The sequence below is a fragment of the Psychrobacter sp. 4Bb genome (assembly GCF_002836735.1).
Taxonomy (GTDB): Bacteria; Pseudomonadota; Gammaproteobacteria; order Pseudomonadales; family Moraxellaceae; genus Psychrobacter.
In genome coordinates this window covers 1-57,671 of the sequence record NZ_PJAS01000056.1, presented here as the reverse complement: position 1 = coordinate 57,671, position 57,671 = coordinate 1, and the positions used below count along the sequence as shown (strand labels likewise).

The following is a 57,671-nucleotide window of genomic DNA, read 5'->3' as shown; positions in this document are numbered from 1 at the left end:
CGAATTGGCTCGCTTATCAGCTTAAACAAGATTGGAGCGAACAGTATGATGAGCTGACACAAGGCTTGCGCCAACCAGCCCCGATGTTTTTACGAGTGAACTCTTCGGTTACTTCGGTAGAGGGTTATCAGCATGCATTGGATGGCGCAGAAATTGATGCAGATATCGTTGAGCTAACGACTGGTTTTAAGGTAGCAAACTCATCAGGGTCTGCCACTTCTACCACGCTATCAACCAAAGGTCTTAGACTGCATCAAAGCACAGCCGTTAACGCTTTGCCTGATTTCACTTTAGGAACGGCTAGCGTTCAAGATATGCATGCGCAACTAGCTGCGCCGATTATTAATCAAGCATTAATGGCTAAGCTTAGCGCTGAAAGTGCGAATACTGACAGCGACAGTGATGAAAGTAACAATAATGAGATACACATTTTAGATGCTTGTGCGGCTCCTGGTGGTAAGCTTGCTCACTGGCTAGAGCTTATAAGCGCTAACGACGAATCATCGTTGTTTCACGTGAAACAAGACAATAATGAGATATCATCTGAAACGTCACCTGCGATTACTGATATCAAAGTAACAGCTATTGATAATGAAGCACCACGTATTGAGCGTATTCGTGAGAATTTACAGCGCTTAAATCTGAGTCAGCATGACTTGAAGCAAGCAGAGAAAAGTATCGCGCTTAATATCGTCTGTGCAGATGCGACCAGATGGCAGCATGGAAAAAACAAAAAAGCGGCTACCAATGAACCTGTGTTTGATGCAATATTATTGGACTCTCCTTGTACTGCGACTGGCGTGATTCGCCGTCATCCAGATATCAGTATCTTGCGTACCGAAGAAGACATCGAGCAAACGGCACTGTTGCAAGCAGATATCTTGCATAACTTATGGCCACAACTCAAAGCTGGTGGTTATCTGCTGTACGTAACATGCTCTATCTTAAAGCAAGAAAACGTCGAGCAAATGCAGGACTTTATCACTCATCATAATGATGCAGTAGTGATCGAGTTTACTGAAGATTGCAACTGGGGTATCGAACAAGCAATCGGTCGTCAGTGCTTGCCAATCGATAGCGCGAGTGGCGATGGTTTTTATTATGCATTGCTACAAAAAACTGCTGAATAAACCGTTTTTAACTATTGAATAACATTATTGTAGACAGGACAATCTAATGAAATATATCAGTACCCGTGGTCAGACAGCACCAATGGATTTTAGTGATGTGCTTTTGATGGGTCTTGCCCCAGATGGTGGTTTGATGTTGCCTGAGCATTATCCAAACATTGATAGTGCAACGCTTGATGAATGGCGTACGCTTAGCTATCCACAGCTTGCGATGGCTATTATGCAGCGTTTTGCCACTGATATTCCTGTGGCTGATTTGCAAGATATCATTGAGCGTACTTACACTGCTGATGTGTTTGGCTCTGACGAGATTGTTCCTGTCCGCAAGCTTGAAGATAACTTATATATTCTAGGATTATCAAACGGTCCGACATTGGCATTTAAAGATGTTGCCATGCAGTTTTTGGGCAATGCTTTTGAGTATGTGCTTAAGAAAAAAGATGCACGTATTACGATCATTGGTGCAACCAGTGGTGACACGGGTAGTGCAGCAGAGTATGCATTGCGTGGCAAAGAAAATATCGAAGTCTTTATGCTATCTCCACATGGCAAAATGAGTGAATTCCAACGTGCGCAGATGTATAGTTTGACGGATGCTAATATTCACAATATCGCTATCAATGGTATGTTTGATGATTGCCAAGACATCGTTAAAGCGCTACAGCAAGATGCTGAGTTCAAGGCAGCTTATAACTTAGGCACGGTAAACTCTATCAACTGGGGTCGTATCCTAGCGCAGATTGTTTACTACTTTAAAGCTTACTTTGCGGTCACGACGAACAACGATGAGAAAGTCAGCTTTAGCGTACCATCAGGTAACTTCGGTAATATTTGTGCCGGTCACATCGCTCGCGAAATGGGACTGCCAATTGACCGTCTGATTGTTGCAACCAATGAAAACGACGTATTAAATGATTTCTTTAACCAAGGTGCTTATCAACCACGTCCGACTGAAAAAACCTACGTAACCTCTAGTCCGTCGATGGATATTTCAAAAGCGTCTAACTTTGAGCGCTTTGTTTATTTACTACTGGAAAAAGACAGCGCACGCGTTCATGAGTTATTTGACGGCGTAAAATCAGGTCGAGGCTTCGACTTATCTGAGTTGATGGAATCAGTTAATACGCGTTATGGCTTTGCTGCTGGTAAATCTACTCATAGCGACCGCTTGCAGACTATCAAAGCGCTTTATGATCAGCATGGTGAATTGGTTGATCCACATACTGCAGACGGCATTAAAGTTGCCAAAGAGCTACAGTTAGATGGCGAACTTATTGTTTGTGCAGAGACAGCATTACCCGTTAAATTCGCTGACACTATCGTTGAAGCAGTAGGTCAAATAGACATTGAGCGTCCAGCGCATACCGAAGGGTTAGAAGATTTACCGCAGCACGTAGTGGTACTGGATAATAAGGCTGAACTGGTTGCTGAACAAATCCGCCAACATGTTACGCCGAATCCTGCTTGAGTAATTACGGTCTTAAGGCTTATCATCAACAAGGAAAAGTATCCGCGTAAAAGTTACACCATTGTAATAAAGTGTTTATGATTGTGTTATGGTAGATATAATTGTAATATTAGAAACAGCGTCAGCAAGTCATCATCGTGCTAGGCGCTTTTTTAGGAATTATTCTAGCCAATTACACTGAACAGTTACCCTATAATCGCCATGAGAATTTTATTGATAAATTGCTGATATTATTGATTTTTTATTAATTTAAGAAATTTTTACAGTAATAAATCTAGTACAGTTCTTTATGTCGAACACAGTGGTACATATTGTGGATATAACGATGAAGATGAGCTTAAAAAAGATAGCAAAAGCACTGGCAAAAGGATTATTAGTTACGACGTTTAGTAGTGCCATGTTGATGAGCACGGCTCAAGCTAACAATCCGCCGCCAACTATCAAAGCTGATGCGCCCAATCGTTATATCGTCAAAAAAGGCGATACCTTATGGGATATCTCAGGTCGCTATCTAGACAGTCCTTGGCGCTGGAAAGAAATTTGGGCAACCAATAAGCAAATCAAAAATCCCAACCTCATTTATCCCAATGACATTCTTATTCTTTGCGTTATTCAAGGCAAGACACTCATAGGTGTCGATACGGGCGAGGGCTGTGCTGGTATTGAAAAGCAGCTAACAGGTAATGTGGTTGCTAGTACAGTATCAGTGACTTCAACTGCCAATAGCATTCCACCTATTCCATGGTCTGCTATTCAGCACTGGCTTGATAAAACACTCATTGTTAATCCTCAAGACTTCAACACCACTCCTTATATATTGGCCTCTAAAAAAGGTAACTTAATCACGGCAAGTGGTGATAAAGTCTATGCTAAAGGCGTACCGCTTATCGTAGGCCAGCGTTACGGCGTTTACCGTGAGGGTGAGCTATATGTAGACCCCAAAACGCAAGAAGTGATCGGCTTAGAAGTTACGCAGGTAGCGACAGGACTAGCAACTTCTACAGAAAGCAATGGTGTGACTAGCTTGCAGCTTATCGATAGCTATGGCAAAGAAGTGCGTGAAGGGGATCGCGTATTCGTAGAGTTAGATAACGCTATTCCTCCTGTCTTTTATCCAACGCCTGCAAGTGTCAGTCGCGGTGGTATGATCGTACGTGTGATGGACTCTATCAGCTCGGCTGCGAAGGGTAGTGTGGTTGCCATCAATCTGGGTAGCTTACAAGGTGCTAAACCAGGTGATGTGCTGACGGTTTATCAAAAAGGACCTTTGGTACGTGATACTAAAGACAACGACACGCCTGTACGTCTACCAAACGAGCCAAGTGGTATGGTGATGGTTTTCAATACCTTTGACCACATCAGCTATGCTTACGTACTTGACTCTGAGCTGCCACTTAATATTGGCGATCAGTTATTACCACCCCCTTATTTATAAATAGCTATAAGGTTTTATTAAGCAATATATTAAACTAAATACTAATCTAAGCTTGCCTATACGAGACAGATCACAATGACGGCAGTCACCTCTTCTTTATCCGACGATCAGCGCGCTATCCTAGCGCTGTGGTACGAGGTGAATGCGTCGTTATCTGCTTATCACACACTAATCACTTCTTTCGGTTATCCGCAGCTTGCTTGGCAAGCCAAAGTAGAGGCATGGAAGCAGCTCGGTATTCATCATACCCATCTCAAACGTCATGAACAGCCAGAGCAAACACTCGCCAATATCGATAAGATTCAGCAAGCATTGATAGATGGGCGTTATGGTTTGCTATTCGCTGATGACGCCGATTATCCTGCTCAACTCTCACAAATATACGACCCGCCGCCATTATTGTTTTATCGTGGGAATAGCGCGCGCCTACATCAAGCACAAATCGCTATAGTAGGTAGCCGCAAACCCACCGCGCATGCGCAAAAAATCACGTTTGATATGGCACAGTACTTAGCGCAAGCAGGTTATATCGTGACTAGCGGTCTGGCTATGGGTGTAGATAAACGCGCACATTTAGGCGCGCTAGCACAAGCAGACCCTGACTATCAGGGACGGACGGTTGGTGTCATGGGTACAGGGATCGATGTGAACTATCCCAATCATCGGGATCAGTTATTTACTCAAATTATTGAGCAAGGTGGCTGCATTATTAGTGAGCTATTACCACACACTCAGCCGCATAAACATACTTTTCCGCGTCGCAATCGTTTGGTAGCTGGGCTGAGTCTCGCGACCATCGTAACGGAAGCGACAATCAAAAGCGGCTCGCTTATCACAGCACGTCTCACGTCTGAACAAGGTAAACAGGTCTTTGCTATTCCTAGTCATATTGATAACAGTAATGCAGAGGGTTGCCATCATTTAATACGTGAAGGTGCGACCTTGGTTTATCATCCTCAGCAAGTACTAGAGGACGTCAATGGTCAGCTTGATTACGATAAAGGCGCTTATAGAACAGCGAACGCTACCAACTCTAATAGTAATCACTCGAATATCACTCAGACTTCTGATGAGATAGAGAAAAACTCAATCAAATCTACTAGCCAGCAACTATTCTCTGAGATAAAACCTGCGCGCAGTACAGTCGTAGTGCCTGATCATTTAGCTGCAATCTATGAGCAGCTTGACTGGCATGGGCAAGATTTAGATGCGCTTATTAATGCAACCAAGCTTGCACCGCCGCAGTTGATTGGTCAGCTAATGGAGCTTGAGCTAATGGGTCTTATCAGCGAACAAGGTGGACGATATTTACGCATTTAAAGTATCGTAAATATCCCTTATTAGACACTGTCATAGATAGCCCTTAGTTATAGACTCTCCTAGACAATATCTCTCTTATGGTATTATTAGAATTTACTTCTATGAACCATTTAAGTCATGAGCCAACCTACACCTCTTATTACTGATTCTGCTATCCAAGCTGCTAAGTGGCTAAAAGAAGGGCAACTGCTCGCGTATCCTACAGAAAGCGTTTGGGGTATTGGTTGCGACCCTTATGACCAAGCAGCTGTTCAGCGTATCTTGGATATCAAACAACGTCCGCAAGCTAAAGGTATGATAGTCGTTACTGATAGTGTATCCCGCTTAGCACCTTTGCTAGCCTCTTTAGATGATGTTCAGCGACAGCAGATTATTGATAGTTGGCAGACAGACGATAGCAGAGATAAACAGGACAACCGCCAAGCACATACTTGGTTATTACCGATTCCTCAGCCGCTTGCGAGCACTGTACCCACTTGGATCACAGGTCAGCATCAGACTATTGCAGTCCGAGTTATCTCGCATCCTACAGTTCGCCAGCTTTGCCAGCAGATGGTCAGTGAAGAGAACCCATTTGGTCTATTAGTTTCTACAAGCTGCAACCCATCAGGGCAAAGGCCTGCTAGCACTTTTGAAGCCGCCTATGCTTATTTTGATGAGCAAATTGGTTATTTGCAGGACGATACTTTAGGTTATACCTTACCTAGCCAGATTCGTGACGCAACGACAGGCTTGGTTATTCGTTAGTGGACAAGAAAGATGTAGACGTTTTTTTTGCTCCCTGTTTGCCTTACTTAACATGTTTTCTATTGTATGAGCTACATTTTTACAGTAATGCTGGCACAAATACTGTTTATCACACACTGACGGTAGCCCTGAATAGGATTTAGGCAGTCATATGAAAAATAAATTAAATCAGCCAAGTCATAGTTTGAACGAAAGTTTGGCTGAATATCCAAAAATGAAGGTTACTAAGTTATTTTTATTCGTAGGAGCGCTGTATGAGCTCATTATCTTTCCATGGATAGCGACACTTCTTAGCCCAGATGACAGCATAGGTCTATTGTTCATACTGTTTTTTCCAGTTTATCTTATTGCAGGTGGCTTGTTTGCGATGCCAACTACATTAATGATGGGGAAGTGGCATTCGTATAAAGAAATATACATACAAGATGGGTGGTGGATAAGAACTTTTTTTATGGGAGTTCTTATTAATGCTTTATTTTTTGTTTGGTTTATATTTTCTAAATTTGGTTTGGTGATATGGTTCTCTATCAGTTTAACTGGAGGAGTAAGTGCCGTATTAGCAGGTATGTCAGCTTTGCCAGTATTAAAAGAAAATGTTGAAGACGTAGGCTGAGCCATTAAATAAAGAGCTGATCAAACTATTTCTGAAATATTATGATGCGTTTGGATGGTCAAGAAAGTTCGAAACGGGTTATAACAGCTATATTATTTCCATTCACAAATTGACCAACTTATGAGTTAAAACTAATGTTAGATAACAACAGCCACTATCCAAAAAAATGGTGATATTTTTATTTTTAACTTTAGGTACGCTATATCAGTTGATCTTATTCCCTATTTTAGTATCACTGATAATGTGGAATAAGGATGTAGGTCTGGCATACGCTGTAGCCATACCTTTTTACCTTATTGCAGGTGTATTTCTTATTGGAATGCCTACATTATTGTGCGGTATATGGCTTGCTTCCAAACAAACATATAAGTCTAAAAGATGGTGGGTAAGAGTTTTTTTTGTTGGTTTTTCTATCAATGCCACATTTTTTATTGGTCAAGATGCTCGTACATGGTTGGCTATTAGCTTAGTAGGAGGTATAAGTGCTTTGATTGTGGGTATGTCCGCATTACCTAAACCTAAACAAAGTCTGCAATATTAGCCAAAAAATTAAGATACTTTTTTAATAAAAAAACTTCTATTTTTGACAGTAATTATCAAAGTGCAATGTTTGACCTCGTAAACCTTTCATTACTCACCTTCCTTTACCAAAAGTATGTAAAAGTCGTTTTGATAAAAACCACAAAAAAGCAGACGATGGTTGTAACGGTCTGGTTTTTATTGAACGATAAGTACTTCAACAATAAATAATTTAACGATCAGTCATATTGGCGATATTTAAGGCATATAGGGAGTAGGGTATGAAGGTTTTGATTAGTGGCGGTTCAGGGTTTTTGGGAAGTGCGTTTAGTCGAGAGCTAATGGCACGATATCGCGCGCAGAATAAAGACGTGACGATTACTTGGTTAACTCGTGATAGCAGTCAACCACATCCCGATGATATCAATATGATGACTTATGACGAGCTTGCGACGTCTGATATGAGTTTTGATGTCATATTAAATTTAGCAGGTGCTGGGATTGCTGACTCTCGTTGGAGCGATGAGCGCAAAGAGCAGTTGATGGCGAGCCGTATCAAACCTACTCAGTCGATATTGGATTTTATCGCACGTGCTAGTACCAAACCCAAGTTACTGGTGAGCGGATCAGCGATTGGCTGGTATGGCACGCAGGGCGACAAGCCACTGACTGAAAATAGCGATTATGAGACGGATTTTGCTCATACATTATGTGATGAATGGGAGCAATTAGCGCTTAAAGCGACCGATCATGATGTTCCAGTAGCTATTGTCAGAACAGGTGTGGTTATTCATCCTGAGGGCGGTATGGTGGCAAAATTGTTGCTACCGTTTAAATTTGGTGTCGGAGGGCAATTAGGTGATGGACAACAAATCATGAGCTGGATCAGTCGTGAAGATTGGGTCAATGCGGTCATCTTTATTATCAAGCAGCAGCTTAAACTTACTCAAGAATCAGACGTTAATCACATCGAAAGCTTAGCCCAAGACAGTACACCTATTAGTGACAGCACTATCAAGACTACAAACAGTACCGCAAATGATACACATACAGTCGTATATAACCTTACTGCTCCAAATCCTGTGACCAATCATACTTTTACCAAAGCACTTGGCTCATGGCTACATCGCCCCACGTTTTTTACTTTACCAGAGTTTTTGCTCAAGCTGATGTTTGGCGAAATGTCGACACTACTTATCGATGGTCAAAAAGTGCTGCCACAAGCGCTATTGAATGCAGGTTATTCGTTCAAACACTCAACACTCCCGCAAGCATTAGAAAATCAGAAATAGTTACATAGCAATTGTTTCACGTGAAACATTAGAGTTTATTTTCTGATAATCACTTATCAAACCGTATTTATGTCTAAGGGCAGTCCATGCGTTACGCATTTTTCTTCACTATCTTTTTGCTATTACAGCTGTTCAGTCTGGGTACAGTATTAAGTATACAGTGGTGGCTCCAGCCTTGGATGACGCCAACATTGCAAACGACGATATGGGTCAGTGTATTTATTATTACTAATGCTCTACTAGTATTGAGCGTAAAAAGAGCATTTGCCAACAGTTATCGCTGGATTAGTGGATGGATGCTAATCATGCATTTTATGATACTGACGGCGTTGGCAGTGAGTCTATTCTACGGAGGGTATTTGCTAGTAGTTGCTTTATCAGGTAGTACGTTACACCAATCGAATGAAATGGCTATAGGGCTAAGAGTACTAGCGCTATTCCTATTTTTAGGACTATTTATTTATTCGTTATATAGTGCCTATGCTCCTGTTATACGCGAGCTGTCTATTAATATAGATAAACCTTTAACCAAGCCATTACGCATTACAGTCGCTAGTGACTTGCATATAGGACGATTATTTGGTGTAAAAGCCATAGATAGATTGCAACAACTTATGATTCGCTCTGGTGCAGATATGCTACTAATGCCAGGGGATATTATGGATGATAATACAGAGGCCTTTAATGAATATCATATGGAGCAAAACTTAGCAGAATTGTGCAGTAGTCTGCCACGTGGTGTCTATGCGACATTGGGTAATCATGATTTGTATGGTCATGAGCGACCCATTAGCGAAGCGCTGCAAAATGCAGGTATACAATTGTTGAACGATGAGGTGCTCTATATCGAGCACGAGGGTCAACCAGTATGGTTAGTTGGACGTTTTGATAATCATAAACGTCAACGTGTAGCAACTACCGATCTGCTGACGCAAGTAGATACGTCGCAGCCAGTGATATTGTTAGACCATAGACCGAGTGATATAGATAATCACAGTCAATTACCTATAGATTTACAAGTCTCGGGACATACCCACAACGGTCAAATATTCCCCGCTAATTTCATCGTCAATGCTATTAATAGATTAGGCTATGGCTATGAGCAGATTGGTAAAGGGCACTTCGTCGTGTCCTCTGGTTATGGTTTTTGGGGCATTCCCTTTCGATTGGGATCGCGCTCAGAGATTTGGTTAATTACACTATCTGGCAATACCAATTAATCAGTTATACAAATCATTAATTAGCTGGCTAACTAAATAACTAACGGTTTATGCAGCTAACCGCGATTGTGTACTGATGATCTCACGTACAAAACTGCTAAACCCAAGAATGATATTGTTTGTCTCTTGTCCAAGGCCTTGGTGAACACTCATAAAGTGAATAAAGCCATGCGGTGCACCAAGCACAGTATAGGTCTCTACAGCAACGCCGTAACCTTTCAGCTGCTTTGCATAAGCAAATGCCTCATCACGTAATACATCGAGCTCAGAAGCTACAATGTAAGTTGGGCAGACTTTACTATTATCACCCAACATAGGTGAGTTCAGTATGTGTAAGCGAGGCAGCGGACTGTTCTCCAAACAAGCAGCATCAAATACTGCTACATCAGCATGATCTAATAGTAGGCCTTCGCCGTATAGCTCCCAACTTGGATAGTCTGTCTCAATATCAGTGACTGGATATAAAGGCATCTGCGCTAGAGGTTCGGGTAGTTTTTCTAATAGATTAAACATTTTCTGTCCATCTAACCCTAGGTCTGCCCATGCGCTTTTGCTCGGTGCGGTCAGCTGCTGCGCAATTAAAGTTGATAAACCACCACCTGCGCTATCACCTGCTAAAACGATACGAGAGGGTAATGCGCCCAATGTGTGACAGTGTTCAACTAACCAATCATACGCAGTGATACAGTCTTTTAATGCTGCTGGAGCAGGACATTCAGGCGCTAAGCGATAATCGACACTAACCACAGACCAGCCAGTCTGCTCACAGACCGCATGACAGAACTCATGATGTGTATCGACATCACCAATACAGAACCCGCCACCATGAAAGAACAACATGACTGTTTCGTCGGGATTATGGACACGTTTTCTTCTAAAACCAGATTTTTTGCCACCTGCTTTATAACAACGGACAGTCATGTCGCCATCATCTGCATTGGCAATCGTTTCATCTTTCCAGCTAACAGGTGAATCACTTTTTTTAGTGAAGGGCTTTATATTGCTTAGCATAGTAGTACAGGCTTGCTGCCATACTCTAGGTGATTGCATGGCTACCGCATCAGCAGTAAATCTCTCACGCAATTCCGGCATTGGAGTTAGTTCTAACGGCGTTTTGAGGTAACTATTTACTGCAAGGATAAGACGCAGATGAGCGTTTGCATGCAAATATTGTTTTGAATTAGGACCTTTTAGGTAACCAATCACCCCTTCTAAAATAGGGTCTGGTAAGTAACCGAGACTTTTCATTGCATAGTGCAATGTATGCGGCTGGTAGTTTGCTACAGGGTTGTAAGCGAGTATTTTTTCTTTAACGCTCAGACGTTTTTCTAATGAGTCATACGTTTGTGCATCTTGGTTCGATGACTCTCTTGACGCTGGATTTTCTTTTGACGCTAAGTGCAATGTCATCAATGCTTTATTAAGCAAAGTATTGATAGATAAATTTTTTGAGTTAGACATAACAGCTCTCATAAATGATTTTTAGCGTGCATTTGAGTGTGGGCGATAATATTTATAGCAATGATAAAATAGCTAGCAGAGTAATAGCGTGTCGTTTGGTAGTAGCTTGATTAATAAGCGTAAAGCAATTGGAATAAATAGCGGTTTTTTGTTCTTTTTGTGAGCAAATATTGAAATTTATTGACAAGGAACAAAAACGTTAGATGCATCTCTTTAATCAGACTTCACTAATATTTGTCATAAATAGTAAAAATTCCTTTGCTTTAGGCTTGAAATTTGTCCTTATCACCTTTATCAAGCAGCTATTAAAGCGTATTAAAAAAACAATGAGTTAGAAACATCGAGCATTTAATAATGGCATAGTAGGACCAGTAATTATTCGGTCTACTATGCCGTCTCTTAATCTTCATTATTGAAATTCCAAGGAGCTATCATGAGCGAGCAAAACCCGAACCACGAAAATCTTGACCAAAATGTGGCACATGAGAATATTGATCACAATGACAGTATCTTAGAAGAAACCATGAAAGAGTTTGATCCACAGAATAATTCAGGTGAAGAAACGACTATCGAAAACGAAATCAACCTTGATACTTTCAAAGCGCGTATTGCTGAGCTAGAAGGCGAAGTAAAACAAGCCAAAGAAGGTACTGCACGCGCTAATGCTGAAGCTTATAATGCGCAAAAACGCATGGAGCAAGAAGCGGATAAGAGCAAAAAGTTTGCACTACAGAAATTTGCTAAAGAATTGTTAGACATCGTTGACAACTTAGAGCGCGCTATCGAAAATGCCGATGCCAATGATCCAGTCGCTGAGGGTGTGCAATTAACGCACAAAGCATTGGTTGCAGTATTGACCAAAAACGGCGTAGAAGTGGTCGATCCACAAGGTGAAAAATTCAATGCTGACTTCCATGAAGCAGTGGGTATTGACCCAGAAGCAGCGGCAGATACAGTGGGTACGGTCTTACAAAAAGGCTATAGCCTAAACGGTCGTCTATTACGTCCAGCTATGGTTCGTGTTGGTCAGTAATATTTTTAGGGCTAAACCCTACTAATATGAAGGTTTTTCACAAAAAATGACATGAAACATAGTTTTTGCGTGATTATTGCCTTGAAAAATACGACGGGTAAACCGATATATAGCAACAAGTGACCGACTACGGTCTGGATAAATAAGTATTTATAGTTAAAAACAAATTAGGAGCAATTGATTATGGGTAAAGTAATTGGTATTGATTTAGGTACTACTAACTCGTGTGTAGCAGTAATGGAAGGTGACAAAGTTAAAGTCATCGAAAATGCTGAAGGTACGCGTACAACACCATCGATCGTCGCCTATAAAGATGACGAAACGCTTGTTGGTCAGTCAGCTAAGCGTCAAGCAGTAACTAATCCAAGCAACACTTTGTTTGCGATTAAGCGTTTGATCGGTCGTCGTTTTGATGACAAAGTCGTGCAAAAAGATATCGGCATGGTTCCTTACAAAATCGCTAAAGCAGATAACGGCGATGCATGGGTAGAAATCAACGGTAAAAAGCTTGCGCCACCACAGGTTTCTGCTGAAATCTTGAAAAAAATGAAAAAAACAGCAGAAGATTATCTTGGTGAGAGCGTGACTGAAGCAGTTGTAACTGTACCTGCTTACTTCAATGACTCACAGCGTCAAGCAACTAAAGATGCGGGTAAAATCGCTGGTCTAGACGTAAAACGTATCATCAATGAGCCAACTGCTGCTGCACTTGCTTATGGTATGGACAAGAAGCAAGGCGATAGCACTGTTGCTGTATATGACTTGGGCGGTGGTACTTTCGATATCTCAATCATCGAAATCGCAGACGTAGACGGCGAGCAACAATTCGAAGTACTAGCGACCAACGGTGATACTTTCCTAGGTGGTGAAGACTTTGACTCAGCATTGATTGATTTCTTAGTTGCTGAATTCAAAAAAGAGCAAGACGTTAACCTAAAAGGTGACTCTCTTGCGATGCAGCGTCTAAAAGAAGCGGCAGAAAAAGCGAAGATTGAGCTATCAAGTGCACAAAGCACTGAAGTAAACTTGCCATACATCACTGCTGATAGCAGTGGTCCTAAGCATTTAGTCGTTACTATCAGCCGCTCGAAACTAGAGAGCCTAACTGAAGAATTAGTACAACGTACAATGGGTCCTTGTAAGACTGCACTTGAAGATGCTGGCCTAAAAATTGGCGACATCAACGATGTAATCTTGGTTGGTGGTCAGACTCGTATGCCACTAGTACAGCAAAAAGTACAAGACTTCTTCGGTCAAGAGCCACGTAAAGATGTGAACCCTGATGAAGCAGTTGCAGCTGGTGCAGCGATTCAAGGTGCCGTATTGTCTGGTGACAAAACTGACGTATTGCTACTTGATGTAACGCCATTGACCCTAGGTATCGAAACGATGGGCGGTGTCATGACACCAGTTATTGAGAAAAACACCATGATTCCTACTAAGAAATCACAGGTATTCTCAACGGCTGAAGACAATCAGCCAGCTGTAACGATTCAGGTATATCAAGGTGAGCGTAAAATTGCTAACCAAAACAAAATGCTTGGTCGTTTTGACTTGACGGATATTCCACCAGCACCACGTGGCTTACCACAAATCGAAGTGTCTTTTGACATTAATGCTGATGGTATCATGAATATCTCAGCAACCGATAAAGGTACTGGTAAAGCACAAAGCATCCAGATCAAAGCGGATTCTGGCTTGTCGGACGAAGAAGTCGAACAAATGGTTCGTGATGCAGAAGCTAATGCTGCTGAAGATGAGAAGTTCGCTAACCTAGCGCAAGTTCGTAACGAAGCAGATGGTCGTATCCATGCGGTACAAAAAGCGCTGAAAGAAGCAGAAGATAAAGTGACTGATGAAGAAAAATCAACAGTAGAATCTGCCATCACTGAGCTTGAAGCGGCGGCGAAAGAAGACGATCATGACGAAATCAAAGCTAAGCTTGAAGCATTAGACAATGCATTCTTGCCAATCAGCCAAAAAATCTACGCTGATAGCGGCGCTGGCGCAGAAGGTATGGATCCAAGCCAGTTCCAACAAGGTGCTGACGATGCTGGTAGCAACAAAGCTGATGACGACGTTGTTGATGCTGAGTTCACTGAAGTAGACGAAGATAAAAAATAATACGGCTATTAACTAGTTAAATTAAAAAACGCATCCTTCGGGGTGCGTTTTTTTATGGCTATTTTTCCTATCGGTTACTATTTCTGCTAGCTATTGTTTTTATTGATGAGACGCGTGCTTATGGTTTAAACGCGCTCACTATGAGCACTTCATAGGTTAAATTAACCACGAGCTGTCCTGTTTCATTCTTTTCTGAGAATTGCTGCCAATAGTCTGACTCAAATTGCTGTAGACGGGATTTTGTCCATATAAAGGTTTGAGTATCGTCTGATTGTATTTGCGTTTGATTGGTCGATACGCCAGTGAGTTTCATATGCTTCAAGATAGCGTAGGGGGTTGGAAATGGTAAATCAAAGCGCTTAATAGAAAGTTCGATATTCTCAAAGCCAGCACTATCTAATGCCAATTGCCATTCATTAATATCTGGGTAGTGAAGTCCTTGACCAGTGAGCGTCTTAATTTGCAAAAAGTTATTGGGCGTAAAAGTACTAAAGACCAGTTGTCCTCCAGGTTGTAGACGCTGCGCGGATTGCGTGACGAAACTCAACGGATTATCAAACCATTGCACGGCATTGGCACTAACTATCAAGCTATTATTTTCTGCTAAATCTATCGTTTCAGCATCACCAATCATTACGTTAGCAGTTGGCAGTATTGATTGCAATGTAGCAGTCTGCTCACTACATAACTCATTAATGATCCAGTGCTCGCTCTGTATATGCTCAGCGAGTAGGCGCGTCATTTGACCTGTACCTGCACCCACTTCTAACACACTGCTTTGCTTGGTATGAGCAATACTGTCTAATAAATACTGACAAACGGTCTGCTGGATACTGGCATGCTGGTCATAGTCACTTGCATTGGCAAAGTGGCGAGCGATGGTTTGTTTTCTAACACTGAGGTCATCAACTGTGTCGAATGTTGTCATAGGCTTTATTATATCCAAGTGCGCCAGTTATCTATCAATAGTGGAAATAAAGTTTGTGTCAAACGATAAAATTACAACTGCTGTATCAGTCGCGCACAGTCTTCGTTAGTCAGTTTGGCATTCATAACTAAACGAATGCGAGCAGTGTTTGCAGGCACAGTAGGCGGCCTGATAGGTAGCGCGTAAAATCCAGCGGCTTGCAACTTTTGCGCTTTGACAAGGGTACTCGCATTATCGCCTAATATATAAGGAACGATAGGGGATTCATAGTGTATATCTTCCAAGGTTGGCGATACACGGTGCCGTGGGTTAATGGCTTGGCTAAGCGTGGTAGATAACTGTGCTAGATGCGCACGTTGATCAGTTAAGGTCGGCATCTTTGCTAAAATAAATCGTGTCCATGCGTGATTGATAGGAGGAAGTGCAGTGCTAAAAATCAATGGACGCATGGCATTGATCAGCCATTGTTTGACGACCTCATCACACATTATATAAGCACCCATTGAAGCAAATGCCTTACCAAAGGTACCCACCAAATAGTCAATATCAGCCAAGGTATGCGTTTCTTCCGCCAATCCTAGACCTGTATCGCCAAGCACTCCAATAGCATGTGCTTCATCGACATACAGCTCAATACGAGCATCTTTGGATTTTAATTGTACTAGTTCAGGCAAGTCAGCACGGTCACCATCCATACTAAATATACTCTCGGTGACAATAATGATGCGTTCAACCGTCTCGTCTGCTTGTTCAATAAACTTGGCCAAATGTTCGTAATCGTTGTGACGGTAACGTCGATAGGTAACAAGTTTACTTTGGCTCAAGCGCATCCCATCGATAATGCTGGCATGTACTAGCTTGTCAGCCAGAATGAGTGTTTTGACTGGCAAAGTTGTTAATGCTGGCAAGATACCTAGGTTGGCGTGATAGCCACTATTTAAGACCAGCACCGACTTTGAATCGGCTAAACTCTGTTTTTCTATGGCGCTTTGATACCAATTTTGCAGTTCTTCTTCTAGGGCTTCTAACTGTATATCGTTGCCTGTCAGTAGGCGTGAGGAGGTGGCACTCATTTTAGGAGTGTGTGTAGTAGATAGCTGTCCCACTTGAGTAAGAAACTCAGCTTGCATCTCGGTATCGCCGCCTAAGCCAAGATAATCATTACTCGCAATATTAAGCAGAGCTTTACTATTGCTAATAACGTATCTTCCATCGTGCTGCAAGTTTGGTAATTGGCGGTACTGCTGCTTTGCTTTTAAGTCTGCAAGTGCAGTTTGTAAGCGCTCAGTGATAGAATTTTGCATTTTCTCTCTCTAATTATTGTTATATCAGCCATATTTAGCTAGCAAGAAAACTGTGAAATGAGTACGGATTATTGCATAAACTGGGTGGATGTAACAAAAGGTTTCATATCTAGGCCTTTGTAACCCGAGCACTGACAAATGCTTTCAAATCTTAACTCTCATACCATTAAACACTGACAGAGTGTCTGAAATAGTTTGTTACTATGTACCCATCGTTAGCAAACAAGGCGATACGGCCAAATGGTCAATACAACTAAATAACTTGTTTGTCCAAATTTACTTGAAGGAGCTAATAATGAAAACTCTACAAAAAACTATACTTGCACTAGCAACTGGTTCTTTACTTACTGTAGGTGCACAAGCTGCCGTTAATTATGGTAACGGCTATACAGGTCAACCGTATGTTGGTGCTAAGATTGGTCAGTTCGATAATGATGTAAGCGGCGACGATCCAACTGCGTATGGTGTGTATGCTGGTTATAACTTCGATCCTAATTTTGGTATGGAAGTTGAATATGTTGGTTCAGATGATGCTGATCTAGACAATAATGCTGGCGATTATGATACGAAAACTTATGGTGCGTACGGTACTTATCGTTACACGTTCCCAAATACTGCACTGTATGCCAAAGGTAAGCTTGGTATCGCTAAAACAGAGCTAGAAGCTGATTTTAACGACGGTAGCAGTGATTCAGTGAGTGATACTGGTATTGCTGGTGGCATCGGTCTTGGCTATGCGGTGAATCCTAACTTCAATGTTGAAACAGAATATGCCATGATGGATAGTGATGCAGATACTAAGCTGCTTACTGTTGGTGCTAACTTAAAGTTCTAATTATTTAGAAAACAAGCTTTTAGCAAACAGCTATAATAAAGAAACGATCACTTTAAGTGGTCGTTTTTTTATGCCTGTAAAAGATTTTTGCAACACATGTTTACTTTGGTAAATAAGTTGGTATGATACCTCCACTACTAATAACAAGTAGAAAATAGTTGAGTATCATTTGATATTAAACAAACTATTTGTTTATTGAATCCAAAGTTGAGAAAAGTATATGAAAAATCTACAAAAAGCTTTAATCGCAGTAATCGCTGGCTCAGTAATGACCATGAGCGCACAAGCAGCCATCTCTTATGGTGCTGGCCAATCATACGTTGGTATTAAAGCTGGTCAATTCATGGTAGATGCTGATGATTTAGATGATCCAACCGCATATGGCGTTTATGCTGGTTATAACTTCGATCCTAACTTTGGTGCTGAGATTGAGTATATAGGTTCTAATGACGCTGATGTTGATACAGGTAACAGTGGCATTGACGCTGAATTTGATCTAAAAACTTATGGTGCTTATGGTACTTACCGTTATGCATTCCCAAATACTGGCTTATATGCAAAAGGTAAACTAGGCTTTGCTAAAGCTGAGATTGAAGTTTCTGCTGAGGACTTTCTTGGAAACTCTGGAAGTGACAGCGATAGCGACAGTGGTGTAGCTGGCGGTATTGGCTTGGGTTATAACTTCAATCCTAATATGAGTGTTGAAGCTGAATATGACTATGTTGCTGAAGACCTTACGCTATTAACTCTTGGTGCACATTACAAATTCTAAGCTTTAATTTGTGTGGATGACTAAAAAACGATCACTTTAAGTGGTCGTTTTTTTTTGCTTAAAATATTATGCAGAAGCTTTTAGGACGGTAATTTATAAGTAGCTAATAAGTAATATATCATTATCGTTAAAGCGTTGTTATCCTTAAAAATGTGCTACATTAAAAACTGGAATGATAAAGATAGGAATGGTGGCAAGGATGGAGATACTTTGGATGATTGAACCTTGGCATTGGTTAGTATTAGGCTTCTTATTACTAATAGTCGAGATGTTTGTACCGACGTTTGCCAGTCTGTGGTTTGGTGCCGCTGCCATCATCGTAGCAGCGCTATCATGGCTGTTGCCTATTTCTGTTTCTGTTCAGATTATCGTCTGGTTAGTGCTCTCTGCTGTGTTTTTGCTAGCTTGGTTTAAGTTTATCAAACCGTTGTCAGTAGATCGTACCAAAGCTGGGCTAGGCGGTAGTATCATAGTCGGTGAGGTCGGAATGATTATCGTGTCACCGCAACTAGATAAAGCTGGCACAGTTAGATTTAGTGTTCCTATCGTTGGTGCGGCTGAATGGATGTGCCGTACGAGAGGGGAGCAGGTGGCAATCGGCGATAGAGTGGTAGTGACGGATATCGTGGGTAACGAGCTGATTGTGAGCAGTACAAAAGCGCAGGCAGCGATGCATAAAAGTATGCAGGTATAATAATAAGGGATGAGTTATGGAAAGCTTTAGTATTGTCATGGTGGTATTGATTGCACTGGTGGTATTCACCGTGTTTAAAGGCGTACGTATTGTACCGCAAGGTTATAAATGGGTGGTGCAGAGACTGGGTAAGTATAGCCAAACGCTAGAGCCTGGACTCAACCTCATCATCCCTTATGTAGATGATGTGGCTTATAAAGTAACGACTAAGGACATCGTACTCGATATTCCGTCACAAGAAGTCATTACTCGTGACAACGTTGTTATCATTGCAAACGCTGTCGCTTATATTAATATCGTGCGTCCTGATAAGGCAGTCTATGGTATCGAAGACTATGAGTACGGTATCCGTAATCTAGTACAAACGTCATTGCGCTCAATCATTGGTGAGATGGATCTTGATAGTGCATTGTCCAGTCGCGACGAGATCAAAACCAAGCTAAAACATGCGATTTCAGAAGACATCGCGGATTGGGGTATTACCCTTAAGACGGTAGAGATTCAAGATATTAATCCTTCGCAGACCATGCAAGCATCCATGGAAGAGCAGGCAGCGGCAGAGCGTTTACGCCGTGCAACTGTGACCCGTGCTGATGGTCAAAAACAAGCTGCTATCTTAGAAGCGGATGGTCGCTTGGAAGCCTCACGCCGTGATGCTGAAGCGCAAGTGGTACTAGCCAGAGGTTCTGAAGAGTCGATTCGCTTGATTACCAGTGCGATGGGCGAGGAAGAGATGCCGATCGTATACTTGCTGGGTGAGCAATATATCAAAGCGATACGAGAGTTGGCTGAATCTGATAACTCCAAAATGGTGGTATTACCAGCAGATATCTTAAGCACTGTAAAAGGTATGGTCGGTGATAAATTAAAAGTGTAAAAAGTCATAGCAATATTAAAAAAAGACCTCGCTTGAGGTCTTTTTTATGTGTATTAATTGGACTAAAGTTTCGCTAGCTTAGATAACTTTTGAAAAGCGGTTTTGATGTTTCTTGTCCAAGTATTCATCAAATACCATAGCGACGTTACGGCCAAGCAAGCGACCTCTGGGTAAGACGCGAATACCTGCTGCATCCATATCTATCAATCTGTCGTCTTGCATAGCGCCCAACTGCTGAATCTCACTAATAAAATAGGTGATGGCATCGATACCAAATTTTTGATTCACATCTTTAAAATCGAGATAGTCATGACATAGTAAGTTCATGATGACATATTCACGCAAGCGGTCTTTGATAGAGGTTTTTATATACTTGACCGCAGGCATGACAGTCGGATTGATTTTCGTCATATCAATCTTGGCTTGATAGTTCTGTAGATCAGTATCGTTCTGCAAAATATAGCGCGTATTGGCATTAGAAACCTGACTGATTGATGAGACACCAAAGCCTAATAAGTCACAATCACCCATGATGGTGTAACCCTGAAAGTTACGATGTAATTTACCTTCGCGCTGGGCGATAGCCAACTCGTCATCAGGTTTGGCAAAATGATCGATACCGATATATTGATAGCCGGCTTCGGTCAATGTATTGACAGTACTGCCGAGCATCGTCAGTTTGGTAGCTGGGCTTGGCAAGTCTTCATCTTTTATCTGACGCTGAGCTTTAAATCGCTCAGGCAAATGCGCATAGTTAAAGACCGACAGGCGATCTGGCGACATCTCGATGATACGATTTACGGTTTTGTCCAACGTATCAGGTGTTTGATGCGGCAAACCATAAATCAAATCAATATTGATAGAGCGAAAACCAAGCTCACGTGCTTCTATTAGCACGCTTTCAATAAGCTCTGCTGAATGCACACGATTAACGGCAATTTGCACGGTTTCATCCAAGTCCTGCACACCTAAGCTAATACGGTTGAAACCGAGATTACGCAATATTTTTAGGGTGTTTTTACTCAGCTCGCGAGGGTCAATCTCGATAGAGTAGTCACCTTCATCTTCTGGCAAAAACTCAAACTGAGTCTGTAAAAACTCCCATAACTGCACCATCTCTTCGTCACGCAAAAACGTTGGCGTACCACCGCCCAAATGTAGCTGTTTGACTAAGGGTTTATCGCTGCCTTCTGGCGTAGATAACAAGCGGCGCTTATGAGTAATTTCAGCAATCAAATACTGTAAGTAATCGCCAGAATCACTATTTTTTTTGGTGATAATCTTATTACAAGCACAGTAGTAGCAAAGGTGGCGACAGAACGGAATATGAAAATATAGCGACAAAGGAGCGCGCGCTTCACGATTCTGCAGGATTTTTGTCTCAAGACCGATAGCCTCAAAGCTATCCGGTATTGGCGCGAACTCTAGAGCAGTTGGATAAGAGGTATAACGCGGTCCCGAGCGATTGTACTTATTGATGATTGCCTCATCAAATGCTGGTAGCTGCTTGCTAGTAATACTGCCGCGTGTACTGGCATAAGGGTTGTCAGGCTGCATAACAGGGCGCACAGTCGTGGGCGGCTCGTCCGCACGGTTGTAGGGCTGCTGAGGGTTCTGTTCTGAATAGTCTGTCATGCGATATTCCTCGTTTTTACTCTAGATACTGCTGGTTTTTATATTATCAATGATTTCGGATTTGGCGTTTATTTTTTGCTTTTAAGATTGATTGATAACACGGCTTGAATATATCATCGGCAGCAGTATGTATCGCTAAATGTATAGTAGATAGTATAACAAATCCTTGTTAGCAGTGGGGTGGTCGGTGAGTATTCTTAAATATTAGAATAGAGCTATCATTTACACATAAAAAACCTCAGAACGACGCTGAGGTTTTGATGATTCTCTCTACACCAGCAATAAAACACGACGTTTGCGCGTTGATAAATAATACTTTATTATCAATGATACTCTGTATTAGGAAGATGCTGATGTCGTTTGCCCAAGTCTATACCCGTTCGGTGGTTGGTCTGCATGCTCCCAAGGTCATCATTGAAGTGCATCTATCGCAAGGACTGCCTGCATTGACCATCGTTGGGCTACCTGAGGCCGCCGTGCGTGAGAGTAAAGATAGGGTACGCTCCGCCATTCTCAATTCAGGTTTCCAGTTTCCTAATCGCCGCCTCACGATTAATTTAGCCCCTGCTGATCTACCTAAAGATGGCGCGCGTTTAGACTTACCAATTGCTATCGGTATACTGGCAGCAAGCGGACAGCTTGAGCCAGAGGTGCTATCAGGATTTGAGTTTATTGGCGAGTTGGCGCTAAATGGTCAGCTACGACAAGTAACTGGTAGTTTGGCAGTCGCACGAGCAATCAAAGCTGAGAAGTTGGCATTAGCATTGTCGCAGTTAGCAGCGAGTGACCAAGAGCAAAATAACTCGGATACCTCGCCGCCGATAACACCGCAACTGATCGTACCGATTGATAATGGTCGTGAGGCCAGCCGCGTTGATGGCGTAACGATACTAGCTGCTCAGAGTCTAAAAGCGGTTTGTGACCATCTACAGTCGCTCGTTGACCCAAGTGCAAGCTATGAGAGTTTAGCCGTGGTACAGCCAAGTCCTGCACAGCAGCATGTTGGCTATCAAGTGGATTTAGCTGATGTCAAAGGACAGCACCATGCTCGGCGCGCGTTAGAGATTGCCGCTGCGGGTGGTCATTCATTGTTATTTACAGGCCCACCAGGTTCTGGAAAGACGCTCATGGCATCACGATTGCCAACGATATTGCCAGACTTGAGTGATGAGGATGCACTAGAGGTTGCCAGTACGTATTCGGTGGCAGACAGCGACTACAACTATGGGACGCGGCCGTTCAGACAAGTGCATCACACAATATCAGCAGTAGCACTAGTCGGTGGTGGTTCACGGCCAAAACCGGGCGAGATTACGCTAGCTAATAAAGGCGTATTGTTTTTAGATGAATTGCCGGAGTTTGATCGAAGCGTGCTGGAAGTATTGCGTCAGCCGCTAGAAGCCAAACAAATCACGATTAGTCGCGCTAACTCTCAAATGACTTTTCCGGCGAATTTTCAACTGGTCGCTGCGATGAACCCTTGCCCATGTGGCTATGATGGCGATACATCAGGACGTTGTCGCTGTCGACCTGAGCAGATAAAACGCTATCAAGACAAATTATCTGGGCCTCTCTTAGATCGTATTGATTTGCATATCACCGTACCTGCGTTACCGATTGCCGATCTACAAAACAGTCAGGTAGGCGAAACCTCCAAGCAAGTACGGGCTCGCGTAGTGGTCGCGCATCAGCATCAAATGCAGCGCCAGAAAAAGGTTAATAATGAGCTTAGCCCTAGCGAAATCGATGAATATATCCAGCTAGGCGACAATGAAAAGCAGTTATTGCAACTTGCTCAGCAGCGCTTGAATCTGTCCGCGCGTGGCTACCACCGAGTATTACGGGTGGCTCGTACAATCGCGGATTTGGCTAACAGTACCGACATCAACAGCGCCCACGTATCTGAGGCGCTGAGTTATCGCAGCAAAGCGTAACCTCTGTTTGAGCAAGTTACACTATGATGATTTGATAGGTTCTTTATAGACTAAAATCTATCTTTCATAATCCAAGCAACCAAGTCAGCAAAGTGATCAAATGCCTCAGTCGGATTTAATTCGCGAATATCTTGCCCATAGTTATAACCATAAGACAGGCCGAGCGTGTCCATATTGGCGTTCTGTCCAGCCAACATATCGTTCCTAGAGTCCCCAATCATCACTGACTGCTCGACACTAAAGTTGAGAGTCTCACAGACGTGTAGTAGGGGCGTTGGGTCTGGTTTTTTGACAGCTAAACTATCACCGCCCATCACTTCACTAAACAAATCTTGCCAGCCAAACGACTGCAATATCTTCGGTACAAATCGAATGGGTTTATTAGTGACTAAAGCAAGCGTATAGCCAGCTGCATGCAACCTTTTGAGTCCGTCATCGACATCTGGATAGGCAACGGTTTTACTACCACTAAGATTCTTATAAGCCTCAAAAAATATTTGCTCTGCATGATCGGCTTCCTCAACCGTTAGCTCACCTTCTGCTACTTCCACTTTACCAACCAACGCGCGCTCTACGAGCAGGCGTGAGCCATTTCCTATCCAGTTACGTATCGTCTCGATAGGGTAGGTGTCTTTGCCTAATGTGGTTAGCATGGTGTTGGTGGCGTCGGCCAAATCAGGTACGCTATCAATGAGCGTTCCATCAAAATCAAAAATTAAAAGCTGCTTGTTCATTGTTCCTCACTATTGAAAATCGTTATATTTATTATGTTGGCCATACCTTAGCACAGTAGCGTTTTGAGACCAGTCAATTTAGTTATCTGTTGTGCTTAATATCTTGAGTATTAGCATCTATTCGACATCTTTATAGCGTTCACGATGCTCTTTTTTCATTCTTAAATAATCCTCGTTCTCACGGCATTCGTCCCATTTAGCTTTAAAAATCCGTGCGGATGCTGCTTTGACAGGGTCTTCCTCTTGTCGTGGCAATTCTTCGCGGCCATGGGCGCCGCTTTGACCTTTTTTATCATCAGGTACCGCGCCTTTATATTTTTTGCCACCTTTGTGATTGGCGTAGCGACGAGCGCGGGTATAGCCCATTTGTATAAACTTACGCGCCATATCTGCACCGACGAAATCATCGTCAGCCAAGTAATCTAAAAACATCTGATAGATAACTTCACTACTCTCGCGGGCGATGTCAGGAGTCGCAAAGCGCCAATGGGGTAAAATCTCAGACTTATAAGGTTCTACCAGTAATACGCCTTGCTCACCGCGACCGACACGGTACAACTCAGGCTGAGCGCGCAAATCCAAACTCTTATAGTCCAAGTCGTAATCAAACTCTCTCATATCTATGACCTATTATTTTTATCTACTCGTATATGGTTATTGAGTATACTTAGCCAAGCTGTTTAGAAAAAAGCACAAAAATGTTATGCAACCGTGACAGTAGGTATTTAGCATCAAAAGCGGTGAGTTAAAATGGTTATGGTAAAGTCAACTGTGAGACGTATGAAGGCTATGAGTATGACGAATACAATGCTACGAAAAATGTTATGTTGAGAAATAAGATAAGTGTAAATGAGCTGAGCCGCTTGCGATTGCCCAAAAATATACTGGTGGCATGGGTATTGTTAACGACAAGCATACTAGCCAATACAACTGCCCATAGCGCTTGGTTTGAACGTTTGATTCCGCAAGGGGAGACTTATACAGTACGCGAGATAGATCGCGATTTGGCATTTGTGATAGATGGCTTTATCTATGATGCACGCACGTATTGTTTTTTAGCAGTAGGCGACCGAGTGATATTTTTTGAGGGGCGTCACGGTATTGATTACCGCGCAACTGTATACGACTTGGATTCGCGTGAGCGCTGTAATTTACTACTGCGTGGTCGGTTGTACGAATAGTGTTCGGCTCTACAAATAAGAGCAACACATGAATAAAAGCGACGCATAAATAGAATGAACGCTAAAGAATACGGTAAAATTTAAACATAAAAAAAGCCCCGAACATCGCTGTTCAGGGCTTTTTAGAATTCTATTAACGAATGGTGGCTCGAGGCAGGATCGAACTGCCGACACACGGATTTTCAATCCGTTGCTCTACCTACTGAGCTATCGAGCCGTCTTCGTTGAGGCGCTATTAAACTAAATATAGGCTCAGCTGTCAAGCAATTTTTGCATTTTATCGAATAAAAGGCGATAAATAATTAGATATTGGCAAAATTAACCGTTTTAGCACTCGATTTAGTCCTTCACACGCAATAGTTCGTACTCGCTCATGATACGGTGAATATCGGCGTCCGCGGGGACAAATTCACGTACGCCTTTTCTAACTTCGCAATCATAGACCAGTTTAATAAACTTGGCATCGATAGCACGTTTACGATTCTCTGGATGCACAGTGAGATATTGCAGGCGCTTGGCATTGGTTTGCCCATCATCAAAACAGGCGACCGCAGCGATAGGCTTATCATTGAACATCCCGACATAGAGGTACTGTCCACGCTTAAACCCTTGCTCAACGATATTTAATACCTCGAGACCGTCAGGCTGTGCATCATCACTATCGTACAACGCTTGCAAGCGCTCTGCTAGCTCGTTGTCGCGAGCAGGTTTTTTGATAAGTGGCGCATCCAAACTATTAATGGCGATCGCTTCTAAAGGCATAGCAGTTCCTATAAATAGAGGGTTTCTATAGTATAAATTAGCAATATGAGACAGCACGATGTCATAGCGTGTAGTGCCGTAAGTAAGGGTCTTCAAAGTTGGTGCGAGTCATGATTGATAATACTGAACACACTATTTTAGCAGAATGAGGTGATTTTGTGCGTGGTTTACCGCTTGGTCGTGGCAGTAAATGTTAGGGTTTGCTATGATGAGGCTATATAATATTTAGTATGTATAAACCCTAATATGTTGATATCTTTTGTATATATCATTTTCTAATACATTTTTTGCTAAGGTCTGACCCAGACACTAGTAAAATATTTTGGGCAGGTTTTTGCCTTATTTATTGACCGCTTTTCACTGATAAAAAACTGATAGAGAGTAGCCATGACAGCCAATGCAACGACGACTGCTGCCACACCTGAGCAAACTGAGTCAAAAAACGTAAATCTATATGGTCGCCCTGAACGTATCGCGACCGTTGAGCGTATCACTGCCGAAACGCAAATCACCTGTACCGTTAATTTAGATGGTACAGGTAAAGGCACGGTAGACACTGGTGTGCCATTTTTGGATCATATGATTGATCAAATTAAGCGTCACGGTTTGTTTGACTTAGATATCAAATGTACCGGTGATACGTTTATTGATGACCATCATAGCGTTGAAGACACTGGTATTACCCTTGGCCAAGCGTTCAATAAAGCATTGAGTGACAAGAAAGGCATTCGTCGTTATGGGCATTTCTATGCGCCGCTAGATGAGTCATTGACCCGTGCTGTCGTCGATCTGTCAGGGCGTCCTGGTTTGCATATGGACATTCCTTTTACACGTTCGCACGTCGGCCGTTTCGATGTGGATTTATTCAGTGAGTTCTTTTACGGATTCGTCAATCACTCATGGATGACGGTGCACTTGGACAACCTAAAAGGCAAAAACAGCCATCATCAGATCGAATCAACCTTTAAAGCCTTTGCTCGTGCGTTACGTATGGCCTGTGAGTACGATGAGCGTGCGTTGAACACCTTGCCATCGACCAAAGAGGCTTTCTAAGGCGCATTTAAGGCTCTTCTACAAGGTTACTCAAAAGGGCCAGTCAAGCGTGGCATACTGGTTGTACAGCCTGCGCTTGACTTCCTTGTAGCAAAACCTTATCTACACCTTAGTAATAGCCAACAATATAAATGGTCAACAATATAAATAGTACAGTAGTCAAAATATTTAAAAATGAGAACCAATCGATGACTAAAGTAGCACTATTAGATTACGGTATGGGCAACCTGCATTCTGCTAGCAAAGCCCTATCGGTAGTCGGGGCAGATGTCTCTATCACCAATGATCCAAAAGTCGTTGCGGCGGCTGATAAAATTGTCTTCCCTGGTGTGGGTGCGATGCGTGATTGTATCGCTGGCATGCATGAAGCAGGCATTGATGAGGTCATACGCCATGCAGTGTTTAACAAGCCCGTTATGGCCATCTGTGTGGGCATGCAGGCGTTGTTTGAGCAGTCAGCTGAAAATGGTGGCACGGACTGCCTAGGCATCTTAAACGGCACTGTAGAAGCGTTTGACCCTACGTGGAAAGACAAGCAGGGCGCAACGATAAAAGTACCGCATATGGGCTGGAATACCATTAGCGGTATGGATTTTGACCATCCGCTATGGCACGGTATCGAAGACAATGCGCACTTTTACTTTGTGCATAGTTATTACTGTGATCCTGCTGATAGCTCACAAGTAGCGGCGGTATGTGACTATGGTCAACCGTTCTGCGCCAGTGTGATCCAAGACAATCTATTTGCCACCCAATTCCATCCAGAAAAGAGCCATACTGCTGGCTTGCAACTGCTCAAAAACTTTGTAGAGTGGAATGTGTAAGTAGGCGATAAACGTGAAGTGAATATTTAATTTAGTAGAAGGTAGATTATCAATTGTATAATCTGCCTTTTTTATGCTCAGCCATCACTTTATAGCTGCTATTCTTCAGCTATTATAGTTTAGCCATCATGGTTTAGTGATACGCTCAGTTATTTTCTACTTGCTTATATTTGGAATATCTCAGTGGATTTTACTGCCTTTAAAATGAATGTTGTGGAAACAACTGGCCTTGCCAAAGATGCCTTACATATCTATGTCGGCGTCGGTGTTTATCTGCTGTGTCTGGTTGCGCTGCGTCCTATTATCAAAAGCCAAGGTATTCGGTCATTTATCGCTCTGATCGTCGTGACTTGCATTGCGCTGTTGGGTGAGTATTTGGACAATCGAGATACGATTGAATCACTTGGCTTGGTAAGCTTAAGCCGTGAACAGATTACCGCGAGCATCCGTGATTTGATTAATACCTGTATGTTGTCTTATGTGCTCTTTGCACTGAATAAGTGGACGACTATATTTCGACCAACCAATAAATCGACTTCATTGACCAAGCGCCATAAAAAAACGGACTATTAATTAGTCCGTTTTTTCGTTTTGCTATTTAAATTTATAATTCTAGCAGCTCATCTTATTTTTTGGCTTCATCATACAGCTCACGTACGACTTCACCAATGGCTTGAATACCATCAGTCAGTGTCTGCTCGTCAGCCGCGATACTCATACGGATACATTCGTGCGCATGCTGATAATCGCTGACATCGACACCGGGGAAGAAGTACTCACTTGGCACAATAAGCGTGCCTTTCTCTTTTAGGCGCTCGTATAGATCCAGCGTGCTAATCGGCAAGTCTTTAAACCATAACCATAAAAATATCGCGCCTTCAGGCTTATGAATGACCAAAGGATAATCGCCCAAGGCTTCTTTTAATAGCTTCACCGCGAGTGTCGCCTGCTTTTGATAAAACGGCTTGATGTCGTTATCAGATAATTGCTTAATACGATCGTTTTCTACCAATGGCGTGGCAATCGCTGCACCAAAGCGTGTCGGTGCTAGATTGACCACGGCATTCATCGCACTGACCGCTTCGATTACTTTGGCATCGGCCACGATAATACCAGTACGCATACCAGGCAAACCAATCTTTGACAGGCTAAAGCAAAGAATCGTATTGTTATCCCAATTCAGGTGCGCGTCAGAGTAGATGATATTGGGGAAGGGCATGCCGTAGGCGTTATCGATAATCAGCGGTATGTCATAGCGTTTGGCAATCTCAGCCAAATGCGCCATTTCGTCATCAGTCAGCACGTTACCAGTTGGATTGGTCGGGCGTGAGCAGCAAATCGCGCCGATACGACCTTCTTTTAGTGCGGACAAGTTCTCTAACGCGTCAAAATCCACACGATATTTAAAGAAACCTTCCTCGCCATCATGCGTCACTTCATCGATATGCGGTAATACCGCGGTGAAATGCTGACCTTCCACATGCACATCGCTATAGCCAATATACTCAGGGGTCAATGGCAGTAGAATGGACTTGTCGATAGACTCGCTATTCTCATCTTGACTATTTTCATCAACGAACGCACCGCCAAACAGATTAAACAGATAGAAAAACGCATTCTGTGAGCCATTGGTCAGGGCAATGTTTTCTGAAGTAAGATTCCAATCATAATGACGGTTAAAGAAGCCAACCAACGCATCAATAAAGGCGGCATCACCTTGCGGATTAGAGTAGTTCGCCATGCTAATAATCGCGCTACTGTTGGGTACGCCTGCGTCGTTATCAACGCCCAGCGCCTTATAGGTCTCCAAAAACAACTCATTGACAGCATCAATTTTGGCAGGATTACCACCGCCCAGCATGTTGACTGGCTGATCGCTTTTTAGCGCGTCGCCCAAATCGTCCATCAATTGTGAAATGCCAGTGGGCTGGGTAAATTTTTGACCGAACTTTGAGAATTTCATAAGGCTACCATGCTGTTTGGGAGGGTGTTATAAGTGGGTATTTAACCGATAAAGTGGGGCTAGTATAGCAAATGGTGGGGGTAAGGTAAGCACGCAGTAGTGTTGATATTGTCTTATCTGTTTGTACGTCAAGTAAATAAAAAACGCCCGCTAAATGAATAGGGGCGCAAAATTTCCAAATCTTAATTGTGAATGTAACGAAATATAAATTTAAACAAAAGTTTGCTAGGTAGATCTGGTTAAAAGTAACAAATGTTTGGACCAATAAAACAGTCTATAATAGTTATGAGTACTACGTTTGAAGAAACTTACTTTTGTACAGTCGTTTGAGAGTATAAAAAATTTACTAAGAAATCTGGTTTTTTTAGTTCAAAACTTCCCGATGCATAACCAGCTAATAGTGTAACAATCATACCTATAACAAAAGCTACTAATATATCCCATAATCTATCTTTAAAAGTCTTGGTTTTTCTAACCTTTTTAATAGAACTCACTTTGCTTGCTACAAATAAATCCAAAAATTTATTTAAAGCCTCAATAGATTGATACCACAGAATAATTGTGTCTTCAGGGTTTACACCTGTGTTCGTTACTTCTGCTCTTCGAGCTTTTTTAGCAAATTCTTCAGATTCTTTGAGTAATTTATAACAACCATCCATTGTAGAATTATGTCCAAGTTGCATCAAGTCTGCATCACTAGAAAAGTCTTTAGCTCTTTTACGTAGTTCAATCCATATCAATTTTGCGCAGTCTAAAGACGCCCTAACTAGATGACCGTGTGCCTTGTCATAGTTCTTTGTAGCTGTCTCAAGACAAGTAGTGGTTTTAGCAACAACTAAATGGCTTAAGCATGCTTGCAGTTCGAATGATACTTGCTCGCTTTTCTCTCCAATGGTTGCAACTAAATCAGCGTATAAGTACTTAAATGTTTCATTATAAAATTTGTAGACTTCATCTTCATTAGTCACTGTCATTAATCTAACACTCTATAAAAACGTACTCGTCAAGCGCATCATTAATATCACTAGTAGTCATTTTTTTATAATCAAAAACATTCCCTCTTGCAGGAACAAGACTATTCTCGGATTTAGTAAATGGTATCACTTCTAAATTCTTAGTACTTCTTACTTTCTCTTCGATTTCTAGAATAGAAAGATTTTCAGCACTTGAATTTACTAGTTTTCTAAAAATATCTCCTATCATAGAAACCTCTAATTTTTAATGGTCGGATATTATACTCATATTATGATAATGAGCACAGCTTTATTTCTAAGGTATCGTAACTGTAATATTAAGGATTAACAAGGAGTTAATGTATATAGATAGTAATAACTAACCTCTATATTAGAAAAAATCATTATCAGAATATAAATTTTAGTGATGTATAAGATATTGATTTATAAAAGATAAATAAGATGAAAGGCATGAAAAACTATGTCATCACCTGAATAGGATAGAATAAATGCTTGCATTTATTCTATCCTATTCAGGTGATGACAAGATATAGAAATATGTAAAATATTGTAATATTTAATCTACATTTAAATACAATAATACACGAGATATTGGTTACATGCACTAAACATATTTTCGTTACAACAAAATCTTCAACATCAACTCACTAAATCATCGCCCTTACTCTTGCCATAATTCCGCGCCCAATCACCAATCTCACATAAATAATAGCAATGGCAAACAGCAACACGATTAATGCTGCACCGCCAATCGCCAAGCTCGTCCACGGCACACTAAATTGTAGATTAAACCATTGCGTGATTGCTGCCCATGCGCCAACGCTGGCGATCACAACGGCAAAGGTCGCCGCACTAATACCAAGCACACCCAGCTCTAAGATATTGAGCATATACAAGTCCCGCTTTTGCATACCGAGCAGTCTAAATGACGCGCTGTCTTTCATGCGATCTTGTGAGGTAGACAGTAGCGAGCTGATCAGCACCATGACGCCAGTGAGTAGGGCAAGTAAGGTAAACACATAGACCAAGCGGCTCATTTGTACCACCAACTCTTGGATTTGCTTGGCGATAGCAGTGCCATCAATCGTAGTGACAGCAGGGAACTCGCGTACCAGCTTGCCTTGCAGTTCTGGAATGGCATCTTCTGATACGTGGGCAGTAGCAAACTGAATCTGCGGGGCGGCGGACAGCACCGACGGCTCAAACAAGAAGTAAAAATACGGACTTGGGCCACGCTCATAGCGCGTGCGAATACTGGTAATCTGCCCGATGATTTCGATACCTTGAATGTTAAAACGTACCTGATCACCCATACCGACATTGAGCATACCTGCGGCAGTGTCCAAGATAGATAAAGGTTTGATTTGCTCATTTGTCGCATCGATAGGGGTATATAGCGCATCATCTGTGAGCGATTCAGTGATGTATTCTGTCTCCATGACCGTATCTGCATAGCTCAAGTTAAAGACACGCGTGGGATCATCAAACCCATCAGCAGGCTCGATATCTTTTGCCGCCACATCATTTGCCGTTTCCACACGGGCACGAATGACGGGATAATAAGTGACAGGCGCTCCAATGATTGCATCAATATCGTCATGCTGATCGCTCTGCACATCGAGCAAAAACAGATTAGGCGCGTCTTCAGGATAAGCATTGATAAACTGCGCATTGATACTGTGATTGAGTGTGGTGATAAGCGTCAGCACCGCCACCGATAGTGATAAGGTGACAAAGAATAACGCTGATTGGTTGCCTTTACGCGCCAGATTATGAATGGAGATACGCTGCATCCAACTGACCTTGGTATTACTTGCCAACTTGTTGAGCAGCCAGAGCCACCCACGTGCCAATAGCCAAAATATCGCCACAAAGCCAATCAAGCCGCCCAATAACTGTGCGCCTAATGACAGCGAACCCACTTCATAAGCAAAGAAAGCATACAGCCCTGCCAGCACCAAGCCATACCATAGTAACGGTACGCGTCGATACCAAGGCAAGCTTTGTGTTTGCGTGCTCGCCCCTTGATTGAGTAGGGTAGCGGGTTTGGTCGTGTTAAGTGCGCTTAGACCACGCTGCGCAATCAGTAGCGTCAGGGCTAAAGCAATCACAATGGTTTTAATCGCACTGATTGGATTGATGGCTAGACCAACGTCGGCAGGCAATATAGCGACCAGATACGGCTGACCAATTTTGAGTAAGCCCAGACTAAGGGTAACCGCTGCGATACAAGCAATGACAGTCGTGACGATAAGTAGCTGATAGTAGCTACGCTTGAGTGAGCCAAGTGGCTCGCCGAGCGCCAAGCGAATCGCGTTATTGGACTGCTGCTTGCTGACAAACGCACTAATGACGCCGTACATGGCGACCGCAGATAGTAGTAACACCGCGATGACTAGCAGTTTTAAAAACATCAGCACATTATCAGAGATACGCGAAACCGAGGTATCTGCGGACTCAGCATCAGATAGCTCGATATCAGGATAATTGGTCAGGATCTCTGTAAGCTGCTCACGCTGCGTGGTTATCAGCTCTGGATCGCCTGCCATCTCGATACGATAGTTTATGCGGCTACGTTGACCGAGTAGATTGGTCGCCTCTAAGGCATCTTGTTTCATCAACACACGCCCACCGAAACCAAAGGTGGTCAGCGGACGGTCAGGCTCTTTGGTTAGTACATCACTAATCGTGAACTGCGCATCGCCAATGGTGATACGGTCGCCGACATCGGCCTGTAGACTACTGAGCACTTCTGGTGCGACGATCACACTGTCAGATGTTAGCTGATCCCACAGTGGCTGTCCTGAGGCAAGCTCCGCTGTGCCGTATAGGGGATACGACGGCGAGACGGCTTTGACGCTGGCAAGCAGTGTTTGCTCATCATTGACCAGCATGGCGCTAAATTGATAGTCATACACGATCTGTGTATTAGGGATAGTTTCTACCTGTGACAATACTTCGCTTGGCCAGTCTTGCTTACTGTTTAGGATTAGATCCCCACCAACGAGTGCGCGCTGATTGTCATTGATGTAGCTATCGACAGACTGCTGCACCGAGTCGAGAGTCAGGTAAGTTGCAAGTGATAAGGTCAAGGTCATTAGAAACAACACGGGATACACCCAGCGCTGCCACCAGCTACGGCTGAGTGCTTGCGAGCCTAGAGTTTGAAAACCTAGAGTACGGGTAAATAGTTGACTAAGAATGCCGCTAGGATAACTGGACTCTTGATGCATACTGGTAGCAGTCTTTTTTGTATCAGGCAATTTGTTGTCTGTGGGCTTACTATTCATTAAGATACAATCCAGTTATTCATGTAGGTACAATGCGGCCGTCATGCATAGTGATGACGCGATCTGCCATCTCGGCAAGTGCAGGATCGTGAGTCACGACCACCAGTGCTGAGCCAACCTGTTGGCGTAAGTCCAATAGCAGCTGCATAACTTGATCGGCATTTTGCTCATCTAAATTGCCCGTTGGCTCATCAGCAAACACAATCTTTGGGTGCGATACTAGCGCACGTGCTACTGCTGTACGCTGCTGCTCACCACCTGATAATTGATTGGGTAAGCTGTTACGTCTATGACCTAAGTCGACCGCATCTATCAGCTCGTCTATCCGTGCTGGATTTGGACGTCTGGCAATATCAAGTGGAAAGGCAATATTTTCAGCGACGGTCAGTGTGGGCAATAGGTGAAACGACTGAAAGACAAAGCCCATATCCTGCTGACGTATGACGGCTAGCGCATCTTCGTCAAGACTGCTAAGCATTTGACCTGCCAGCGATACCGTACCGCTATCGGGATAGTCTAATGCTGCGAGTAAGCCTAACAAAGTAGATTTACCCGAACCTGATTTACCCATGATGACAACAAACTCGCCCGCATTGACATAAATATCTACGTCTTTGATGATGGACAGCTTTTGCTCACCGACTTGTACGGTTTTATTTAACTGTGAGGCGGTCAGTAGTGCTTGTGTCTTAGCGTCTGCTTGTGGCGTTGCTGTGGCAGTCGAAGATGATGATGTCATTACAGTGTCTCGTTAAGTAGTCTCGTTTGTCTTATTTTTTGTCGTATTGTCTTGAGCAGTTGCAGCTGTGTTATCGGTATCGGCTGTTTTTAACTCTTGTAGTTCTTCTAGCTTCGGCTCTAGAATAGGCAAGATATTGTTATTAACGATAATCTCGTAGCCTTCTTTGGTCGGATGAATCGCATCCGCTTGGTTGAGCTCTCGGTCACCGCCAACGCCTTCTAAGAAAAACGGAATAAGTGTCAGGTTCATGTCTTTAGCAACACGAGGATAAATGTCTGAGAATGCCGCGACGTATTCACTGCCTAGATTGTCATAGATCGACATACCGCCTAAGATGACGACACTACCATTGTCTTGCAGGTGCTTAACCGCAGTACGAATATTGGCTTCAATGGTCGCTACATCGATACCGCGTATCGCATCGTTAGCACCGATAGTCAAGATAGTGATGTCGGGTTTGGTTTGCGATACCCAGTCCAATCGATTGACCAATCCAGTACTGGTTTCACCGCTTAGACCTGAGTTGATAACCTTGGCATTAGCGTAGCCCATCTCTTGTAGACGATCTTCTAACTGAGCAGGATAGTTGTCGTCTTTGTCTACTCCCAGACCTTCTGTCAGGGAGTCACCAAGCGCTAAAATAGTAAGTGATGAGGATTTGACCTGTTGATCAGTTGTTGCTGCGGTTTCAGCTGCTACTGGAGCAGTGCTGGCTTGACTGTTAGTCGCTTCAGTACTGGTACTCTGCGTATCATCAGCAGATGTCGTTTCAGCTTCTTTTTGACAGCCACTGATAGCCATTACAACCGCGAGCATAGCGATAGCAGGAAAGCGCTGAGCAAAACGTGAGGGAAATTTCATCATGGGTGTTATGTCCTATATGCAATCAAACCAGTGTATAGTCAAATCCTATCTAAACCAGATACAGTATCAGTCGGATAAATCGTCAGGCTCGTTCAGTCTACGATTGGTAGTGCTTTTACTCGTCTTCCTTTTATCCAGATTACATTGAGTATCCAGCTTATATTAAGTATCTAAATTATATTGAACTGACTATAGCAAAATAAGACAGTGACCTATATTGCCCTAAGGTTAATTTAAGGCCGCTTTATTGCGCGTTAGCAATCATAGCCTTGTAGACCACAAAAACTGATAGAAATGAAAGCTGATAGCAATCAAATATATTTGCCATCGACCATCACTGGACGACTAACAAGCCAAGCAATCACGACGTTGACAATCATCAGTATCAACATAATAAAAAGTGGCACACTCCAGCTACCAGTCATTTCATGCAGCCAGCCTGTGCCCAATGGGCCAAAAAACGCAATGACATAACCCACTGCTTGAGCCATACCAGACAGCTCACTGGCTTGATTGGTCGTATAAGTACGCATCGAGAACAGCATCATGCTTAAGGTGAAAATCGCCGAACAGCCCATGCCCATCATGCCTGACCATAGCCATGCCAAATCAGTCGATAGATAGCTGACGCCCAATATACCAACGACATTTAATACAGCAGCAAATACTGCCAATGCTTGAATAGGGCGGCCACGATTGACTAGCCAAGTTAAACTTAATATAGAAACCGGTGCCATAAACTGAAATACAGAACCCATTTGTCCAGCACTGACGGCAGATAGTCCCTTACTGACCCAAATCGATGGTAAAAAACTGGCAACGGTGTAAAACAATAATGACTGTAATCCCATAAAAATAGCAATCTGCCAAGCAAAGGTGGTGCGCCACATAGAGATATCAGAAGAACCTAACGCCGCAGGGATAACCGCTTGATGGTTGGATGAACCCAAACGTACACGTAAGAACAGCCAGATAACAAAGGCAAAAACACCTAGTATTGTCCAACCGCCTAATGCCCACTGCCAACCTACTTGCTCAGATAACGGTAATACGACGCCTGCAACGATACCTGCTGCTGTGGTCATCGTTAAACTAAACAACCCTGTAATCAGCGGAATATGTTGCGGGGTACGCTGCTTAATAACAGGTGCTGCCAAAGTATTAGCAAAGCCGATAGCGAGGGTAAGCAATAAAGTACCAATTAAAAACCCACTCCATGTCGGGATGGCAGTACGGATAATCATCCCTACCGTCAATAGCCCAATCATGGCAATCAGTGTATTCTCTAGCCCGAATCGCTTACCAATGGTTGGGGAAATCAGTGCACCAACGGCAAAGCTCAACATAGGCACTGCTCCTAGCCAGCCTATCTGAAACTCAGAGATATCAAGCGCGTCCTTTACCACTGGGGCGATAGAACCTAGCGCGACGATAGGTGCACGCATATTGGTTGCTAGCAGAATCATGGCACACAGAACCAACCAAAAGGTAAAGCGTGAGGAGGGCAGGCTGGATGAAGTAGATAGATTAGACGAGGTAGACATAGCAGCACAACGATGACAGCGAAAAAGAACACGTTATTAAACAGCGCCAAAAAACTGCGGCTTATAAAATAACACCAGAGAGCATTTACCCAGACACGTACCTAAACGGTAATCGATATCGTAAGTTAGACCGAAAAATATATGTAGCGCGTAAGACATACATTCGCTTAACTGACTTTGCTAAATTGGCAGGCAGCTTAGTCAAAATGTATGTGTGGTTACTTCGAGTTACGGCTATAGAACAGTGATAATAAGAGATGGCGATAATTAGTAATCTTAAATAAATAGTCTTATCGCACAATAAAAATAGCGCCAAGTCACTTTTGAATGACTTGACGCTATTATAAGAACATATGTCAGGTAAATGCTACCAGCGTATGGTAACCAATAGGCTATTAAACCGATTTACCCAATTGAGCAGCTCTCAATGCATTCTCTTGCTGTTCAGCGATTAGTGAATCGCACTTATTGGGATCATTACCACAAAACGAGCAATTTTCATCGCCCATCAATTTGGCAACACCGCCACAAGATCCTCTAAGCGGCTTTTTTTTGACCATATAACCGATGCCCATAAAAATGAAGAATAGGACAAATACGGTGAAAGTAATGGCAAGCATAGGAAGCAGTTGGCTAAGCATAGAGGAAACCTCATTTTAAAAAATAGGGCAGTTATTAGTGGTGTTACCTAAGTTTATGGCAGCTAAGCACCGTTAATAACAACTGTATAATAGTATAGCAAATTTTAGTGCGGCTCGTTGAGCGTTAACGTATTCTCTTGTTTCACATCTATCACTTACCAGTGGCTTTTAGAGTGTGCCATCTAGAGCTTGGAGAACGTTTAAAGCTTTTTATCAGCACGTAACGCTTTCATCGCTGGTGTCTGTACCACCTGCCAGTCGTCAATGTCATCGTCAGCAGCTTCGTTAGACATATCGTCAGAACCTTTTGCTTTTACATCATCAGCTAGCACCACAAACATGGCCGCCAGATTTTGCGTTTTAGCGAGGTCTAGTGCTTTGTGATAAGGCATCGCGGTAAGGGCAGTTGCCCACGCATCCGCTAATGCAACCGAATCAGCTGCGACAGTGACTGAAGGTGCGCCGCCTGCAATAGGGTTGCCCGTTGTCGGGTCGATAGTATGGCTATAGCGTTTGCCATCGAATATGACGGAGTTGCGATAGTTGCCAGAGGTCGCCAGATGCATTTGGCTAGCCGTATTCTTTGGCTGGCGAATAGCAGATATGGTCTGACGTTCGCTGACAGTACTGCCTTCAATAGGAGCGTCAATGGCAATTTGCCATGGCTGCTGTTGGTTATTCACACCAGAGGTGGCAATCTCACCGCCGATCTCAACCATATAATTACGAATTTGATAATCATCTCTCAGTACGTCAGCGATGACATCGACGCCATAGCCTTTGGCAACGGCAGAAAAATCTAAACCAACGCCGTCTTTGGTTTTATAGATGGTGTCGTCTTTCTTTATGATGCTCTCAAAATCGACCAACGCTTTGGCTTGCGCAATCTCAACGGCAGTCGGCGGACTTTGTAGTCGCTCGACCGTCATGGTACTCCCAAAGCCCCAGGTGTTTACGAGTGGCATAACAGTAGGGTCAAAGGCACCGCCAGATTGCTGATAGACAATTTGTGATACGTCTAGCACACGACTAAAATCAGCATCGATAGTGATAGGTTTGTCTTTGCCCAAACGGTTGAATGTAGATATTGTTGAATCGTTTTGATAGGTAGACATGCTATCGTTAATTTGTTTTAGGCGCTCGTCTACCGCAGCTTGTATGGCAGCTTCGTCCGCATCATCAGGCAACTGATAGCTAATATGATAGCTCGTTCCCATCGTCTCACCGATCAGATAGTTATAGTCTGGGGTTTGCTGGCAAGCACTGAGACCTAAAGTACTAGCAAGGCCAAGGACTCCAACTAGGGTAAGGTGCAGAGGTTTTTTGGAAGATAAGCTGTATATAGTGTTTTTCATAATATTTTCGGTATGGCGTAGAAATGAGTAGGGTGTAAAACAAGCCACGCTTATTTTACACCCCTTGAACCCAAAAATACTAATGAAGGCACCATTCAGCGACAATTCGTTCGGTTGATCGAATTATTTTACTTGTGACTCACGTATGAGCTTATAGAGTTTTGGCGGAGAGACGCGGTTGACCCGTGTTGCCAGTTTTTCTTTGCGACCAGCGACGATAATATATTCTTCTTCCTTGGCGAGCGCCTTCACAACTTGTTTAGCAAACTCAGTCGCAGTTAGACCATTATTGGTTGCCTCATCCATCGTACCTTGTGCGCTACCATCGCCAGTCAATGCATTGATAGAGATGTTGGTCTGAATAAACCCGGGGAATATCGTGGCTACTTCGATACCTTGGTCATGTAGCTCAGCGCGCAAGCTATTTGCCCACATATGCAGTGCCGCCTTGGCTGCTCCATAAGCGCCGCGATATTGCGTACCTAATAGGCCTGCCACACTCGAGACCATCACGACTTTGCCGCCACCTTGTGCAATCATGTCAGGCAGTACCAGTCTAGTAAGGCGCGTCTGAGCAAAATAATCTATTTCCATGATTTGACGCTCGACCTCTTCATCGGTATCCATGATAAGTGCGCGTTGACTGATACCGGCATTATTAATCAGCCAATCGATCTTTCCTGCTTGAGCTATTGCCATCTCATAAGCGGATTTTGCTTGACTGGAATCACTGATATCAAAGGGAATGACAATATGTGTGTCAGCACGCTTGCAGCGTTGTTTGACTGTGTCTAATCTGTCCTGATCACGTCCACTTAAAATAATCCGAGCACCTTTTTTGGCAAAGGCTATGGCAAGGGCTTCTCCAATACCGCTAGAGGCACCTGTAATCCAAATGGTTAGATCTTTGTATTTCGTTTTCATAAGAGTCCTTTCTCAATGTTTAGATAGTCCATAATATAGGATAATAAAGCGACTCTACTAGCTAGATTTGTAGCCTACAACGGCATTACTATGTGTAAAAATCGCACAAAAAAAGAGCCTCAATTGAGACTCTTTTTTTATTCTTAGATTTGTGCTGTTAGATTAAGACTCTAACTTAACCACCGAAATCATCAAGCATGATGTTTTCGTCTTCCACGCCCATGCTGTGTAGCATGTCGATTACGGCAGCGTTCATCATCGGTGGCCCACACATGTAGTATTCACAGTCTTCTGGGTTTGGATGATCTTTCAGATAGTTTTCGAGCAATACATTATGGATAAAGCCTGTTGGACCTTCCCAGTTATCTTCTGGTAATGGGTCAGACAGTGCAACATGCCACTCAAAATTATCGAACTCTTCTTCTAGCTGATCATAGTCTTCAACGTAGAACATCTCACGAATAGAACGAGCACCATACCAGAAGCTAATCTTACGGTCAGTATTCAAACGTTTGAGCTGATCAAAGATATGTGAGCGCATTGGAGCCATACCAGCACCACCACCAACAAAGATCATTTCAGCTTCGGTCTTCTTGGCAAAGAATTCACCATAAGGACCTGAAACTGTCACTTTGTCACCAGGTACTAAGCTAAATACCCATGAAGACATTTTGCCTGGTGGAATACCGTCAGGACCACGTGGCGGTGGACTTGCGATACGGATGTTAAATTTGATGAGGCCTTTCTCTTCAGGATAGTTGGCCATTGAGTAAGCACGGATAACAGGCTCATCAACTTTTGAAACATAGTTGAAGATACCGAATTTTTCCCAGTCTTCTCTATATTCTTCATCAACCACAAAGTCTTTGTAGTGCACTTCATGCGGTGGCGCTTCCAACTGTACATAACCACCAGCGCGGAAGTTTACTTCTTCGCCTTCTGGAATTTTTAGTACCAGCTCTTTAATGAAAGTGGCAACGTTATCGTTAGAAATAACTTCACATTCCCATTTCTGTACATCAAAGAACTCAGGGTCAATTTCAATTTTCATGTCTTGCTTAACAGCTACCTGACAAGCTAAGCGCATGTGATTGCGGATTTCACCTTGAGTAAAATAGCCTTCTTCGGTGGGCAAAATAGAACCACCACCTTCAATAACGCGGCAACGACACTGCGCACAAGTACCACCACCACCACAAGCTGAAGATAAAAATATACCTTCGCCCGCTAGCGTTTGTAGTAGTTTGCCGCCAGCTGGTGTCACCACATCATTATCGGGATTATCATTAATATGGATAGTGACATCGCCTGAACTGACCAGTCTTGAGCGCGCCGCCAAAATAATAGCGACAAGGCCCATGATGATCAAGGTAAACATAGCAACGCCACCAATCGCCGTAGCGTAATCCATGGTAGGTATCCTTAATCTATGGGGTAGGGGTGTGAGGGCATAATCTATGCTGTACCCAAACCTCTACCGAATAAATGAATTAAATAAGTCAAATAGCTAATGAAAGCTTTGAGCTTAGCGGTTTAGATGGACATACCACCGAACGACATAAAGCCGAGCGACATAAGACCAACCGTGATAAAAGTAATACCAAGACCACGCAGCGGTGCTGGAATATCTGAGTATTTGAGCTTTTCACGGATACCCGCCAATGCTGTAATAGCAAGTGCCCAACCGAAGCCTGCACCCACACCATAGACAACAGATTCACCAAAGTTATAGTCACGCTCAACCATAAATAGTACACCACCCAAGATGGCACAGTTTACGGTGATTAGTGGTAAGAATACCCCAAGCGCGTTATATAGACTCGGTACAAACTTGTCCAAAAACATCTCTAGGATCTGTACGGTGGCTGCAATCAAACCGATATAACTTAGCAATCCTAAGAAGCTCAAGTCGATATCAGGGAAACCTGCCCATGCCAGCGCACCATCTTTTAGGATGAACTGAAATAGTAAATTGTTTAGTGGAACGGTAATTGCCATCACGACAACAACCGCAACACCTAGACCAATCGCTGTAGAGACTTTTTTGGATACGGCCAAAAAAGTACACATACCTAAGAAGTAGGCAAGCGCCATGTTCTCAATAAAGACTGAGGTTATAAATAAACTAACATAATGTCCCATTAGTGACCGCCTCCATGTGCCATGCCTTTAGACTGCGGCTTCATTACAAACTCAGCTTCTTCAACTTGTTCTGGTTTCCAGATACGGACAACAGCGATGAACAAACCAATGATAAAGAACGCTGATGGTGGTAACAATAATAGACCGTTTGGTATGTACCAACCGCCATCAGTGACTGGCTGTAGAATCGTAATACCAAACCACGTACCAGCACCCAATAGCTCACGGATAGTTGCGACGAATAGTAATACTGCTGAGTAACCAAGACCGTTACCAATACCATCTAAAAAGCTTGGGATTGGTGGGTTGCTCATCGCAAATGCTTCAGCACGGCCCATCACGATACAGTTAGTGATAATCAGACCAACGAAAACTGACAAACCTTTACTGACGTCATAAGCAACTGCTTTTAGTACCTGATCAACCAAGATAACCAACGAAGCAATAATCGTCATCTGTACGATGATACGAATGCTTGATGGAATCTGCTTACGGATAATCGAGATAAAAAAGCTTGAAAATGCCGTTACCAAGGTCAATGCCACACACATGACCATAGCGTTAGCCATGCTGGTGGTGACAGCCAATGCCGAACAGATACCAAGGATCTGTAGAGCAATTGGGTTATTATCAAAGATAGGCGTGGTTAAAATGCTTTTAGTATCAGCCATGTTATGCCTCCTTGCCGTTTGCTACTGGTAGCTTGGCTGCCAATTCGGTTTTAGGTTGAGCTGCCGGCTTTGATTGACTTGCTTGCGTATCTGCACCTTCAACCGTTTGGCGGCTCTTTTCGCGTAACGTATCTAGATAAGGCTTATAACCTTGCTCGCCTAACCAAAACTGAATCATGTTGCTAACGCCGCGGCTAGTCAATGTCGCACCGCTGATGCCATCAACCCAATTTTCTTTTGGGTTACCAGCTTTGGTTACACCAGTGGCAACGTTACCATTCTCGTCATAAGACTCGATACCGCTCCACTTTGCACGCCATTCTGGCTCTTCGATACGAGCGCCAAGGCCTGGGGTTTCTTTATGCTCGTAGAAACTGATACCTTTGATGGTATTCATGTCACTTTCGAGCGTTAAGAAACCATAGATAGTGCCCCATAGACCGTAGCCCTGAATTGGCAGTACAACTGTTTCTGGCTGACCTGCGTCATCATTTTTGACATAGACTTTGGCATATTTTGGCTTACGGCCAATACCAGCAGGATCGTTGTCACCCAAGTCTTCACTTAGAGCCTGGTTTTTTGTTGCTTGACTGGCGTCATAAGCATTACGATCAGGGATGCCAGCAGTTTTTAGCGCGTCGTCATCGAGATAAGTCCCTTCGTTTAAATCAATGATTTTGACTTCAAAATCTTTAAAACGTTCGGCGACATCATCTGCTGTATCAGACTCAGCGTCATACATATCAGCCGCAACTAAGATGTTTTTGTTGCGGTCTAAACGTGCGTTTTCGACTTGCGCAGGCTTTAGACCAACAGCCACTGCTGAGACCAACACTGAACACACCAAGCATAGCGTCAAAGCCACACTGATGGTTTTCGCGTTATTACTTTTGGGCTTGGACATAGCGAACCCTCCGAGCGGTTTGGCGTTTGATATTTGCTTGAGTCACAAAGTAATCAAACAATGGAGCAAATAAGTTGGCGAATAGAATGGCCAGCATGATACCTTCTGGGAAAGCAGGGTTGATGACGCGAATCAATACGGTCATAAAACCAATCAAGATACCGTAAGCCCAGCGGCCTTTGTTTGTATGCGCAGCTGATACTGGATCAGTTGCCATAAATACAGCACCGAAAGCAAAGCCACCGATAACTAAGTGCCAGTAGAACGGCAAGCTCATCATCATGTTGTCTTCAGAGCCAATCATGTTGAACACAAGAGACGTAGCAATCAGACCGACCACACAACCTGCCATAATGCGCCAAGAAGCAATACGCGTCCATAGCAACACTGCAGCGCCCATTAGGATAGCTAGCGTCGATACTTCACCGATACTGCCTTGCATATTACCTAAGAATGCATCACTCCACGTGATGGCATTACCATAAACATCGACGAAGTCCTGAGGAACCACACCAAGGGCTGCAAGGCCAAGAGGCGTCGCACCTGAGAAACCATCTACTGCTGTCCATACTGAGTCACCAGACATATAGGCTGGATAAGCAAAGTATAAGAATGCACGACCCGATAGGGCAGGGTTAAGGAAGTTTTTACCAGTACCACCGAACACTTCTTTTGCGACAACCACACCGAAGATAATACCTAGGGCAACTTGCCATAAAGGAATATCAGGTGGTAGACATAATGCAAATAGAACTGAAGTCACAAAGAAACCTTCGTTAACTTCGTGTCCACGGACGACAGCAAAGATAATCTCACAGAGAATACCCACTGCAAACGTCACGATATAAATAGGCAAAAACTGCATCGCACCATAGACGAAACTTGCCCAGATACTGTCTGGGTTATAGCCTGCCATGCTAGTGATCACAGTACGCCAGCCTTCAGGCTGTAAGCCAAGCTGAGCGATAGCGGTTAGTGCTTGATGACCAATGTTGTACATACCCCAAAACATCGCTGGGAACGTACATAGCCATACGGTAATCATAATACGTTTTAGGTCAATCCCGTCACGTACATGTGATGACGCATAAGTGGTTGAGCTTGGTTGACGTAAGAACGTATCAAACATCTCAAAAATAGCGTAGTACTTTTCGTGTTTGCCGCCTTTGGTGAAAGATGGCTCCATACGATCGAACATATTGTGTAAAAATTTCATCGTGGTTAGCCCTCCAGCTCAATGCGCGTTAAGTTATCACGCAAAATATCACCGAATTCATATTTGCCAGGAGATACAAAGGTGCATAGTGCCAAATCTTCTTCGTCCAGTTCAAGCACACCCAAATCTACTGCGCTAATGATGTCTTCGACAATCAATGCACGTAGTAATTGAGTTGGTAGGTAATCTTGTGGCATGACTTCTTCATAGACACCGATTGGTACCATCGCTCGCGGTGAGCCGTTACTTGTCGTAGTAAAATCGTACTTTTTACCACCAAAGAACTGCGAAATATAGATAGGCAGTTTTGAGAAGCGGTTTTTACCTGGAGTAAAGAAATGGAACGCAGGACGCTCACGACCTTCAGTCAATACGCTGATCTGATTGTGAAAACGACCCAGATAGGCGATGTTTTCAAACACCTTGCGACCAGACAATACTGAACCTGAAATGATACGGTTCTCGCCAGCAGCCAGCTTACCTTTGGTCAATGCAGTAATATCAGCACCACGTTCAGTCATAACCAACTGCGGGTTAGTGACCGCAGGTCCTGCTAAACTCACCATGCGGCGCGTATATAGACGGCCTGTCGTAAACAATTTACCGATGGCAATCACGTCTTGATAACCAATCGTCCATACGGTCACACCGCGGCTGATAGGATGTAAGAAATGAATATGCGTACCAGCAAGACCAGCTGGATGCTTACCAGCAAAACCATGATATTCAGTGACGTTATTCGCTGCAGTTTTTGCAACTGGCGTCAGTTGGGTATCGCCGTGATGGCAGACAAAGGTCTTTGGACTAAGCGTAGATAATACAGCAAGTCCATCATTGAACGCTTGTAGCTGCTCATTGATCACAAGCATCGGGTCAAAGGCAAGTGGATTGGTATCCATTGCTGTGACAAAGATAGCATGTGGACGAGCGCCGATTTCGGGTGCGCGGCTATAAGGACGCGTACGGAACGTCGTCCATTCGCCAGAGGCAATCAGTTGGGTTTCAACGACTTCAGAGTCTAGGTCAGCAAGCTGCTGTGAGTCATAGCGCTCAAAGTCTACTTCTTCACCATTGGGGTCGACCGCAATCACAAGACTCTCAAACACTCGACGTTCGCCACGTTTAACAGCGACGACCTTACCGGCAGCAGGGGCAGTGTAGATCACGCCAACACGTTTTTTGTCTTCATAAACGGGCTGACCTTTGGCTACAATGTCACCTTCTTTGACATTCATAGTGGGCTTCATACCCACATAATCATAGCCAACAAGTGCTACATGTGTCGGTTGGTGCTCAGATATCTCGCGGGAGGGTTCACCAGTGATGGGCAAATCCAAACCTTTTTTGATGGTAATCATAAGCGAAAACTTAGTCCATAGTCTAAAACGATACCAGACGTCCTGTTTGGTATATCGGTAGCATGAACATTTGTATCACTCAATAAAGCCTTCAATCGTCTATTTCCTTTATAGTGAAATAGGGATGAAAGCTCTGTGAAGACAATACATGATCATAACTACTAGTAAGAGTATTAACGCTGACCTTAGACTCCTTAACAACACGTTAATGTCTTATTCGAATTACCAAAGTGGCGACTGGCTACCAAGGTGTATGCTAAAACCGCTTCATCAAAATCAATCGCTACAGCACATGGCTAAAAGAGACTGGTTTAAATATAAATGGCTTTATCACACGTTTCATTGAAATTTAAAACTTGTAACACCAGTATGTTTGACCATCTCTCGTTCACTAATATCGTCTAAAGATATTCGATAGAATAAGAGTGTGGCCAAATAACGATCTATTAAGGTAGATGATATACTGGTTAAAAGACAAACTAGCTAAGCAACTGATAAGCAAACCTCACTTATTATAAGCTGCTATAGTTTTAATCGTAACGGTTTTAATATAGTTAGCTAGTGATAGGGACTTGCAAGACATCTAATTAAGGTTAAATACCGCAGAATCGATGGTTTAGAGACTATTGGTTGAGATTTTTTCAGATAGTCCTTTTTAGCAATTTCTTGGCCAATATTTTATTGGCGTATTGAGCGATTGCTCGATCCATCCTGATCACCATGCTGTATTAGTGAGTTGTAACAACTCAACAAAAAGCGTAACACATGGTTACTATCACATAGAAACAAATAAAAATTTACCTAGGATTATACGCTAAATTGACCTAAAATTGCCAGTCAGTAATAGAATTTAACGATTGTTGGTAGTGATTCTACGTACTAAAACTTATGGTTATGATTGTCTAGTTTCTGTCTTTCTTATTTGTATTCAAACAGATTGCTAACTTAGCGATGTCTTGGTTTTCGATCTGTCCATAATTTATGCTACTTTTAAGCAGCGTTTTCTCTCGTTATTTGACGCTTCGATAACGTTTCATTCTCAAAATTTTAATTTACTAAATTTATTGCCAATCTTGTGCTTTATAAGGAATGCTATATGTGTGCTGTGCCTGTCATTATCCCGGCTATTGATTTAAAAGATGGTAAGTGTGTACGTTTAAAACAAGGCCGTATGGAAGATGATACGGTGTTCTCTGATGACCCAGTTGCCATGGCAGCGCGTTGGGTAGATGAAGGCGCGCGTCGCTTGCATTTGGTCGATTTGAATGGTGCTTTTGATGGCGTGCCAGTACATAGACAAGTGGTCAATGATATCACCAAAGCCTATCCGAACCTGCCTATTCAATTGGGCGGCGGTGTACGTAACATGAACACTATCGAGCAGTATATTACCGCAGGTTTGACGTATATCATCATCGGTACAAAAGCCGTTGAAGATCCTGATTTTGTCGCGGAAGCTTGCCGCGAATTTGCAGGGCATATCATCGTCGGTATCGACGCCAAAGACGGTATGGTAGCCACTCATGGCTGGGCAAACGTGACAGATACCAAAGCGACCGAGCTTGCTAAGCGCTTTGCAGACGTCGGCGTGTCATCGATTGTTTATACTGATATCGCGCGCGATGGCATGATGCAGGGCGTCAACGTTGAACAAACCGTTAATTTGGCGCGCGAAGGCGGACTACCTGTGATTGCATCAGGTGGCGTTACCGATATGAAAGATATCGAGCTGCTAAAGCCTTACGGTGACTGTATCGAAGGTATCATCACTGGCCGCGCTATCTATGAAGGCACGTTGAATTTGAGCGAAGCGCAGCTTTATTTAGATAGCTAAATCCAGATAGCCAGTTACCAATAACAAGCTAAGCGAGAAAAATCCGTAAAAAATAAAGGATGCTTATGGCCACTTATATTGACCGTCCGATAGTACGCAGTTTTATAAAAGCGTGGAGTCAAATGGTGTTGCTACTAAGCATCCTTTTTGCGTGTTCAGCGCATGCTGCCAGTGAAGAAATTTCTGGTATCGCAACGGCGTTAGGTATAGAGACAACTGAAGGGGTAGAGACGACAGAGGCAAGCGTATCTAACGATAATTCTGCCACATCAGAAAATGAAGCATCAACAGTTGATACTACAGAACTGGACAGCTCATTGCCAGCACCAGCTACGCCACCAATAATCAGTGGCGAAAGCACTAATAATGCTCAAATCGAGACCACACCAACACCGCAAAAAGACAACGATATTCGTCAACGTATCAGCGGTATTTTCTCTGAAATCGAAGGTTTACAAGCCGTCAATGTTAGTGTCATCCAAGGCGTTGTTACCCTAACTGGGGAAACAGCTAACGAAAAAAAAGCACAGCAAGCGATTAATTTAACCAACCGACTAACAGATGTTGTTACTGTAGAAGATAGAATTAACCGCACGTTAGATGTTCAAGAGAATGTCTCAACGGTCTATCAAGGTCTAAAAGCGCAGGTGACCAATCTTGTGAAGGCGCTACCGCTACTATTGGTCGGCATCGTTATATTTGCCTTGGTAGCATGGTTTGGTAGCTGGTTATCTAGACGCAAAAAAATGTGGCAACGCCTGACACCCAATCCCTTCGTCGCTGAATTACTTTCGCAAACGGTAAAAGTTATCTTTATCATTTTTGGTCTGATTTTAGCGTTGAGCTTAATCGGGGCGGAGACCATCTTAGGCACATTGCTGGGCGGTGCAGGTGTCATTGGTATTGCGGTTGGTTTTGCAGTCAAAGATACGATCGAAAACTACATCGCTTCATTAATGCTCAGTATTCGGCAGCCTTTTCGTGCCCGTGATCATATCGTGATTAATGGACAAGAGGGCATCGTGGTTCGTTTGACCTCGCGCGCGACGATACTGATGACATTAGATGGTAATCAGTTACGTATTCCTAATGCTGAAGTCTTTAAAGGTACGATCTTAAATTACACCAAAAACCCTGAGCGCCGATTTACTTTTGAATTGGGCGTTGATGCCAATGATGATCCTTTAGCAGCAATCAAAGTCGGATTGGATGCGATACATACGCTGACGTTTGTGTTGGATGAGCCCAAAGCGATTGCGGTCATTACCAATGTGGGCGATTCTAATATTGTTTTGGAATTTCAGGTTTGGGTAGACCAATCAGAGACTGACTTTGCCAAAGCACGCAGTATCGCCATTCGTGAGACCAAGCATGCACTAGAAGATAAAGGCTTTAGCTTACCTGAGCCTATCTATCGTCTGCGCTTCAACAATAAGTTAGAAAAAGCCTTTGAGCACATGCAAAGCAGTGTCAGCAATGCTAATAATATTCAATCTGATATGACGATTACGCCGACTATCCCTAAGCCTGCTGAAACAAATCAGGTCAGCGAGAGTCATACGGATGACCAAGATAAAAAACAAGCCAAGGCTCGAGCCAAAACCATTTTGCAAGGTCGCAGTGCTAATGAGGTTCTCGACGCCCGTCCTGACGACAAGCTGATGGAAAAGGTTGAGCAAGAGATTGCTCAAAGCTCAGATGAGACTGACTTATTGAATAATAATAGCCCGCAAGAATAGGTATTAGACGTTAAATAAAATTTAGGCATAAAAAGTGCAACAGAATCTATATTTGGTGGTTATTCAAATACGGGGCTTTTTATGGAAATGAAACACGTCATTATCTTTGCAGTAATTGGTATTGTGGCATTGCTTGGCTTTAACATTATCAATGGTAATAGTCGCGAACAAAACAGAGAGATCGCAGCCAGTAGCGTAGCGGCTGAACAGCCTGATTCTACAGTAGTTACCTCTGATACAGATATTATTAGCCAGCCACTTAGTCAACAGCCGAAAGCTATCGTAGATAGTGCTACTAGCAAAATTGACCAAGCACAGCAAGCCGAACAAGACCGTGTAGATCAATTGGACGATGCGCAATAGGCACAATAAATAGCTATATCATATATAACTCAAAAGTACACAGCATAAAAAAGGCTAACGATTACGTTAGCCTTTTTTATAGTATTACAAAATTAATATTTCGGTATCAGTCTAAGCTTAGCTTTTTTTGGCAGCGCCTCTGCGGTTGCTGCTTCTTTTCGCTGGGGTTTTCTTAGGCTGTTCTTTCTTCGGTTGACCTTTTTTGCTTTGGTTCATTGCACTAGATTGCAATTTAGCCTTCAAATCAAAATCAATTTGTAGCAGGTCCATGTTGACACCCGCAACCTTCACTTTAACCGAATCGCCCAGTCCAAATAGCGTGCCTTTATCCTTACCGATAAGCTGCTGTTGCTGCTCATCGTAGACAAAGAAGTCATCGCCAACGTTTGAAATATGAACCAAACCATCAATATATAAGTCAGTCAATGTGACGAATAGACCAAAGCTAGTAACCGTAGTCACAACGCCTTCAAACTCTTCACCGACATGATCGGTCATATAGTGACACTTGAGCCAAGACTCTACATAACGTGATGCTTTTTCTGCACGGCGTTCTGTATCTGATGTTTGTGTACCAGCACCTTCAAGAGAAAAGTCCATAACAGGCTGTGGGCTATTAGTGACTTTTGCCTTAATCGCACGATGCAGCATCAAATCTGGATAACGGCGAATTGGCGAGGTAAAGTGGCTATATTCATCATATGCTAAGCCAAAGTGACCAATATTGTCAGGTGCATAGTTTGCTTGCATCATTGAACGCAGCAGCATGCTATGAATACTGATGGCATCTGGTCTATCTTTAGTCGCTTCGATAATGCGCTGATAATCCGCTTGCGTTGGATTTTCTTCTGGGAATGGTAAGCCAAAGTTTTTCGCATATTCATGAATACGCATCGACTTCTCATTATCAGGCTTATCATGGTTACGATACAAAACTGGTAACTCATGCTTAAGCGCGAAGTTTGCAGCACAAGTATTGGCAAGGAGCATACACTCTTCGATTAGCTTCTGAGAGTCGCCACGAGTACGTGGTAAAATCGCTTCGATTCCGCCTTTCTCATTGAACTTGATATACGTTTCAACCGTTTCAAATTCCATTGCATGACGTTCTTCACGCTTTTTAAGTAGTAGCTCATACAATTGATGTAAGGTGTCAACAGATTTTTTAACGTCTTTATTACCCGTTAATGATTTAGGTAGTCTCTTATCATTCGGGTTCACAAGATAATCATTTACTTGATTATAGGTGAGACGTGCTTGTGAGTGCATCACTGACGGATAGAATTCATATCCAGTCACTTTACCAGCGCGCGATATCTTGATATCAGCAACCATACATAAGCGATCTAGATTAGGGTTCAATGAACATAGACCGTTAGATAACACTTCAGGCAACATCGGAATCACGCGATGCGGGAAGTATACTGAAGTACCACGCTCATAGGCATCTTGGTCAAGTGGTGAATTCGGTGTCACATAATAGCTGACATCCGCAATCGCAACCACAACACGGTAGTTACCACCAGAACGCTTTTCAGCAAATACAGCATCATCAAAGTCACGAGCATCTTCGCCATCGATAGTGACAAGCGGTAGATGACGTATATCTGTACGGCCTTTTATGTCTTTCTCAGTTGGCTCTTGATAGTCATCAGCTTGCTTAAGCGCAGCTTCGCTAAAATCTGATGGAATATCATAGTTGAGCAGGGTAGTCTCAATAATCAATTCACGATCATTATCGTCAGACAGCACTTCAGTGATTTTTCCAGTGGCAAATTCATGCTGGTTTGGCCAGTCAATGATATCGACTTTGACAGGAGCGCCTTGCTTGATATTTAGCGCCTGAACATTGTCATCAGTAACCGTAATCGGTTGATGATTATTTGGGCTACCAAGCTCAACACAATAGCCGTCTTCATCACGAGCAAGTGTACCGATAAAGTTGTTTTGACGACGTTCGACAACATCAACGATACGCCCTTCGGTACGCCCACGATTGTCTGTCGAAGTGCCGACTGCTGCTACTGTATCGCCATTGAATACCCAGCGCATTTGTTTTTCATGCAAAAACAAATCTGGCATATCACTTAGCACCACAAATCCAAAACCTTTTGGATGTGCAGAAACTGTACCTGAAACGATATCTTGCTTGGTCACTGTGCGATAGCGATAAGGACGACCATCACGATTTACTTGGCCATCACGCGCCATTGCTTTTAGGCGATTGCCCAAAGCATCAAACTGATCAGGATCATCAATATTAAAGGCTTTTGCCAATTGTTGATGCGTAACTTCCCCATGCTCGTTAATCGTGCTGAGTATCAGCTCACGACTAGGAATCGGGTTGTCATATTTTTTTGCCTCACTTGAGGCGTTTGGATCATTCCAACTCATAAATTACCGTATCTATTTTTAAAATTATTAATAGTGGCTATCTTAACACGAACGACGTTGCAATATCTTGCGTCAATTGTCTTATGTGTATTCGGTAGCAGGAAGCGGTCAGTTTTCTGGCGACCGCTATAGGAATAAATCAAATATCGATATCGACATTGCTCGATTGGTTAGCGATTTTTTTACTATCCAACTCTTTTGAGACTTCTAATACCGTAGTCTGATTTGATTTATCCAAGTATTTTTGTGCTTTATCTACTTCCGTGGTCAGTGTATTGACCGTTTGCTTCATATTCTCTAGCGCTTCAATTTTATAATTGCTAATCATATCCATAGTGTCGTAGACATTATTGAAGGCATTTTGCAGTTTATCAAGCTCAATGCTACTGCTGGTCGCCTGCTCGTGAATCTCACCTGACTGACGTTTGAGCATCGCTGAGGTTGATTCAATCAAACTACTGGTCGTTTTATTCAAGGCAGTGATTTGATCTAATACCAATTTTTGATTGGTCATTGCTTGAGCAACGACCACAGCCGTGCGTAATGCAGACACAGTAGTTGTGGTTGCACGATCGACACCTTTAATTAGCTCTAAGTTATTACGGCGAATGGTATCAAGCGCCAAATAGCCTTGTACATTCACTGCTAACTGAGTTAAAAAATCAGTGTTTTTTTGACGGACATAAAACAGCATTTCTTCTTTAATGATGCGCGCTTTTTCTGGATCTGTTGCTTCTATCGCATAGACCTTTTGCTCAAGTTGCTCATCAATCTTTTTGCCAACGTAGACATATTGGCGAATAGACTGCATCAGCTCCCACATATTGACTTTTTCTTGCTCAATCATCGCATTGTCTTTGAGCAATTCATCTTTACCATTGTAGAGGCTGGTAACGACCGCATTGATATGTGATTGTGCTGATTCATACTGACGGAAATAATCTTGCACTTTATTACCGAACGGAATGAGACCGAACAGCTTGCGTGAGCTGGTAAGCTCCTTTTTGCTTGGATCTAAGTCTTCGACAATCCCGCGTAGTTCTGTCAACGATTTAGCAATAGGGGAATTATCAAATAAGCTGTCATTGAGACTTTTTGCGGGCAAATCTAACATTCGGTTAGATACTTGTGCAGATTCGCGAATCTCTTTGGTACCTAGATTATGAATAGACTGCACGTTCTGTCGAAATTCATCGCTATGCACAGAGTTGGTCAGCACATGATCAACAAAAGCATCAACCTTGGCATCGAGCTCAGGAATTTGGCTTTCATCCAATTTGACCATCTGATCTGCTTCACTTTTCTGTATTTCTTTGACAGGTTCAGGTGCTGTTAGAGAAATACTGGGAGTTGTAGCGTTTTCTGGTGGCGTCAATTCTTGCATGAAATATCCTCTGATATCGGAGAAGGGAGTGTTTTTTGTCAACGACTCTGACAGTCGTGATATACATTGTTTTTATTTATATACTTAGCTTTTTTACACTTATAAATTGTCTTTAGCTCATACTAATTTTTATCAAATGATCATTAGTGACTGCTAAATGCTGACTAGCAAATATAACTAGACCTTTAGATTACCGTGTAATCAGAAAGTTGAGAAGGTGGATTTTGTAAAATAGCGTCAGTCAATGATGCTAGGCTATTATGTTCAGTACAGCTATGTCCATTACAGCAGTTTTTGAGTCCGAATAATAAAAAACCATCAATATCCCGCAGCATATTGATGGTTAGAGTTATAAATAGCTATATAGACTAACAGCCACCACTCAAAGCAATCCGATAGACAGATTACTTTTTCTTAGTGGGTCCAAGCAGCATACCCATCTGACGACCTTCCATCTTAGGGTACTGTTCGACGTTTGAGATATCAGCAGTATCTTCAATGATACGATCAAGTTGTTTGCGACCGATATCTTGGTGCGCCATTTCACGTCCGCGGAAACGGATGCTAATTTTAACTTTGTCTTGATCTTCCAAGAAGCTCACGATTTTTCTCAGTTTAACCTGATAATCGGCCTCTTCGGTACTAGGACGTAGCTTCATCTCTTTAAGCTGAGTCTGCTTTTGGTTTTTCTTAGCTTCTTTAGCCTTTTGCTTTTGATCATAGAGGAAATGCTTATAATCCATGATCTTACATACTGGCGGCTTAGCTTCAGGAACTAATTCAACCAAATCTAGATTTTCATCACGTGCCGCTTTCATCGCGGTTGCGATATCAACCACGCCCATTTGCTCGCCATCTTCTTTAACGAGACGGACTTCTTTGACATTGATATCTTCGTTGATGTTCAAACGGTTGGACTGTTTAATAGGTATTACTCCTCATCTGTTTTTGGGGTCTGTCGGCCTTTTTTACTGACAGCGGTCTGTACTAATGTAATAAATTCAGAAACACTCATCACGCCAAGGTTCTCACCTTCGCGAGTTCGGACGTTAACACTGCCCGATTCGACTTCTTTATCCCCTAATACTAGCATATAGGGAATACGTTCTAATGTTTTCTCTCGTATCTTAAATCCAATCTTTTCGTTACGCAAGTCGCTAATAGCGCGCAAACCTGCATTTTTAAGCTCGCTAACCACGTTTTCACATGCATCAGCCTGTTTATCAGTGATGTTCATGACCACAACTTGCTGCGGTGCTAGCCATACTGGCATCCAACCTGCGTAGTTTTCGATCAAAATACCAATGAAACGCTCAAATGAACCTAAGATTGCACGGTGCAACATAATAGGTACTTCACGATCGTTCTGCTCATTGACGAACTCAGCATCTAGTCGTTCAGGCATGTTTGGATCAACCTGAATGGTACCGCACTGCCAAATACGTCCTAATGAATCCTTCAGACTGAACTCAATCTTTGGACCATAGAATGCACCTTCGCCAGGTAAGTAATCCCAGTCTAGCCCTGAGCTATCAAGCGCATCTGCTAGCGCTTTTTCTGCAAAGTCCCAAGACTCATCACTACCAACACGCTTTTCAGGGCGGGTAGAAAGCTTCATAATAATATTATCAAAGCCGAAATCTTCATAGACAGCAAGCGTTAGCTTAATAAAGTCAGCGACTTCTTGTTGAATCTGTGCCTGCGTACAGAATATATGCGCATCATCTTGAGTAAAACCACGTACACGCATCAAACCATGCAATGAACCTGATGGCTCGTTGCGATGACAAGAACCAAACTCAGCCATACGCAGTGGCAAATCACGATAAGACTTTAAGCCTTGGTTAAACACTTGCACGTGACAAGGACAGTTCATCGGTTTTACCGCATAATCACGGTTTTCACTAGAAGTCGTGAACATATTGGTTGCATAGTTGCCCCAATGTCCTGAACGCTCCCACAAGCTGCGATCAACGATTTGAGGTGTTTTAATCTCTTCGTAGCCATTATCGTACTGTACTTTACGCATATATTGCTCAAGTACTTGATAAATCGTCCAGCCATTGGCGTGCCAGAACACCATACCTGGCGCTTGCTCTTGCATATGAAATAGGTTCAGCGCTTTACCGATTTTACGATGGTCACGTTTTTCTGCTTCTTCAATACGCTGGATATAAGCTTTTAACTGTTTCTTATCAGCCCACGCAGTACCATAGATACGCTGTAACTGCTCATTTTTCGCATCGCCGCGCCAATAAGCACCTGACATTTTTGTCAGTTTAAATACTTTCAAAAAGCGCGTGTTTGGCACATGCGGACCACGGCACATATCGACGTATTCTTGATGATGATATAGACCAAAGGCTTCTTCACCTGGCATATCATTAATAAGCTTTAACTTATAGTCTTCATTACGTGATTCAAATATCTCAATCGCTTCGGCACGTGGCGTCATTTTTTTGATAACGTCATAATCTTGCTTGATCAGCTCCATCATGCGTTTTTCAATGGCCTCCATATGCTCAGGCGTAAATGGCGTTTCACTAAAGATATCGTAATAAAAACCATCATCAATAACAGGACCAATGACCATTTTCACATCAGGGTATAGCTGCTTAACAGCATGACCTAATAGGTGAGCGCATGAGTGACGAATAATATCGACACCGTCGTCGTCTTTTGGCGTTACGATTTCAACATTGGCATCAGCGACGATAGGATCATGTGCATCTACCAGATGACCATTTACACGTCCAGCAACTGTCGCTTTAGCGAGTCCTGTCCCAATACTTTGCGCCACTTCCATGACTGTTGTATGACCTTCAAAGTCTTTTACACTACCATCGGGTAAAGTAATCGCTACCATAATCTATTCGCCTATTATTGGGTCCGTTGGCAGTGATGATTGCAACCATCAATCATATAACCGTGAGACCACGTCAATTATATCTAATCATTGTGATATGTTGTGAGAGAGACGCATTACCTAGAGTCTTAATATGACTATATATGCTAGAAATAATGTATGGCTCGAAGCCAGTCAATCAATAGCATTGCAGCAAAATGCATTTCGCTATAGAAGTAATATAACAGCCAACATATATAAGTAATGCAGCAAAATACCTATTATAGCAAAAACCGTCTCTCAACACTAGATATCAAGGGATTGCGTGACGACTAATATGAGAGCCATATCTTATGATAAAGGTAGTATCAAATACTGCACTATATAGGACAGTATATTGAAAGCGTCATATAAGCCTGAATAACTTAGCTTATATATAGTGCTGATTATATGAATATCAACATTGAAAAATATGAGAGACAATTTGCTCAGGGGAAATACTCAAGAATGACAGAACGAATAGATCCAGTCATAAGGATTAGATAAAGCTTACCTTTACTAAAAATTGTTGAATTAAGTCGTATTGCACACTATTATTAAAGAAAATAAACAACCTCGAATTTATAACC

The 57,671-nt window shown here is 42.9% G+C and carries 50 protein-coding genes and 1 tRNA gene (1 of these 51 running past the window's edge); 23 read left to right on the top strand and 28 right to left on the bottom strand.

Annotated elements, in window-relative coordinates; genetic code table 11:
• The 9 genes from CXF60_RS05385 to CXF60_RS05345 all read left to right on the top strand — a co-directional run.
• A protein-coding gene (locus CXF60_RS05385) for a transcription antitermination factor NusB (RefSeq protein WP_102091096.1) crosses the window boundary here: on the top strand, positions 1–1,130 show its 3' portion. Its footprint begins 472 nt before the window's first position; the window shows 1,130 of its 1,602 coding nt (coding positions 473–1,602); its start codon lies beyond the left edge, outside the window; it ends in the stop codon at positions 1,128–1,130.
• Positions 1,131–1,176: 46 nt separating this feature from the next.
• Positions 1,177–2,598, top strand: a complete 1,422-nt coding sequence (gene thrC, locus CXF60_RS05380; RefSeq protein WP_102091095.1) for a threonine synthase — start codon at positions 1,177–1,179, stop codon at positions 2,596–2,598.
• Positions 2,599–2,923: 325 nt separating this feature from the next.
• Positions 2,924–4,033 (top strand): LysM peptidoglycan-binding domain-containing protein, encoded by a 1,110-nt coding sequence (locus CXF60_RS05375; RefSeq protein WP_416376868.1) that lies wholly within the window; start codon positions 2,924–2,926, stop codon positions 4,031–4,033.
• Between the two features lie 75 nt (positions 4,034–4,108).
• On the top strand, positions 4,109–5,353 hold the full coding sequence (dprA, locus tag CXF60_RS05370; RefSeq protein ID WP_102091093.1) for a DNA-processing protein DprA: 1,245 nt from the start codon (positions 4,109–4,111) through the stop codon (positions 5,351–5,353).
• A 117-nt stretch (positions 5,354–5,470) separates the two neighbouring features.
• Positions 5,471–6,100, top strand: coding sequence for an L-threonylcarbamoyladenylate synthase (locus tag CXF60_RS05365; protein ID WP_102091092.1), 630 nt, complete (start codon positions 5,471–5,473; stop codon positions 6,098–6,100).
• 151 nt (positions 6,101–6,251) lie between these two features.
• A complete protein-coding gene (locus CXF60_RS05360) occupies positions 6,252–6,713 on the top strand; it encodes a hypothetical protein (RefSeq protein ID WP_102091091.1) in 462 nt (153 codons plus the stop codon).
• Positions 6,714–6,954: 241 nt separating this feature from the next.
• A complete protein-coding gene (locus CXF60_RS05355) occupies positions 6,955–7,254 on the top strand; it encodes a hypothetical protein (RefSeq protein ID WP_145990199.1) in 300 nt (99 codons plus the stop codon).
• Positions 7,255–7,513: 259 nt separating this feature from the next.
• The gene (locus CXF60_RS05350) at positions 7,514–8,524 is read left to right on the top strand and encodes a TIGR01777 family oxidoreductase (RefSeq protein ID WP_102091089.1); all 1,011 of its coding nucleotides are present in this window, start codon (positions 7,514–7,516) and stop codon (positions 8,522–8,524) included.
• Between the two features lie 86 nt (positions 8,525–8,610).
• On the top strand, positions 8,611–9,744 hold the full coding sequence (locus CXF60_RS05345; RefSeq protein WP_102091088.1) for a metallophosphoesterase: 1,134 nt from the start codon (positions 8,611–8,613) through the stop codon (positions 9,742–9,744).
• 48 nt (positions 9,745–9,792) lie between these two features.
• Here the strand turns inward: CXF60_RS05345 and CXF60_RS05340 are convergent, their stop codons facing one another.
• Entirely contained in the window at positions 9,793–11,205 is a 1,413-nt protein-coding gene (locus CXF60_RS05340) for an alpha/beta hydrolase (protein ID WP_102091087.1), read from the bottom strand.
• A gap of 433 nt (positions 11,206–11,638) precedes the next feature.
• Here CXF60_RS05340 and grpE point away from each other — a divergent pair, with 433 nt between their 5' ends.
• Positions 11,639–12,238, top strand: coding sequence for a nucleotide exchange factor GrpE (gene grpE, locus CXF60_RS05335; RefSeq protein WP_057762215.1), 600 nt, complete (start codon positions 11,639–11,641; stop codon positions 12,236–12,238).
• A gap of 183 nt (positions 12,239–12,421) precedes the next feature.
• Positions 12,422–14,362: a molecular chaperone DnaK gene (gene dnaK, locus CXF60_RS05330; protein ID WP_057762214.1), complete on the top strand. Its 1,941-nt coding sequence runs from the start codon at positions 12,422–12,424 to the stop codon at positions 14,360–14,362.
• Positions 14,363–14,480: 118 nt separating this feature from the next.
• On the opposite strand, the gene CXF60_RS05325 is transcribed toward dnaK, so the two are convergent.
• Positions 14,481–15,290 carry a methyltransferase domain-containing protein gene (locus CXF60_RS05325; protein ID WP_102091086.1) on the bottom strand — a complete coding sequence of 270 codons (810 nt, stop codon included), beginning with the start codon at positions 15,288–15,290 and terminating at the stop codon, positions 14,481–14,483.
• 71 nt (positions 15,291–15,361) lie between these two features.
• A complete protein-coding gene (locus CXF60_RS05320) occupies positions 15,362–16,594 on the bottom strand; it encodes an 8-amino-7-oxononanoate synthase (RefSeq protein WP_102091085.1) in 1,233 nt (410 codons plus the stop codon).
• A 295-nt stretch (positions 16,595–16,889) separates the two neighbouring features.
• Between CXF60_RS05320 and CXF60_RS05315 the strand changes: the two genes are divergently transcribed.
• From CXF60_RS05315 to CXF60_RS05300, 4 genes are all read left to right on the top strand, one after another.
• Positions 16,890–17,429: a porin family protein gene (locus tag CXF60_RS05315; RefSeq protein WP_102078619.1), complete on the top strand. Its 540-nt coding sequence runs from the start codon at positions 16,890–16,892 to the stop codon at positions 17,427–17,429.
• 220 nt (positions 17,430–17,649) lie between these two features.
• Positions 17,650–18,201 (top strand): porin family protein, encoded by a 552-nt coding sequence (locus tag CXF60_RS05310; RefSeq protein WP_102083169.1) that lies wholly within the window; start codon positions 17,650–17,652, stop codon positions 18,199–18,201.
• 214 nt (positions 18,202–18,415) lie between these two features.
• Positions 18,416–18,895, top strand: coding sequence for an NfeD family protein (locus CXF60_RS05305; protein ID WP_102091084.1), 480 nt, complete (start codon positions 18,416–18,418; stop codon positions 18,893–18,895).
• A gap of 16 nt (positions 18,896–18,911) precedes the next feature.
• Positions 18,912–19,772: an SPFH domain-containing protein gene (locus CXF60_RS05300; protein ID WP_057762202.1), complete on the top strand. Its 861-nt coding sequence runs from the start codon at positions 18,912–18,914 to the stop codon at positions 19,770–19,772.
• Between the two features lie 78 nt (positions 19,773–19,850).
• Here the strand turns inward: CXF60_RS05300 and hemN are convergent, their stop codons facing one another.
• Positions 19,851–21,329, bottom strand: a complete 1,479-nt coding sequence (hemN, locus tag CXF60_RS05295) for an oxygen-independent coproporphyrinogen III oxidase (protein WP_416376867.1) — start codon at positions 21,327–21,329, stop codon at positions 19,851–19,853.
• A 431-nt stretch (positions 21,330–21,760) separates the two neighbouring features.
• Between hemN and CXF60_RS05290 the strand changes: the two genes are divergently transcribed.
• Positions 21,761–23,341: a YifB family Mg chelatase-like AAA ATPase gene (locus CXF60_RS05290; RefSeq protein ID WP_102091082.1), complete on the top strand. Its 1,581-nt coding sequence runs from the start codon at positions 21,761–21,763 to the stop codon at positions 23,339–23,341.
• 50 nt (positions 23,342–23,391) lie between these two features.
• Here the strand turns inward: CXF60_RS05290 and CXF60_RS05285 are convergent, their stop codons facing one another.
• A complete protein-coding gene (locus tag CXF60_RS05285; RefSeq protein ID WP_102091081.1) occupies positions 23,392–24,075 on the bottom strand; it encodes a phosphoglycolate phosphatase in 684 nt (227 codons plus the stop codon).
• A 117-nt stretch (positions 24,076–24,192) separates the two neighbouring features.
• Entirely contained in the window at positions 24,193–24,693 is a 501-nt protein-coding gene (locus tag CXF60_RS05280; RefSeq protein ID WP_102091080.1) for a DUF4385 domain-containing protein, read from the bottom strand.
• A 206-nt stretch (positions 24,694–24,899) separates the two neighbouring features.
• Here CXF60_RS05280 and CXF60_RS05275 point away from each other — a divergent pair, with 206 nt between their 5' ends.
• Complete coding sequence (locus CXF60_RS05275) at positions 24,900–25,256, top strand: hypothetical protein (RefSeq protein WP_102091079.1); 357 nt, start codon at positions 24,900–24,902, stop codon at positions 25,254–25,256.
• Between the two features lie 141 nt (positions 25,257–25,397).
• On the opposite strand, the gene CXF60_RS05270 is transcribed toward CXF60_RS05275, so the two are convergent.
• Together CXF60_RS05270 and CXF60_RS05265 are read right to left on the bottom strand one after the other, a co-directional pair.
• A tRNA-Phe gene (locus CXF60_RS05270) sits at positions 25,398–25,473 on the bottom strand.
• Between the two features lie 122 nt (positions 25,474–25,595).
• Positions 25,596–26,018 (bottom strand): hypothetical protein, encoded by a 423-nt coding sequence (locus tag CXF60_RS05265; RefSeq protein WP_102091078.1) that lies wholly within the window; start codon positions 26,016–26,018, stop codon positions 25,596–25,598.
• A 387-nt stretch (positions 26,019–26,405) separates the two neighbouring features.
• Here CXF60_RS05265 and hisB point away from each other — a divergent pair, with 387 nt between their 5' ends.
• The 3 genes from hisB to CXF60_RS05250 all read left to right on the top strand — a co-directional run bounded on the left by hisB (position 26,406) and on the right by CXF60_RS05250 (position 28,468).
• Positions 26,406–27,071, top strand: a complete 666-nt coding sequence (gene hisB, locus CXF60_RS05260; protein WP_218870054.1) for an imidazoleglycerol-phosphate dehydratase HisB — start codon at positions 26,406–26,408, stop codon at positions 27,069–27,071.
• 188 nt (positions 27,072–27,259) lie between these two features.
• The gene (gene hisH / locus CXF60_RS05255) at positions 27,260–27,895 is read left to right on the top strand and encodes an imidazole glycerol phosphate synthase subunit HisH (protein ID WP_102091077.1); all 636 of its coding nucleotides are present in this window, start codon (positions 27,260–27,262) and stop codon (positions 27,893–27,895) included.
• Positions 27,896–28,099: 204 nt separating this feature from the next.
• Positions 28,100–28,468, top strand: coding sequence for a hypothetical protein (locus CXF60_RS05250; protein WP_228707049.1), 369 nt, complete (start codon positions 28,100–28,102; stop codon positions 28,466–28,468).
• 52 nt (positions 28,469–28,520) lie between these two features.
• Here the strand turns inward: CXF60_RS05250 and CXF60_RS05245 are convergent, their stop codons facing one another.
• The 16 genes from CXF60_RS05245 to CXF60_RS05170 form a co-directional block, all read right to left on the bottom strand.
• Positions 28,521–29,858: a valine--pyruvate transaminase gene (locus CXF60_RS05245; RefSeq protein WP_102091075.1), complete on the bottom strand. Its 1,338-nt coding sequence runs from the start codon at positions 29,856–29,858 to the stop codon at positions 28,521–28,523.
• 308 nt (positions 29,859–30,166) lie between these two features.
• Complete coding sequence (locus CXF60_RS05240) at positions 30,167–30,832, bottom strand: hypothetical protein (RefSeq protein ID WP_102091074.1); 666 nt, start codon at positions 30,830–30,832, stop codon at positions 30,167–30,169.
• 4 nt (positions 30,833–30,836) lie between these two features.
• On the bottom strand, positions 30,837–31,061 hold the full coding sequence (locus CXF60_RS05235) for a hypothetical protein (protein ID WP_102091073.1): 225 nt from the start codon (positions 31,059–31,061) through the stop codon (positions 30,837–30,839).
• A gap of 418 nt (positions 31,062–31,479) precedes the next feature.
• Complete coding sequence (locus CXF60_RS05230) at positions 31,480–34,122, bottom strand: ABC transporter permease (protein WP_102091072.1); 2,643 nt, start codon at positions 34,120–34,122, stop codon at positions 31,480–31,482.
• A 19-nt stretch (positions 34,123–34,141) separates the two neighbouring features.
• Positions 34,142–34,861 (bottom strand): ABC transporter ATP-binding protein, encoded by a 720-nt coding sequence (locus CXF60_RS05225; protein WP_102091071.1) that lies wholly within the window; start codon positions 34,859–34,861, stop codon positions 34,142–34,144.
• 12 nt (positions 34,862–34,873) lie between these two features.
• Positions 34,874–35,728 carry an arylesterase gene (locus tag CXF60_RS05220; protein ID WP_102091070.1) on the bottom strand — a complete coding sequence of 285 codons (855 nt, stop codon included), beginning with the start codon at positions 35,726–35,728 and terminating at the stop codon, positions 34,874–34,876.
• A gap of 311 nt (positions 35,729–36,039) precedes the next feature.
• Positions 36,040–37,272, bottom strand: a complete 1,233-nt coding sequence (locus tag CXF60_RS05215) for an MFS transporter (protein ID WP_102091069.1) — start codon at positions 37,270–37,272, stop codon at positions 36,040–36,042.
• Between the two features lie 395 nt (positions 37,273–37,667).
• Complete coding sequence (gene nqrM / locus CXF60_RS05210) at positions 37,668–37,913, bottom strand: (Na+)-NQR maturation NqrM (RefSeq protein ID WP_102091068.1); 246 nt, start codon at positions 37,911–37,913, stop codon at positions 37,668–37,670.
• A gap of 200 nt (positions 37,914–38,113) precedes the next feature.
• Positions 38,114–39,268, bottom strand: a complete 1,155-nt coding sequence (locus CXF60_RS05205) for an FAD:protein FMN transferase (protein WP_102091067.1) — start codon at positions 39,266–39,268, stop codon at positions 38,114–38,116.
• Positions 39,269–39,391: 123 nt separating this feature from the next.
• A complete protein-coding gene (locus CXF60_RS05200) occupies positions 39,392–40,192 on the bottom strand; it encodes an SDR family oxidoreductase (protein WP_101204728.1) in 801 nt (266 codons plus the stop codon).
• Between the two features lie 175 nt (positions 40,193–40,367).
• Positions 40,368–41,603, bottom strand: a complete 1,236-nt coding sequence (nqrF, locus tag CXF60_RS05195) for an NADH:ubiquinone reductase (Na(+)-transporting) subunit F (RefSeq protein ID WP_102078341.1) — start codon at positions 41,601–41,603, stop codon at positions 40,368–40,370.
• A gap of 122 nt (positions 41,604–41,725) precedes the next feature.
• Entirely contained in the window at positions 41,726–42,334 is a 609-nt protein-coding gene (nqrE, locus tag CXF60_RS05190) for an NADH:ubiquinone reductase (Na(+)-transporting) subunit E (protein WP_011281361.1), read from the bottom strand.
• Positions 42,334–43,005, bottom strand: coding sequence for an NADH:ubiquinone reductase (Na(+)-transporting) subunit D (locus CXF60_RS05185; protein ID WP_057762168.1), 672 nt, complete (start codon positions 43,003–43,005; stop codon positions 42,334–42,336). Before CXF60_RS05185 ends, nqrE begins: the two co-directional genes overlap by 1 nt.
• A gap of 1 nt (position 43,006) precedes the next feature.
• The gene (locus CXF60_RS05180; RefSeq protein ID WP_102091066.1) at positions 43,007–43,909 is read right to left on the bottom strand and encodes a Na(+)-translocating NADH-quinone reductase subunit C; all 903 of its coding nucleotides are present in this window, start codon (positions 43,907–43,909) and stop codon (positions 43,007–43,009) included.
• On the bottom strand, positions 43,890–45,125 hold the full coding sequence (locus CXF60_RS05175; RefSeq protein ID WP_057762164.1) for an NADH:ubiquinone reductase (Na(+)-transporting) subunit B: 1,236 nt from the start codon (positions 45,123–45,125) through the stop codon (positions 43,890–43,892). The genes CXF60_RS05180 and CXF60_RS05175 overlap by 20 nt, the downstream gene beginning before the upstream one ends.
• 5 nt (positions 45,126–45,130) lie before the next feature.
• Positions 45,131–46,483, bottom strand: coding sequence for a Na(+)-translocating NADH-quinone reductase subunit A (locus CXF60_RS05170; protein WP_102091065.1), 1,353 nt, complete (start codon positions 46,481–46,483; stop codon positions 45,131–45,133).
• A gap of 1,096 nt (positions 46,484–47,579) precedes the next feature.
• Here CXF60_RS05170 and hisA point away from each other — a divergent pair.
• From hisA to CXF60_RS05155, 3 genes are all read left to right on the top strand, one after another.
• Complete coding sequence (hisA, locus tag CXF60_RS05165; RefSeq protein WP_102091064.1) at positions 47,580–48,317, top strand: 1-(5-phosphoribosyl)-5-[(5-phosphoribosylamino)methylideneamino]imidazole-4-carboxamide isomerase; 738 nt, start codon at positions 47,580–47,582, stop codon at positions 48,315–48,317.
• A 65-nt stretch (positions 48,318–48,382) separates the two neighbouring features.
• On the top strand, positions 48,383–50,056 hold the full coding sequence (locus CXF60_RS05160) for a mechanosensitive ion channel family protein (protein WP_102091063.1): 1,674 nt from the start codon (positions 48,383–48,385) through the stop codon (positions 50,054–50,056).
• A gap of 81 nt (positions 50,057–50,137) precedes the next feature.
• Complete coding sequence (locus CXF60_RS05155; RefSeq protein ID WP_102091062.1) at positions 50,138–50,419, top strand: hypothetical protein; 282 nt, start codon at positions 50,138–50,140, stop codon at positions 50,417–50,419.
• 117 nt (positions 50,420–50,536) lie between these two features.
• Here the strand turns inward: CXF60_RS05155 and rnr are convergent, their stop codons facing one another.
• The 4 genes from rnr to thrS form a co-directional block, all read right to left on the bottom strand.
• Complete coding sequence (rnr, locus tag CXF60_RS05150) at positions 50,537–52,813, bottom strand: ribonuclease R (RefSeq protein ID WP_101204722.1); 2,277 nt, start codon at positions 52,811–52,813, stop codon at positions 50,537–50,539.
• A gap of 139 nt (positions 52,814–52,952) precedes the next feature.
• Positions 52,953–54,197, bottom strand: coding sequence for a toxic anion resistance protein (locus CXF60_RS05145; protein WP_102091061.1), 1,245 nt, complete (start codon positions 54,195–54,197; stop codon positions 52,953–52,955).
• 404 nt (positions 54,198–54,601) lie between these two features.
• On the bottom strand, positions 54,602–55,105 hold the full coding sequence (gene infC / locus CXF60_RS05140; RefSeq protein ID WP_057762155.1) for a translation initiation factor IF-3: 504 nt from the start codon (positions 55,103–55,105) through the stop codon (positions 54,602–54,604).
• Positions 55,106–55,128: 23 nt separating this feature from the next.
• A complete protein-coding gene (gene thrS, locus CXF60_RS05135) occupies positions 55,129–57,063 on the bottom strand; it encodes a threonine--tRNA ligase (protein WP_102091060.1) in 1,935 nt (644 codons plus the stop codon).
• Between the last annotated feature and the right edge of the window lie 608 nt (positions 57,064–57,671).

What these genes read in the sequence shown, in the direction of transcription:
- dprA (WP_102091093.1), top strand. Translation starts at nt 4,109, where the DNA reads ATGACGGCAGTCACCTCTTCTTTATCCGACGATCAGCGCGCTATCCTA.
- CXF60_RS05345 (WP_102091088.1), top strand. Translation starts at nt 8,611, where the DNA reads ATGCGTTACGCATTTTTCTTCACTATCTTTTTGCTATTACAGCTGTTC.
- CXF60_RS05265 (WP_102091078.1), bottom strand. Translation starts at nt 26,018, where the DNA reads ATGCCTTTAGAAGCGATCGCCATTAATAGTTTGGATGCGCCACTTATC.
- CXF60_RS05275 (WP_102091079.1), top strand. Translation starts at nt 24,900, where the DNA reads ATGTTGAGAAATAAGATAAGTGTAAATGAGCTGAGCCGCTTGCGATTG.
- nqrF (WP_102078341.1), bottom strand. Translation starts at nt 41,603, where the DNA reads ATGGATTACGCTACGGCGATTGGTGGCGTTGCTATGTTTACCTTGATC.
- CXF60_RS05340 (WP_102091087.1), bottom strand. Translation starts at nt 11,205, where the DNA reads ATGTCTAACTCAAAAAATTTATCTATCAATACTTTGCTTAATAAAGCA.
- CXF60_RS05205 (WP_102091067.1), bottom strand. Translation starts at nt 39,268, where the DNA reads ATGAAAAACACTATATACAGCTTATCTTCCAAAAAACCTCTGCACCTT.
- grpE (WP_057762215.1), top strand. Translation starts at nt 11,639, where the DNA reads ATGAGCGAGCAAAACCCGAACCACGAAAATCTTGACCAAAATGTGGCA.
- CXF60_RS05240 (WP_102091074.1), bottom strand. Translation starts at nt 30,832, where the DNA reads ATGACAGTGACTAATGAAGATGAAGTCTACAAATTTTATAATGAAACA.
- CXF60_RS05245 (WP_102091075.1), bottom strand. Translation starts at nt 29,858, where the DNA reads ATGAAATTCTCAAAGTTCGGTCAAAAATTTACCCAGCCCACTGGCATT.
- CXF60_RS05155 (WP_102091062.1), top strand. Translation starts at nt 50,138, where the DNA reads ATGGAAATGAAACACGTCATTATCTTTGCAGTAATTGGTATTGTGGCA.
- CXF60_RS05250 (WP_228707049.1), top strand. Translation starts at nt 28,100, where the DNA reads ATGAATGTTGTGGAAACAACTGGCCTTGCCAAAGATGCCTTACATATC.
- CXF60_RS05160 (WP_102091063.1), top strand. Translation starts at nt 48,383, where the DNA reads ATGGCCACTTATATTGACCGTCCGATAGTACGCAGTTTTATAAAAGCG.
- CXF60_RS05180 (WP_102091066.1), bottom strand. Translation starts at nt 43,909, where the DNA reads ATGTCCAAGCCCAAAAGTAATAACGCGAAAACCATCAGTGTGGCTTTG.
- hisH (WP_102091077.1), top strand. Translation starts at nt 27,260, where the DNA reads ATGACTAAAGTAGCACTATTAGATTACGGTATGGGCAACCTGCATTCT.
- CXF60_RS05325 (WP_102091086.1), bottom strand. Translation starts at nt 15,290, where the DNA reads ATGACAACATTCGACACAGTTGATGACCTCAGTGTTAGAAAACAAACC.
- CXF60_RS05145 (WP_102091061.1), bottom strand. Translation starts at nt 54,197, where the DNA reads ATGCAAGAATTGACGCCACCAGAAAACGCTACAACTCCCAGTATTTCT.
- CXF60_RS05280 (WP_102091080.1), bottom strand. Translation starts at nt 24,693, where the DNA reads ATGAGAGAGTTTGATTACGACTTGGACTATAAGAGTTTGGATTTGCGC.
- CXF60_RS05175 (WP_057762164.1), bottom strand. Translation starts at nt 45,125, where the DNA reads ATGAAATTTTTACACAATATGTTCGATCGTATGGAGCCATCTTTCACC.
- CXF60_RS05355 (WP_145990199.1), top strand. Translation starts at nt 6,955, where the DNA reads ATGTGGAATAAGGATGTAGGTCTGGCATACGCTGTAGCCATACCTTTT.
- nqrM (WP_102091068.1), bottom strand. Translation starts at nt 37,913, where the DNA reads ATGCTTAGCCAACTGCTTCCTATGCTTGCCATTACTTTCACCGTATTT.
- dnaK (WP_057762214.1), top strand. Translation starts at nt 12,422, where the DNA reads ATGGGTAAAGTAATTGGTATTGATTTAGGTACTACTAACTCGTGTGTA.
- CXF60_RS05310 (WP_102083169.1), top strand. Translation starts at nt 17,650, where the DNA reads ATGAAAAATCTACAAAAAGCTTTAATCGCAGTAATCGCTGGCTCAGTA.
- CXF60_RS05315 (WP_102078619.1), top strand. Translation starts at nt 16,890, where the DNA reads ATGAAAACTCTACAAAAAACTATACTTGCACTAGCAACTGGTTCTTTA.
- hemN (WP_416376867.1), bottom strand. Translation starts at nt 21,329, where the DNA reads ATGCAGCCTGACAACCCTTATGCCAGTACACGCGGCAGTATTACTAGC.
- CXF60_RS05365 (WP_102091092.1), top strand. Translation starts at nt 5,471, where the DNA reads ATGAGCCAACCTACACCTCTTATTACTGATTCTGCTATCCAAGCTGCT.
- hisA (WP_102091064.1), top strand. Translation starts at nt 47,580, where the DNA reads ATGTGTGCTGTGCCTGTCATTATCCCGGCTATTGATTTAAAAGATGGT.
- CXF60_RS05170 (WP_102091065.1), bottom strand. Translation starts at nt 46,483, where the DNA reads ATGATTACCATCAAAAAAGGTTTGGATTTGCCCATCACTGGTGAACCC.
- CXF60_RS05230 (WP_102091072.1), bottom strand. Translation starts at nt 34,122, where the DNA reads ATGAATAGTAAGCCCACAGACAACAAATTGCCTGATACAAAAAAGACT.
- CXF60_RS05185 (WP_057762168.1), bottom strand. Translation starts at nt 43,005, where the DNA reads ATGGCTGATACTAAAAGCATTTTAACCACGCCTATCTTTGATAATAAC.
- CXF60_RS05300 (WP_057762202.1), top strand. Translation starts at nt 18,912, where the DNA reads ATGGAAAGCTTTAGTATTGTCATGGTGGTATTGATTGCACTGGTGGTA.
- CXF60_RS05360 (WP_102091091.1), top strand. Translation starts at nt 6,252, where the DNA reads ATGAAAAATAAATTAAATCAGCCAAGTCATAGTTTGAACGAAAGTTTG.
- CXF60_RS05350 (WP_102091089.1), top strand. Translation starts at nt 7,514, where the DNA reads ATGAAGGTTTTGATTAGTGGCGGTTCAGGGTTTTTGGGAAGTGCGTTT.
- CXF60_RS05225 (WP_102091071.1), bottom strand. Translation starts at nt 34,861, where the DNA reads ATGACATCATCATCTTCGACTGCCACAGCAACGCCACAAGCAGACGCT.
- CXF60_RS05235 (WP_102091073.1), bottom strand. Translation starts at nt 31,061, where the DNA reads ATGATAGGAGATATTTTTAGAAAACTAGTAAATTCAAGTGCTGAAAAT.
- CXF60_RS05285 (WP_102091081.1), bottom strand. Translation starts at nt 24,075, where the DNA reads ATGAACAAGCAGCTTTTAATTTTTGATTTTGATGGAACGCTCATTGAT.
- CXF60_RS05305 (WP_102091084.1), top strand. Translation starts at nt 18,416, where the DNA reads ATGATTGAACCTTGGCATTGGTTAGTATTAGGCTTCTTATTACTAATA.
- CXF60_RS05320 (WP_102091085.1), bottom strand. Translation starts at nt 16,594, where the DNA reads ATGCAAAATTCTATCACTGAGCGCTTACAAACTGCACTTGCAGACTTA.
- CXF60_RS05375 (WP_416376868.1), top strand. Translation starts at nt 2,924, where the DNA reads ATGAAGATGAGCTTAAAAAAGATAGCAAAAGCACTGGCAAAAGGATTA.
- hisB (WP_218870054.1), top strand. Translation starts at nt 26,406, where the DNA reads ATGACAGCCAATGCAACGACGACTGCTGCCACACCTGAGCAAACTGAG.
- nqrE (WP_011281361.1), bottom strand. Translation starts at nt 42,334, where the DNA reads ATGGGACATTATGTTAGTTTATTTATAACCTCAGTCTTTATTGAGAAC.
- thrS (WP_102091060.1), bottom strand. Translation starts at nt 57,063, where the DNA reads ATGGTAGCGATTACTTTACCCGATGGTAGTGTAAAAGACTTTGAAGGT.
- CXF60_RS05220 (WP_102091070.1), bottom strand. Translation starts at nt 35,728, where the DNA reads ATGATGAAATTTCCCTCACGTTTTGCTCAGCGCTTTCCTGCTATCGCT.
- CXF60_RS05215 (WP_102091069.1), bottom strand. Translation starts at nt 37,272, where the DNA reads ATGTCTACCTCGTCTAATCTATCTACTTCATCCAGCCTGCCCTCCTCA.
- rnr (WP_101204722.1), bottom strand. Translation starts at nt 52,813, where the DNA reads ATGAGTTGGAATGATCCAAACGCCTCAAGTGAGGCAAAAAAATATGAC.
- thrC (WP_102091095.1), top strand. Translation starts at nt 1,177, where the DNA reads ATGAAATATATCAGTACCCGTGGTCAGACAGCACCAATGGATTTTAGT.
- CXF60_RS05200 (WP_101204728.1), bottom strand. Translation starts at nt 40,192, where the DNA reads ATGAAAACGAAATACAAAGATCTAACCATTTGGATTACAGGTGCCTCT.
- CXF60_RS05290 (WP_102091082.1), top strand. Translation starts at nt 21,761, where the DNA reads ATGTCGTTTGCCCAAGTCTATACCCGTTCGGTGGTTGGTCTGCATGCT.